57 protein-coding genes (2 of these 57 only partly in view) are annotated in these 57,093 nt (G+C 55.0%); 10 read left to right on the plus strand and 47 right to left on the minus strand.

Annotated features, from left to right (window positions below; genetic code table 11):
* The 3 genes in view from ACX3YD_RS32670 to ACX3YD_RS32680 are tightly spaced (at most 47 nt apart) and all read right to left on the minus strand, a layout consistent with a single transcriptional unit that may run on beyond the window.
* Positions 1-304, minus strand: partial view of a DUF7146 domain-containing protein gene (locus tag ACX3YD_RS32670; protein ID WP_013100917.1) — the 5' portion only. Its footprint begins 812 nt before the window's first position; the window shows 304 of its 1,116 coding nt (coding positions 1-304); its start codon is at positions 302-304; the stop codon falls past the left edge of the window.
* Positions 305-351: 47 nt separating this feature from the next.
* The gene (locus ACX3YD_RS32675) at positions 352-975 is read right to left on the minus strand and encodes a DNA primase (protein WP_169870535.1); all 624 of its coding nucleotides are present in this window, start codon (positions 973-975) and stop codon (positions 352-354) included.
* Positions 972-1,280: a hypothetical protein gene (locus tag ACX3YD_RS32680; protein ID WP_033050417.1), complete on the minus strand. Its 309-nt coding sequence runs from the start codon at positions 1,278-1,280 to the stop codon at positions 972-974. The genes ACX3YD_RS32675 and ACX3YD_RS32680 overlap by 4 nt, the downstream gene beginning before the upstream one ends.
* A 411-nt stretch (positions 1,281-1,691) precedes the next feature.
* On the opposite strand from ACX3YD_RS32680, the gene ACX3YD_RS32685 reads away from it, so the two are divergent.
* On the plus strand, positions 1,692-2,378 hold the full coding sequence (locus tag ACX3YD_RS32685; RefSeq protein ID WP_169870537.1) for a hypothetical protein: 687 nt from the start codon (positions 1,692-1,694) through the stop codon (positions 2,376-2,378).
* 232 nt (positions 2,379-2,610) lie between these two features.
* Here ACX3YD_RS32685 and ACX3YD_RS32690 read toward each other — a convergent pair whose 3' ends face one another.
* The 25 genes from ACX3YD_RS32690 to ACX3YD_RS32810 form a co-directional block, all read right to left on the minus strand.
* Positions 2,611-3,330: a nuclease-related domain-containing protein gene (locus tag ACX3YD_RS32690; RefSeq protein WP_262384240.1), complete on the minus strand. Its 720-nt coding sequence runs from the start codon at positions 3,328-3,330 to the stop codon at positions 2,611-2,613.
* A gap of 36 nt (positions 3,331-3,366) precedes the next feature.
* Positions 3,367-4,419 (minus strand): TraU family protein, encoded by a 1,053-nt coding sequence (locus ACX3YD_RS32695; protein WP_084342246.1) that lies wholly within the window; start codon positions 4,417-4,419, stop codon positions 3,367-3,369.
* Positions 4,406-5,647 (minus strand): TrbC family F-type conjugative pilus assembly protein, encoded by a 1,242-nt coding sequence (locus ACX3YD_RS32700; RefSeq protein WP_458962158.1) that lies wholly within the window; start codon positions 5,645-5,647, stop codon positions 4,406-4,408. The genes ACX3YD_RS32695 and ACX3YD_RS32700 overlap by 14 nt, the downstream gene beginning before the upstream one ends.
* The gene (locus tag ACX3YD_RS32705) at positions 5,641-6,213 is read right to left on the minus strand and encodes a S26 family signal peptidase (RefSeq protein ID WP_013100911.1); all 573 of its coding nucleotides are present in this window, start codon (positions 6,211-6,213) and stop codon (positions 5,641-5,643) included. The genes ACX3YD_RS32700 and ACX3YD_RS32705 overlap by 7 nt, the downstream gene beginning before the upstream one ends.
* Positions 6,213-8,678 carry a type IV secretion system protein TraC gene (gene traC, locus ACX3YD_RS32710; protein ID WP_013100910.1) on the minus strand — a complete coding sequence of 822 codons (2,466 nt, stop codon included), beginning with the start codon at positions 8,676-8,678 and terminating at the stop codon, positions 6,213-6,215. The genes ACX3YD_RS32705 and traC overlap by 1 nt, the downstream gene beginning before the upstream one ends.
* A gap of 11 nt (positions 8,679-8,689) precedes the next feature.
* Entirely contained in the window at positions 8,690-9,403 is a 714-nt protein-coding gene (locus tag ACX3YD_RS32715; RefSeq protein WP_013100909.1) for a DsbC family protein, read from the minus strand.
* A 118-nt stretch (positions 9,404-9,521) separates the two neighbouring features.
* On the minus strand, positions 9,522-9,866 hold the full coding sequence (gene traA / locus ACX3YD_RS32720) for a TraA family conjugative transfer protein (protein ID WP_458962159.1): 345 nt from the start codon (positions 9,864-9,866) through the stop codon (positions 9,522-9,524).
* 139 nt (positions 9,867-10,005) lie between these two features.
* Entirely contained in the window at positions 10,006-17,400 is a 7,395-nt protein-coding gene (locus ACX3YD_RS32725; protein WP_458962160.1) for a DUF4165 domain-containing protein, read from the minus strand.
* Positions 17,401-17,530: 130 nt separating this feature from the next.
* Positions 17,531-18,031 (minus strand): type IV conjugative transfer system lipoprotein TraV, encoded by a 501-nt coding sequence (gene traV / locus ACX3YD_RS32730; protein ID WP_013100906.1) that lies wholly within the window; start codon positions 18,029-18,031, stop codon positions 17,531-17,533.
* Between the two features lie 10 nt (positions 18,032-18,041).
* Complete coding sequence (locus ACX3YD_RS32735) at positions 18,042-19,358, minus strand: TraB/VirB10 family protein (RefSeq protein WP_013100905.1); 1,317 nt, start codon at positions 19,356-19,358, stop codon at positions 18,042-18,044.
* A 12-nt stretch (positions 19,359-19,370) separates the two neighbouring features.
* Positions 19,371-20,411 (minus strand): type-F conjugative transfer system secretin TraK, encoded by a 1,041-nt coding sequence (locus ACX3YD_RS32740; RefSeq protein WP_013100904.1) that lies wholly within the window; start codon positions 20,409-20,411, stop codon positions 19,371-19,373.
* Positions 20,412-20,589: 178 nt separating this feature from the next.
* The gene (locus ACX3YD_RS32745; RefSeq protein WP_013100902.1) at positions 20,590-21,231 is read right to left on the minus strand and encodes a TraE/TraK family type IV conjugative transfer system protein; all 642 of its coding nucleotides are present in this window, start codon (positions 21,229-21,231) and stop codon (positions 20,590-20,592) included.
* A complete protein-coding gene (gene traL, locus ACX3YD_RS32750) occupies positions 21,231-21,518 on the minus strand; it encodes a type IV conjugative transfer system protein TraL (RefSeq protein ID WP_013100901.1) in 288 nt (95 codons plus the stop codon). Before traL ends, ACX3YD_RS32745 begins: the two co-directional genes overlap by 1 nt.
* Positions 21,515-22,285, minus strand: coding sequence for a DsbA family protein (locus ACX3YD_RS32755; RefSeq protein ID WP_013100900.1), 771 nt, complete (start codon positions 22,283-22,285; stop codon positions 21,515-21,517). The genes traL and ACX3YD_RS32755 overlap by 4 nt, the downstream gene beginning before the upstream one ends.
* A gap of 87 nt (positions 22,286-22,372) precedes the next feature.
* Positions 22,373-23,020, minus strand: a complete 648-nt coding sequence (locus tag ACX3YD_RS32760; RefSeq protein ID WP_043859865.1) for a DUF4400 domain-containing protein — start codon at positions 23,018-23,020, stop codon at positions 22,373-22,375.
* Complete coding sequence (locus ACX3YD_RS32765; protein WP_013100898.1) at positions 23,013-23,369, minus strand: hypothetical protein; 357 nt, start codon at positions 23,367-23,369, stop codon at positions 23,013-23,015. Before ACX3YD_RS32765 ends, ACX3YD_RS32760 begins: the two co-directional genes overlap by 8 nt.
* Before the next feature lie 14 nt (positions 23,370-23,383).
* Positions 23,384-25,213 (minus strand): conjugative transfer system coupling protein TraD, encoded by a 1,830-nt coding sequence (gene traD, locus ACX3YD_RS32770; protein WP_013100897.1) that lies wholly within the window; start codon positions 25,211-25,213, stop codon positions 23,384-23,386.
* Entirely contained in the window at positions 25,210-27,912 is a 2,703-nt protein-coding gene (mobH, locus tag ACX3YD_RS32775; RefSeq protein ID WP_169884888.1) for a MobH family relaxase, read from the minus strand. Before mobH ends, traD begins: the two co-directional genes overlap by 4 nt.
* A complete protein-coding gene (locus tag ACX3YD_RS32780) occupies positions 27,863-28,906 on the minus strand; it encodes a YqaJ viral recombinase family protein (protein ID WP_013100895.1) in 1,044 nt (347 codons plus the stop codon). Before ACX3YD_RS32780 ends, mobH begins: the two co-directional genes overlap by 50 nt.
* Complete coding sequence (locus tag ACX3YD_RS32785) at positions 28,893-29,501, minus strand: hypothetical protein (protein ID WP_013100894.1); 609 nt, start codon at positions 29,499-29,501, stop codon at positions 28,893-28,895. The genes ACX3YD_RS32780 and ACX3YD_RS32785 overlap by 14 nt, the downstream gene beginning before the upstream one ends.
* 133 nt (positions 29,502-29,634) lie before the next feature.
* The gene (locus ACX3YD_RS32790) at positions 29,635-30,138 is read right to left on the minus strand and encodes a hypothetical protein (protein ID WP_128655745.1); all 504 of its coding nucleotides are present in this window, start codon (positions 30,136-30,138) and stop codon (positions 29,635-29,637) included.
* A complete protein-coding gene (locus tag ACX3YD_RS32795; protein ID WP_128655743.1) occupies positions 30,119-30,298 on the minus strand; it encodes a ubiquitin family protein in 180 nt (59 codons plus the stop codon). Before ACX3YD_RS32795 ends, ACX3YD_RS32790 begins: the two co-directional genes overlap by 20 nt.
* An 82-nt stretch (positions 30,299-30,380) precedes the next feature.
* Positions 30,381-31,007 carry a hypothetical protein gene (locus tag ACX3YD_RS32800; protein WP_013100892.1) on the minus strand — a complete coding sequence of 209 codons (627 nt, stop codon included), beginning with the start codon at positions 31,005-31,007 and terminating at the stop codon, positions 30,381-30,383.
* A gap of 241 nt (positions 31,008-31,248) precedes the next feature.
* Positions 31,249-32,340, minus strand: coding sequence for a RecT family recombinase (locus tag ACX3YD_RS32805; RefSeq protein ID WP_013100891.1), 1,092 nt, complete (start codon positions 32,338-32,340; stop codon positions 31,249-31,251).
* A 67-nt stretch (positions 32,341-32,407) separates the two neighbouring features.
* Complete coding sequence (locus ACX3YD_RS32810) at positions 32,408-32,923, minus strand: single-stranded DNA-binding protein (RefSeq protein ID WP_013100890.1); 516 nt, start codon at positions 32,921-32,923, stop codon at positions 32,408-32,410.
* A 423-nt stretch (positions 32,924-33,346) separates the two neighbouring features.
* Between ACX3YD_RS32810 and ACX3YD_RS32815 the strand changes: the two genes are divergently transcribed.
* Both ACX3YD_RS32815 and ACX3YD_RS32820 read left to right on the plus strand, forming a co-directional pair.
* Complete coding sequence (locus ACX3YD_RS32815) at positions 33,347-33,904, plus strand: hypothetical protein (protein WP_033041159.1); 558 nt, start codon at positions 33,347-33,349, stop codon at positions 33,902-33,904.
* 6 nt (positions 33,905-33,910) lie between these two features.
* Positions 33,911-34,759: a DsbA family protein gene (locus tag ACX3YD_RS32820; RefSeq protein WP_013100888.1), complete on the plus strand. Its 849-nt coding sequence runs from the start codon at positions 33,911-33,913 to the stop codon at positions 34,757-34,759.
* 433 nt (positions 34,760-35,192) lie between these two features.
* Here the strand turns inward: ACX3YD_RS32820 and ACX3YD_RS32825 are convergent, their stop codons facing one another.
* A complete protein-coding gene (locus tag ACX3YD_RS32825) occupies positions 35,193-36,443 on the minus strand; it encodes an RNA-guided endonuclease InsQ/TnpB family protein (RefSeq protein WP_013100886.1) in 1,251 nt (416 codons plus the stop codon).
* Between the two features lie 153 nt (positions 36,444-36,596).
* Between ACX3YD_RS32825 and ACX3YD_RS32830 the strand changes: the two genes are divergently transcribed.
* A complete protein-coding gene (locus tag ACX3YD_RS32830; protein ID WP_047296868.1) occupies positions 36,597-37,433 on the plus strand; it encodes a hypothetical protein in 837 nt (278 codons plus the stop codon).
* 44 nt (positions 37,434-37,477) lie between these two features.
* Here ACX3YD_RS32830 and traN read toward each other — a convergent pair whose 3' ends face one another.
* From traN to ACX3YD_RS32915, 17 genes are all read right to left on the minus strand, one after another.
* Positions 37,478-40,099, minus strand: a complete 2,622-nt coding sequence (gene traN, locus ACX3YD_RS32835; RefSeq protein ID WP_033040477.1) for a conjugal transfer mating pair stabilization protein TraN — start codon at positions 40,097-40,099, stop codon at positions 37,478-37,480.
* Positions 40,100-40,240: 141 nt separating this feature from the next.
* Positions 40,241-40,438 (minus strand): hypothetical protein, encoded by a 198-nt coding sequence (locus ACX3YD_RS32840; protein ID WP_013100883.1) that lies wholly within the window; start codon positions 40,436-40,438, stop codon positions 40,241-40,243.
* A 142-nt stretch (positions 40,439-40,580) separates the two neighbouring features.
* Positions 40,581-40,712 (minus strand): hypothetical protein, encoded by a 132-nt coding sequence (locus ACX3YD_RS32845; RefSeq protein WP_255311629.1) that lies wholly within the window; start codon positions 40,710-40,712, stop codon positions 40,581-40,583.
* A 1-nt stretch (position 40,713) separates the two neighbouring features.
* Positions 40,714-40,920, minus strand: coding sequence for a hypothetical protein (locus ACX3YD_RS32850; RefSeq protein WP_011077965.1), 207 nt, complete (start codon positions 40,918-40,920; stop codon positions 40,714-40,716).
* 271 nt (positions 40,921-41,191) lie between these two features.
* Positions 41,192-41,326, minus strand: a complete 135-nt coding sequence (locus ACX3YD_RS32855; RefSeq protein WP_013100880.1) for a hypothetical protein — start codon at positions 41,324-41,326, stop codon at positions 41,192-41,194.
* A 398-nt stretch (positions 41,327-41,724) separates the two neighbouring features.
* Entirely contained in the window at positions 41,725-41,970 is a 246-nt protein-coding gene (locus tag ACX3YD_RS32860; protein ID WP_013100879.1) for a hypothetical protein, read from the minus strand.
* Between the two features lie 67 nt (positions 41,971-42,037).
* On the minus strand, positions 42,038-42,304 hold the full coding sequence (locus ACX3YD_RS32865) for a hypothetical protein (protein WP_169838426.1): 267 nt from the start codon (positions 42,302-42,304) through the stop codon (positions 42,038-42,040).
* Positions 42,305-42,334: 30 nt separating this feature from the next.
* Complete coding sequence (locus tag ACX3YD_RS32870) at positions 42,335-42,721, minus strand: hypothetical protein (protein WP_013100877.1); 387 nt, start codon at positions 42,719-42,721, stop codon at positions 42,335-42,337.
* Between the two features lie 73 nt (positions 42,722-42,794).
* Positions 42,795-43,211 carry a hypothetical protein gene (locus tag ACX3YD_RS32875; RefSeq protein ID WP_033040891.1) on the minus strand — a complete coding sequence of 139 codons (417 nt, stop codon included), beginning with the start codon at positions 43,209-43,211 and terminating at the stop codon, positions 42,795-42,797.
* 69 nt (positions 43,212-43,280) lie between these two features.
* Positions 43,281-45,095: a nitric oxide reductase activation protein NorD gene (locus ACX3YD_RS32880; protein ID WP_033040889.1), complete on the minus strand. Its 1,815-nt coding sequence runs from the start codon at positions 45,093-45,095 to the stop codon at positions 43,281-43,283.
* 80 nt (positions 45,096-45,175) lie between these two features.
* Positions 45,176-46,375, minus strand: a complete 1,200-nt coding sequence (locus ACX3YD_RS32885) for a DUF3150 domain-containing protein (protein ID WP_028622350.1) — start codon at positions 46,373-46,375, stop codon at positions 45,176-45,178.
* 75 nt (positions 46,376-46,450) lie between these two features.
* On the minus strand, positions 46,451-47,419 hold the full coding sequence (locus tag ACX3YD_RS32890) for an AAA family ATPase (protein ID WP_028622351.1): 969 nt from the start codon (positions 47,417-47,419) through the stop codon (positions 46,451-46,453).
* Positions 47,420-47,512: 93 nt separating this feature from the next.
* The gene (locus ACX3YD_RS32895; protein WP_023049098.1) at positions 47,513-47,872 is read right to left on the minus strand and encodes a hypothetical protein; all 360 of its coding nucleotides are present in this window, start codon (positions 47,870-47,872) and stop codon (positions 47,513-47,515) included.
* 456 nt (positions 47,873-48,328) lie between these two features.
* Positions 48,329-49,057, minus strand: coding sequence for a phospholipase D family protein (locus ACX3YD_RS32900; RefSeq protein WP_028622352.1), 729 nt, complete (start codon positions 49,055-49,057; stop codon positions 48,329-48,331).
* Positions 49,058-49,123: 66 nt separating this feature from the next.
* The gene (locus ACX3YD_RS32905; protein ID WP_028622353.1) at positions 49,124-49,927 is read right to left on the minus strand and encodes a hypothetical protein; all 804 of its coding nucleotides are present in this window, start codon (positions 49,925-49,927) and stop codon (positions 49,124-49,126) included.
* Complete coding sequence (locus tag ACX3YD_RS32910; protein ID WP_028622354.1) at positions 49,924-51,390, minus strand: 3'-5' exonuclease; 1,467 nt, start codon at positions 51,388-51,390, stop codon at positions 49,924-49,926. Before ACX3YD_RS32910 ends, ACX3YD_RS32905 begins: the two co-directional genes overlap by 4 nt.
* Positions 51,387-51,842 (minus strand): hypothetical protein, encoded by a 456-nt coding sequence (locus ACX3YD_RS32915; protein WP_028622355.1) that lies wholly within the window; start codon positions 51,840-51,842, stop codon positions 51,387-51,389. The genes ACX3YD_RS32910 and ACX3YD_RS32915 overlap by 4 nt, the downstream gene beginning before the upstream one ends.
* 166 nt (positions 51,843-52,008) lie before the next feature.
* On the opposite strand from ACX3YD_RS32915, the gene ACX3YD_RS32920 reads away from it, so the two are divergent.
* On the plus strand, positions 52,009-53,067 hold the full coding sequence (locus ACX3YD_RS32920; protein WP_458962161.1) for an RNA-guided endonuclease InsQ/TnpB family protein: 1,059 nt from the start codon (positions 52,009-52,011) through the stop codon (positions 53,065-53,067).
* Positions 53,068-53,170: 103 nt separating this feature from the next.
* On the opposite strand, the gene ACX3YD_RS32925 is transcribed toward ACX3YD_RS32920, so the two are convergent.
* Positions 53,171-54,661: a DEAD/DEAH box helicase gene (locus ACX3YD_RS32925; RefSeq protein WP_033045069.1), complete on the minus strand. Its 1,491-nt coding sequence runs from the start codon at positions 54,659-54,661 to the stop codon at positions 53,171-53,173.
* Between the two features lie 260 nt (positions 54,662-54,921).
* Here ACX3YD_RS32925 and ACX3YD_RS32930 point away from each other — a divergent pair, with 260 nt between their 5' ends.
* From ACX3YD_RS32930 to ACX3YD_RS32950, 5 genes are all read left to right on the plus strand, one after another.
* Positions 54,922-55,194 (plus strand): hypothetical protein, encoded by a 273-nt coding sequence (locus ACX3YD_RS32930; protein ID WP_458962162.1) that lies wholly within the window; start codon positions 54,922-54,924, stop codon positions 55,192-55,194.
* Between the two features lie 66 nt (positions 55,195-55,260).
* Positions 55,261-55,467, plus strand: coding sequence for a hypothetical protein (locus ACX3YD_RS32935; RefSeq protein WP_458962163.1), 207 nt, complete (start codon positions 55,261-55,263; stop codon positions 55,465-55,467).
* Between the two features lie 106 nt (positions 55,468-55,573).
* Complete coding sequence (locus ACX3YD_RS32940; protein ID WP_047297035.1) at positions 55,574-55,870, plus strand: hypothetical protein; 297 nt, start codon at positions 55,574-55,576, stop codon at positions 55,868-55,870.
* Positions 55,867-56,103, plus strand: a complete 237-nt coding sequence (locus ACX3YD_RS32945; RefSeq protein WP_033045061.1) for a hypothetical protein — start codon at positions 55,867-55,869, stop codon at positions 56,101-56,103. Before ACX3YD_RS32940 ends, ACX3YD_RS32945 begins: the two co-directional genes overlap by 4 nt.
* A 284-nt stretch (positions 56,104-56,387) precedes the next feature.
* Positions 56,388-57,093 carry the 5' portion of a prohibitin family protein gene (locus ACX3YD_RS32950; RefSeq protein ID WP_047297031.1) on the plus strand. The gene runs 176 nt beyond the window's last position, so the window shows 706 of its 882 coding nt (coding positions 1-706); its start codon is at positions 56,388-56,390; its stop codon lies beyond the right edge, outside the window.

Below are 57,093 nucleotides of genomic sequence, written 5' to 3' on the forward strand. Positions count from 1 at the left end.
CTCCAACCTCCTGTAAAGCATGGTGAAAGCTCCAGCGGTTGACCCACATCAGCAAGGCTATGCCATCAGCCTTGACTCCGCAGGTACGGCAGATACCACCGCTCGACGATCCAGCCGTCTTGCGGAAAATCTTAAACCCGTCTTCCCCACCATGCACCGGACATGGAACCCCACGTCCTGCTTTTTTGTGTGCCGGCACCAATGAAGATGCGAGGCTTGCGTAAATGTCATGCCAGCGGCCATCAGCGGCTACCAGCACATCTTGCTTCTCTGGGGCGTAATTGCCTTCTGAGTCTTTGGACATGGGTACCTCCGTTTGGTTGAGATGCGCCCCGAAGGGCGCATTGCTGGCTATTTCACGATCTTGATTTCCCAGGAGTTGCGGTATGTATCAACCCAGTCCTGTTCTTTCTTGCCGTCGACATCGACCTCTTTGAGCACTTTCACGGGGGTTTTCCCGAGGAAGGTCAGTGAGATAACGTCGCCTTGTCGCGCACCGGACTGGCGGAGCTGAGCGCTAAGCTCAATCCCCCAAACTAGGTGCTCACCGATCCGCAGGAAGAACGAGTTTCCGTTCTTCTTGCGGAACCGATACGGCGCAAATCCAGATCCACGGTATTCACCTGTCACGGACTTGCCTGCCACACCCTGAAAGTTGATCTCAGTAGCACGTGCGCCATGGTCATCACCGCCTTCGGCGGATTCGACTATTGACGCTGTTTCTTGGTGCTCGGGCTGGGATTCGCGAGGGATGAACTCCCCTTTGATCTCGCCCTGCTCTTGGTTCTCGATCGATGCAACCTGGTTGCGGCCTTGCGGCCGGTACAGTTTGTTGATCACCACCGGTTCAAGCGCCTGGTGCATCGTTTCATTGGTTTCTGGCTCGGGAAGCTTATGGGCCAGGCGCTCTGAAACAATGCATAGCCCTTGTGGCAGTCGGAGATAGCTTGGAACATCGAAGTCAACACGGATCATTTCTCTTCTCCCTGGCGACGCAGGTAGGAGGGAATGTAGTAGTTGTCATAATCGACGCTGCTACACCAACGGGCGTTGGGTAAGGTCTTGGTTGCTTGAGGAGCCGAAGCCTTCAGACAACCGCGTAGGTAGCTCAGAACACCACGCAGGATCTGCTCAGCATTCAGGATCACCACAGCGAGGAACACGCAGAGTGTCAAAGGCAAAACATGCTTTGCAAACTGCGGTGCGTATACAGCTCCCAACATAGCAACGAGGAAGCCAAACGCGGTCAGCACTTTAACTTTGAGGGTTGTAGATGCCATTTTTCAGTTCTCCATTTTTTTAGGAACGGAGAACGCCCTAACGGGAGTTCCCCGTCAGGGTTTTTTTGACACAAAAAAAGGAAGCCCAATGGCTTCCTTTTTTGATCGGCGCTACGCGAACGTAGGCTGGGTTTTTAAGCTGATAAGCTCAGCTTGGCTTGCTCCCAGACGCATACACGTCTTGGGTACCAGTGGCAGCAGCATGCTGTCACTTAGGGTCAATGGCCTCCAGGAGGCAAATTCTTAATCGACCTTGGCCGATGAGTGCTGCAATTCTCGCTGCCATTTCAGTCTGTCGTCAACCAGAAAAACTCACCTCAAATTCCGACGCTATTCGTGCGTGAAATCGAAATCCAGAGGCTCCGCAAGCTGGTGCAATAGTCTGGCCACCAACATCCGGAGAAACCGCTAATGGCGACCGCTCAACCACAACCGACGAAATACCAATACTCCAAGCCATCCCTCAAAGGAAAAATGGTATTGAACACGGAGCAGGCAAAGTTCTTCGCCGGCAACCGTTTCGATAGCCTCATGACGGCCCTTTTCATCATCGACGTTACGTCCCGCAAACTGGCGAAACGCCTCAAGACCTTTGATCACAAAGCGGTGGTTGATGCGGTCTCGAAGAAGATCGAGCGCATGGAAGTAGCCGTGCGTGACGAGTCTGAGCGGATGGACGCGCTTTTGAAAAGCTTGGGCATCAAAGAGCTTGCCGGGTACAGCTCCCCACTGACTCGTGAGTTCGAAATCACCAGCCCAGAAATCAAGCGGATGAGCAGTCTGCTTCAGGCATTTGACCATCTGATTATCCAGGTCGATACCGCCTGGCTGCATGAAAAGATCGATAGCTCGGAAGCTGACGAATTCCGCGCCACCAAGAGCAACCAAATGGCCCGGCTGATCCGCTCACTGGTTGGCCTCGGTCAGAGCGCTCGAGCAAAGGCGTACGCCAGCAAGGTTGCAGAACTCCAGGAAGATATCGAAAAGGCAGAAGCCCAGGCCAGCGCCGAGAAGGAGCAGCGGGAGGCTTCCGGTTACATCGAGCCGGACGGCAATGCAGACGCCCTCGATTCGCTTCCTGAAGAAGCGGTTGCTTGATAGCGCCAGTAATGAAAACGCCCCGCAATGCGGGGCGTTTTGCTTAGGAGGTTCACCATGGTTGATGATCTTACTTCCACACCGGCCAGATCCAGTAGAAGACGCAAACGAGCGCCGGATCAGCCTCCCCTACGCGAATCCACCCCACTGTGGACAGAAGAGCTGGCCACCGACGAATCACTTGAAGCGCCGCCAGAGGCAGTATTTTGGGATACGGTCGCGATCATCTCTGTCACTGCTGCTGTTCTTGTTGGGGTGGCGATAGGTGTTCCTCTCGGGGTCTATCTTCATGGCACGTTGTAGATCCATCCTCGCCTCGGCGCTTCAGCTTTTCGACATGTCGTCTTGCAGCCCAATACCCCCCCTTGATTCTGCGCTCGCTCAGCGCCCGGCAAATTGACACCACATGGCCCCGAGTAAAAACCGGGGCTTTGTAGGACTGGATTTTACGAATCACGCCCCAAATGCTGTAGACCCGCTCAGGCATTCCATACGTGAAGCTGGCCTGCCCTGCCATCACTGCGTAGCTGTGGATTTTCTGAGAGTGGACTCCGGTGACCTTCTGAACTGCCTTCACGTGTGCGTAGTTCTGCATCAGCGGGTTTTGCACGCGATATTTCCTTCGGCCGACAATCTGCAACCAGCTCTCGGGGGCTTCTGGGTAGGTAATGATCTTTCCCTTGAAACACTTCGTTTCCAGGACAAAGATTCCGTAGCGCGACACGATGATGTGGTCAACCTGTGTCGACTCTCCCCTTGTCTTGCCACGATAGATCGCGTTGGCGAACACCTTGTATTCGCCACTGAGGCATAGGCGGAGCATGAAGTTCACCTTGTACTCCCCCCACCACCCTCGGTAGGCAGGGAATTCAAGTAGACGAACGTGGGCGATGCCCGCGAGAACCCCCAGAATCAAAACCGGGGGCAGGTACAGCATTAGAAAGTCATTCATACCATCGCAAATCCGCCCTTACGGGCGGATTCTCCATTAGAGCTTCGAGCAGCAATCTGTCCATCGCCAGAACATGTACATGGCATCGTTCCCAGTACCTGGAACATGCCGACTAGGCCCACCCTCCCAAGTCTGCGGCGGTTCTCCGAGCCACATTGCTCTGCTGTTCTGCGACTTTGGCCAGAACTGGGTCACTTTGTACTGGCTTTTCGGAATCGTCGGGTAGATACCCGCCTTGCACACGTTTTCATCACCCATAGTGCGTCGAGCGAGGCCCCTGCGGTGTTGCTGAGCGATCACTCGCGCAGCCAGCAATGCTGTCGTCCGGTTTGCATCTTGCGCCACGGTTACGCCGGCAAATGGGTAGATGCTCCCCCATGTACCGGTACACCACCAAAGCGACTCAAGAGGTTCCTTTCGAGCGGTAACCAGCGCGGATTCGGCAGCACAGGCCGCAATAGCGATTGGGTTTGCCACGGCCGCGGACTCAGGGTGCTGGAAGAAAGCCAACGTACCGTTGTTCCAGGTCGGGTCGATCTCAGTGAAAGAGATGATATCGAGGTCGAGATAACCGTCCGGGTTGCATTTGGTAGGCGTGTAGAGATCGAGGATCTGAAGTAGCGGAAATGCATACAGATGCGCGTGGTAGAACGACCCGGCAGCCTGACCTGTCTGGGTGCTGTTGTCCTGCCGAAGTCGGCCATAGCTGCGCTTGTTGCCAAGCGGCAGCGTGACACCACCTAGGGTTGGCGAGCAGCCTGGCTTACGGACAGTTTCAACCATCCGTGCCGGCTCCCACATTGCAGTGATGATTCCGGGCTTGTAGATCGAGGATGAGCCTTGCTGGCAGATGCAGAAGACCATTTTTGTAGCCTTCGCGGGGGCTGTGCCGGGGGTTATTTGCACACCAGAAACACGAATTGGGAAGAGGCACGCCCAGCAGATGTCGGTGAACAACTTCGGACCAAAAAGGCCAGAGTCCTCACACATCACCTCTCCGGAAGAGGACGCCTCAGCCGCTATCCCTGGCAGGGAAAACATGCCTGCAATCACCAGAATTGCGGCGGTTATTACCTTATTGATGCTCATGATTGGCCTCCTCGAAGGCTGTTTGAGCAACCTCGCGGACGATAAAGTTTTTGGTGTCGGCTGTTACGACAGATGGGGCTCGACGGATTTGGAAGCGCTCCGCCATGTCAGGCGGCAGCAGGTACAAGGGCGCATCCAGGCTGTCCTGAACGCTGTTGAACAGATCCCAACCAGAGGCAGTGGGTATCTGAGTCGCCATCACAGTGACGGTCAGATTTGCCCCATGGTCTGCATATTCACGCTTCGCCAGGGCAACCTGCCAAGGTTGCGTCGGATCAATCACGACCAGTTTCTGGTCAAAAGGCATCATGTCGAGTGGATTAATCCTCCCTGCCTTCTGAACAACCCTGCCTTGGCTATCGAGAATGTCATCGGGAACAATGACCGATGCATCGACGAGGCGGGTGGCACTCTCCGTTACCGGCGGCAATGGATGCCCTTTGTGGTTATCCCAAAACCGGGCGATTGCTCGCTTTTTCATGGCGTCGGTGTCCAGTTCTGCGATGCGCTGTTTCGCAACCTCCATGAGGTCTGGCTCGATGATTTCCTGTGTGGAGCCAATAGTGCCTAAATCCCCCCGCTTGCCCTCCTTAACCGCTCCCTCGATATAGCTGACAGAAGACGACCCAGCAGCTTTAGCGATCAAAGCATCATTCGGTGCTTCGAGAGCGACGGTGGGGACGGCTGAAACGCTATGACGCTGGAATGCGAGAGGATCGAGCAGAACACTCACAGTGCTTTGCGTCTCTTGCGTGAGGAGGTGCATTTTGGTCACAGCATCGCCCATCGACATACCATCAGGAATGCCTCGAAAAACGATGCCAACACCAGGCAGTCCGTCAAAGGACAGCAGTATGTCTTTGAGGGCAGTTGCCCCCATCGACCACGACACGAAAATTAGAGTGCGGTTTCCATCGCCCAGGGGATGTTTTTTCTCGCGATCTGAGCCATCTGCGCTGGCGAGCCCTGAATCGTTCTGCTGGGCTTCTTCATCACTGCCTTGAACGATAGCCTTTTCGGCCATCTCACTCACCCAGCTCATGTCATCTCGGCCGCTTACTTCTTCGCGCGCGGCTTTCGCATTTCGGCTGATTTCCCTGACCTGATCGAGGAGCGCAGGATCGAATTCATTGATGTCGTACTTGCGAATGCCAAGGTCATCGCCGGCGATGGCCATCGTGCAGCTGAAGGCCAGCCCAATGCACATGGCTAGTTGCTTTTTCACCATATTGGATACGCCTTCCCGATGATTTGGTCTGTCGACGCTGAGCCCCAGTAGCGGGAGTCGAAAGAGTCTGGCGTGCGGCCGAAGAACCAGTAACGGCCCTCGCCTATTTCCCCTTCCCGAACGTATTTCTGGGGATCAATCCCGTGCTGGCTGGCTACCAGAAGCCCTTTGCCTACGGACACGCCATTGATGGTTGTTTCATCAAGCGTGACCTTGGCGCGATCGCCAGGCATTCCCTCAAGCACCTTCACGATGATCGTGCCGTCAGCAAAGATCGGACTCAGACCTTTGGAGTGAAAGGCATAGATTTCCCCTCGCACCAGGTCATCCTGCTTTTTATCGATGATCCATAGCCTGTAAGGGGGCAGGCATAGGGAGTCCTGGCTAGCGATAGCGATCGAATAACGGGATGCCAGCAGCACAACGCTGCCGGCAACCACTGCGGAAAAGAGTAGGCCTTTGCCGAGAAAGGCTGCCGAGAGTCGCTTTGGAGCTCGATCTCGCTCAACCTTCGCCATTGCCCTTCGCACCTTGGCCTCAATGCTGAAGGGGTTCGACAACGCCATTACGCGACTTCCGCCGGATTAGAGCTGTACTCGACACCTCGGTCACGGAGCACGCGCAGAATTGCCTCATCCTGCGGAACGCCGGTGAGCGTGTAGTTTCGGATCGCCTGCACATCTTCAGGTGCGGTCGAGTAGAGGAGGATCGAATATGGGTCCACCGTGAGGCGCACGATACCGGCCCCGCGGGGGGTGAGCATGAAGATCTCTGAGTAATGCCCCTTGTACGACTTAACAGTCTTCAGGATTCGATAGCCACCCTCTCCCAGCGGCAGACGCTTGTTTTCCTGGATAGCATCAATAGCTTCGGCCTTTTGACCGAGTAGGAGGGTGAACGCGGAGTTTTCAGCAATGGCCTGTCCGACTTTGTTCTGATAGAGGTCGTTGACCCCCTGGGTAATGACAATGGCACTACCGCCATATTTCCGGAATCGCCGGTAACCGTGCTCAATGAATTCACCAACGTTGCCCTGGGAGAGCAGCGACCAGGCTTCATCAATGATCACAATTTTCGGGCGGTCACGCTCACCAAGGTACATGTCCTGCTGGATTTGGTAGATCAGCTGAAGGAGCACAACTTGCTGAAGGTGTTGGCGACCCTTCAGTTCCTCAAGCTCGAGTACGGTGAAGGGATTCTTGAAGTTGAGATTGTTCTTGCCGTTAAAGAAACGGCCGTACTGCCCCTTCGAGGTGAATGCGAAGAGCTGATGGCCAATGTCTTGAATACGCGGGTCTGGGTCGCCAAGCAGAGAATCAGCGATGTTGTCGACGATCATCGTCTTGCCCAACTCTTCCCAGCATTGCGTGAGGTGCCTCTTTAGCCCGGCGGTTTGGAAGTCGATCAGGGGCACGGTTGGGGCAGCCATAGCAGAGAGCAGCCCAACCAGGACATCCTCTTCCTCGCTGTAGTCTTCAATCAGCTCGAAGGGGTTGAGACAGAGATTCGACTCCTGGTCAAAGCGTGCAAAGTCGCCCTTGTACGCCTCAGACAGCTTTAGGTAGGACAGGCCCACGTCGATGACCCACACCTTCGCTCCAATGCTCAGATACGACGTGATGAGATAGTTGGTCGCAAACGACTTACCGGAGCCCGACTGGGCCGCGATCATCGCGTTGTAATTGGTGTCGGAGTCAAAGAGGTTGAAGCTAACCGGCTGACCGTTTCGGGAAATGAACGGGGCCACTTGGGTTCCAGTGCCCTTCCAATCGCCATAGATCGGCAGCAAAGGTAATGCCTGGGTGAGGCTCAATGTCTTGAACCGGAACAGCTCCCTCATCGCATCCGGGTCGGCACACATAGGCAGGGAGTTCACGAACACGGGCAGCACACAGAACTTGTCCTCCATGAGGCTGAAGCCCTGCGTGGCAAAATGGCTCTTCGCATTCGACGCTGCCTGAATGAGGTCTTCCCGGTTCCGGCCGAATACCACGAGGGTCATTGTCGCCTGTACGTTGGGAAGCCCTTTGTCGAGATCTTCAAACAGCGTGTCATAGGCTTCCTTCGTCTTCCGTAGAACGGGTACGAAATGCACCATCGGGCCGAAGCTCTGGTTGATGGCCCATTGGCGGCGCTTCGACAGCTTGTCCTTTGTTTCCAGCTGGGGAGGGAAATACAGGGTCATGTTGATGATGCAGTTACCCCGGATTCCGCCGCGCTGGGACAGAATGTCAGCGAGGTACTGAGAGGCATCGCCCTGCCACATGACATCAGGGAAGCGCTTGGCCGACAGCGTTTTTACAAAGCAGTCATCTCCGATCTGAAGGTGGTCTTTCTTCACGTCGAGGCTGCGGTTGTAGTCGAGGATCTGCTCATTCAGGGGCTTGTCTGTGTCCGCCTTCATGTCCGGATCTTCGCGCCACGACGCCGATGGCCCTTGGTTCAGGATGGAGGAGAAAATTTCACGGTAGGAATCGTTGGTGAGCGGCACGGCTGCCAGGTTGCAGCTGTCCAGCGAGGTTCGCAGTCCGTCGAAAAGCTCCTTCGCCGCGTTCGCTTCTGTCTGGGTAGGCAACGCATTGGCGATCGGAATTGTTACGGATACGACCAGGCTCTGTTCACGAATGCGTACACCTGAGATTGAATCAACTGGGCGCATGGTTCGGTCACTGAAATACTCGGCCCGCGCGTTCGTCACTTTCTCCAGCAAGGCTTGGGTTTCCACGGGAAGGTCAGTGCGGCCAGATTCACGGAAGGCCCGACGCAGGCGAAGGAATCCCGTCTTCATCTCATTGATATTTTCAGTGCAAATCAGGCTGAACTGGATTGTTGTCTTCTCAGGCCAGTCGACCGTCAAGCCAGCCTTCAGGCGGTCGCCTTCATCCCCGTTTGAGCCTGAGAGCGGAGAACACAGGAATGCGAATCCTAGGCGGTTCCCTTCCAGCTGGAACAGGTAAAGATTCGGCTCGTAGGCGAGGCCGTTGATCAGCTTCGAGAGCCGCGGTGTTGAGCGGATAAGCGCTTTGAGCATTTCTGAATTCCTTAGAGGGTGCGATTCGATTCAATCCAGGCGCGCAGGCCTTCTTCAGGCTTGCCTTCTCGGGTCAAACCGTCATCACGAATGAGGAAAGGGACATTTCGAGCGCCAAGAAACTGAGCTGTCATCCGGCGCTTCGAGATCACATCCAGATCACACTGCGCGGTTGGGAGCTGTTCGAGAGGAGTTTTCATGTCGCCGGAAGCTCCGGCTTTCCACGCAGCAACCTTGTCTTTCGCGCAGAGGAGTTCTTTGGTGCGCACCGCGCTCTCTTGGCTGAGCAGCGGCAACATCAGCACGTCGAGTCGATACCCCTCGGGAAGGGATGAGCGGGCTTGTTGAATGATCTCTTTGCAGAAACCACAAGCAGGGTCGGAGAACATGGTGATTGCTTTCTCACCGTTGCCGACTGTGAGAGGGGCGAGATCCTTGAAACCGAGGTTGGTCTTATCCACTGGGATGTAGTGGGCGGCGATCCGAGCATCCTCGATGGTTTTTAACTCTTTCTTCGCCCACACGTCATAAACCGTCCCCTGGATGATGAATCGGCCGGTATCGCTGATGATGGCGAATTTGCCGTTCTTCTCGATCGCCAGCATTGCAGACGCAGGAAGCATCACTACCTTGTCTGCGTTCTTGTCCGCAGGGCTCGCTGCTACTGCGGTGCCAGCCAATGCAAGCAGCGTCATAGCAAGAATGGTTCGGGTTGGTTTGAACATGGGCTTACCTCCTGAGTCGATTCACCCAGAGTATTTGGCCCGGAAAAGAAAAGGCCTCTTTTTCAGGACGTTTTAGCGTCGGAAAAAGAGGCCTTTCAGAGAGGCGTTCTGACTGAGATCAGAAGCCTACAGGCAGGGCTTGGAGAGCGTTGGTGACTACAGCTGCTGCTGGGATAGTTGCCGACATTACCGACTCGATAACATCCGGCGCAGCATAGAGGCCAACGCCGCCGCCAACGCCAGTAACGAACGGCATAAGCGATTGGCGGAGAACGCCCGCGCCGATGCCGGTGAGGACCATCAGACCGATCAGAATGCGGCCGAGGGTACCTTGCATCCACTCGGTCAAGGTAATCCACACGCTATCGAACGTATCGCCGCCGGTACCGGCGAGCGCGGTACCGGCGACCACCATTGCCGCTGCGATGGCCATCGTTTGGAGGGTTGCTTTGTTGACGTGCATTGGTCTTGCTCCTAGAGGTTGACATGCGCAGGGGCTGCGCTCAGGAGACATTTTTCGTGCTTTCCGTAAGCCTGTGTTTCGCTTTCAGGCGCATTTGTCGACGGAAATTAAAAAGGGCCGCTTTATGCGGCCCTTCTCTTTACTTGTTGGAGACTGGAGGCGATTCCGCGCCGGAGTTATCGATACCTACAAGCGTAATTACCGGCTCGCCATCTGGATAACGCCACATTGGCACAGAGATGCTGTTTGAGCTGAGAGCCTGCTGCTCACCATTGATGAACCAAAGGTTTTTGGCCATGCGGCCATCTTCATCAGTACAAACGGCTTTTGCCAGCCAGGAGGTTCGACCGACCACAAGCTCCAGCTTGCAGACCGGGGGCTTGTTCCTTGCCACCGAGATGTCAACCTGGCCTGTTGCTGTGTGCCCCATTGCGCTGGCGACATCCAGTTTCACCGTATACACGCCCTCCTCTTCAAGGGTCGCTCGCCCATAATCCCCTGAGCTTGATAGCGTCTCCCCGTTGAGACTGAACGTTTTGCTGAGTATCTGATCCTTGGGATGCCCGCCGGTGATTGATGGTCGGATCAGAACGCCCAGCGGGGCACGATTCGCGTCGTTATCCCCACTCCAGGACAATTTCACATCCCACGGAATAGGCTCCAAAAACTCCATCTCTGTTTCGGCATAGCTGTAGTTGCCCCGCGAGTCGGTGATATGAGCACCGAATGTGTAGATCCCCGGCTCAGTCAGTCGAACGATGCGACTGGTCTGGCTGGAGTCCTTGATCATTTCTAGGCCGGCGTAGGGTGGGATATCCCACTCGATGGTCAAGCCCTCGAACTCTCGGAACAAGCCAAGAGAGCGAGCCGTCATGGTCAAGTCTGCCGGCGCATACTTGGCTGAGTATTTGGTGTTGATCTTCCACTCAGGCCAGTCGTACGACCAGAAAATAAGACGGTGCTGAGTTAGGCCCAAACCGCCTCGATCCTCATACCCATTGATCCAAGATCGGACGCTGATGTAGCTCTCTTCTTTCTCCATGTCCTCCCGAGTTGGGGTGTACTTCACCTCAGTGGAGTCGACGACTGTGCCGTCAGGCAGGATGAACTCACCATCCATTGTCATATCCATTTTCGGGTACGGCATCATCAAGTTGGCGACCCAGGTAGCTTCCTTTCCTACCTCAGGACGGCGCGGCCCGATGATCTGGACACGAGGCGGCCGGACAGGTCTAAACGCAACGCCTGCGCGGAGGGTTTTGTAGACGCGCTTATCCTCTGGTGAGTCTGAGTATTTCAGCCTGGCCGTGAGGTACACACGATCAGCAGAGTTGCGGCTCAGCCGGTAGGAGCCCTCCCCAGCGGCCCAGGTTTTACCGCGATCCTCCGACCATTCCACAACCATTCCGGTCGTATCGAGCGCATTACCTTTGATGTCAGTGAGCGTGAACGTACCGCTATCACCAATAAACACGTTTGCTGGGCCTTTAAGGCGGGCAACGGGCACGACATAGGCAATAACTTCAACGGTAGGGGTCATGGATTTCGCGCCGCTATGACGGTTCGTCAACTCTGCCCTCAGCAGATATGTACCCCGCTGAAAGACCATGCTGAGCCGTTGCGGCAGCTTCGCATTGGCCTCAACGTCCTCCCACGTCACGCCGCCGTCCTTGCTCATTTCCCAGCGCACGTCACCAAGGTCTCCTGACTGGTAGCGATCGTTGGTGACGGCGTAGAAGCTGCTGCGAAGAGGAGCTGGGCCGATAACCCGCAATGCCTGGATTGAACCATCGAGAGATTCGCCGTTGAGAACGGAGAGCACCATTGGCGAGCCCGACTCCCGAATCAGCTCGTATTCCGGCACAGGGGAGCGAACACGCGCTTCTGCAATGATGCGAACCGCTTTGTTCGTCAGCGATTGTAGATCGATCTCAAACTCAACCTCCCCGTTCTCGTCGATGGGCTCCCAGTTTGTCATCGGCTCATAATTCACTCCGGCAGTTGTCGAAAGCAGGCGAATATCCCAGTCGCCCATGCTGCTCAGCCGATATGCGTCCTCCATGTAGCGGGTGTCCTTGATGGCCACGCGGATTGGAAGGCTGACCGTATCCAGGACAGTTCTCTCGTCGTTGAGAATGACAGGGAGAATTTTGTCGTGAGGGACCGCCAGGAGTGACGCGGTTTTGGTCGACCTCATCTCTGGCAACGCGGTGTATCCAACGTCAACAGAGTATGGCGTTACGCTCCACAGGGGAGCCTCGGCCCCCTCGATGTAGCGCGTAAACCGCTGGGCACGACCGTAACTCGGAATCGTAGACCGTTCGATCACTGCATCCGCCCGATTGATCGCCACGTCCAAGGAAGCTGCGATTGCAGTCACTGATGCGCTACCAACATAGCCGCCGAGTTGTGAGACCGAATACAGCCCTTCTTTCACCAGGTTGCTTGCCGGCATATCGATTTCGATTGCCGGCGGCTCGATCACGTTTACGGTGTGCTCTCCGTAGCCAATATCGATTTCCTGACCACTCGGCGTAAACATGGATGCCTTCCAGGAGATGTTGTTCGCTCCAAGCAGGGTCATTGTTCCTTCCGCGAGTGGCGTGACTGTGTTGCGTTGCTGGGCCATGCCTTCTGGCATCTGCATCCAACGGATAAGGCACGATGGGCGGCTCGACCATTGCTGAGCCGTCTTTTTCGCAACGCCTTCGTTCGCCGTTGCATCACACACAGGGCCATCCGTGTGACGGAGCAACAAGGAAAGTTGCTGCACCTTCTGATAGGCCTCTGCCGGTGCTGGCTTCAGGCCAAAGCGGATCTGATCTGCAACCGGAAGGATCTTCAGGTCACGAGTGAAGCTCGCAACCTTGTGCTTCACGCCGCTAGGGTCAAACACATAGGCGGTAGCCTCGATAGTCTGGTTTCCCAAAGAACTCCCGCCGGCATCCATCATCAGGTTGGCCAAGGTACTAGCGTTGCGCCATTCATCGGGGGTTTTCGTCCAAGTGACGTAGCAAGCACGATCCTGAAGTGCATTTTTCGGCTTCGCGACAGCTTCGCTGGTCAAGATGCTGCATGCCCCATTGCTCGGGCTGAAGCTGATTTGAGCACGGCCGGACGCTTGCAGAATCTCCCATGCATCAGCCGTCAGTACGCCCTCCGGAGCCCATACGGTTACCGGCACGGAATAGACAGGGCCGGTCATATCGGCGCGACTGAGATAGACCAGCGCCTGGCCATCGACCCCAACATCCAGGCCACCTAAACGGGCCTCCAGCAGATCGGCAGTCATTTTCGTAGGTACCAGACGCATACCAGTGCCTTGAGAAAGCTCACGATGCTCCAGTGTCACCCCAACTTTCGAGTCAGGCGTGACGATGGCGATGATCTCGCCGCCGAGAGCCTGAATCACTTCCTGGTCGGGAATTCGGAGCGCATAGGCACCCAAGCGGGTCGTCATTTGGTGCTTCACGGCCGGGATGCTCGGGGCCACCGAGGTAGGCTGAACTTCGCGGTCTTTGAACATCTCCCAGGCCGGCGAAAGCTTCAGGACAACATCTTGATCGACATAGAGGCCATCCTGGTCAATGGCACGAATCTGTACTGAGGTTTCAGCCTGGCCATCGGTCTTATAGGTGATGCTCATTCCCTCCACCGTCACGTGGCCATGTGCTGGCTGTTTGACGACTTGCAAGGTCTGCGAGCCCCAGTTGTTCGGATCGATCACTTTCAGATCGGCCGTTCCACCGATTCCTGCATACATCTTCACTGTCGAAGGGGTGATACCCGTTGGTGCAAAATTGAACTGAGTAACAGTGACCTTCCCCTCTCCTTCTACACTGAGCCCTTCCTGATCCGTGGCGCTGAAAGTGAACGAATCTTCCCCATAGAAACCCGGATTAGGGGTGTACTCCATACGGCCATAGAACACACGGACAGTCCCGTGCGTCGGGTTCGTGAGGATCTTGAACGTATGGCTGTCCCAGAGATTGATGTCATGCACCTCAGGATCAACCTGGTCACTCACTTGCCCTTCACGGGCCTGAATGGTTACTCCCGTCCAGGTAGGGGCGTAATTGAACTTCGCGACATTCACAACCGCGGTGGCTTCAGCCTTCATCCCAGACACGTCTTGCACGCGGTACCTGAACTCATCGGGGCCAACGTATCCAGTGTTCGGGGTGTAGGTGAACCCGGTAGGGGTCGCGACTACAGAGCCCTGGGACGGGCTCGACAGAACTGAATAGGTTTTCTTCTCCCACGCTACCGGGAAGTCCTCTATGGGAGTTGCGTCCACCGATGAGCTTTCGTTGACGCTGACCGTCAGTTTCGTTGTTACAGGCGGCTCTATTACCTGAATGACCGATTGCCCCTCTTCGAGGGTGATCTTTTTCCCGGTGGTGTCGTAGACGCTAGCCGTCCAGCGGATCGGGTGCTGCCCGGAACGGGTGAAAACGCCGGTCAACTCAAGAGGATCGAGCGCTTTGATGCTCAGGTCTTTCGGGATGACCGAGAACTCAATCAAGCACTTCAAGGCACCGCCGCTCATGCCAGCACTCTTTGCCGCTGCGTCATCACCAGTGATCGAACACGTTGGGCCCGAGCGCTGCGTCATGGTGACGGATGCAGTCTCAATCGCACGAGTAACACTTTTCTCATGCAGCGATTGGATGAAGGTTGTTGAGCCGGTCGCAGCTTTGACGCTCAGTATTTCCTCACCGCTGCTCAGCAGTACCTTTTCCGTACCCTTGTTGAATACATAGAGGGAATAAGCAACCTTCTGCTGGCCTGCGTCGAGGACTCGCCCTGTCAGCTGAGTGACCGGGTGCGGTGCACCGGAAACCTCTACTTGCTGAAGGCCTCGGGGAATGCTCGTCCACTCAAGCAAGCAGATGGGCGACTTGATGGGATCGGCAGACCTTGCCACCGCGGAAGATGTCGTTAGAGGGCAAATGCTGCTGGCTGAAGCGGACAGCTTTACCGTGGTGTCAGTCATTGCCTGTACAGGATTTTTATTGTTGATGCCAAGCGTGACCTTGGGCATCCAGGTATTGATATCGGCATACACCACAGGAGCATTCGGCGCGGAGGTAGAAATGATCACACCATTACTTCCGGTAGCTCCCTGAGTTACCGGAACAACAGGTAGCGATATCTTACCGCCGGTACTGGTGAAGTTGAGTTGGCTAATCGTTACCGTTGCTCCCGGATTGACGAGAACACCGCCAATCTTTAGAGGTGTTGCTGCGTCAGACCTGAGCGTTGCCAGCAGATCATAAACACCAGAAACTGGCGTGCCGTCTGCAAGCTTTAGCTGTTCGCTGTTTATCACCACAGAGCCATCGTTTCGATTGAACTCTTTTGGCACCGCAGGGATATTAACGAGACCGTTTACATGACCAACGATCCCAGCCATCTTAGGGCTGTAGAGGAACGTGGTTGAGCCAACACCCTTGTTCTGTTGTGAGTCCTGCGCATTGACTCTGAGCGTATAACTTTCTCCAGCCGTTAAGGATGGGAATAGGATCGGGTACTCAAGACCGTAGGTAGTCGCATTGAGCTTGCGAAACGAAAGTGCAATCGATTCGTTAGCCGGCCCCCCAGTCAAGCTAATCGATGTAATCTTTGGTGCAGGGTCTTTATTGTCAGTTACCGTGAAGGTGATTTTGTCGAGTGTATCGATAGAATCACTCGCACCCTTGCTTACCGTAACAACTGGTTTTGTCCGATCGCTCTGGAACTTGAAAAGAGGTAGCTTCGTTATTGCGCCTAGATTTTCGCTAGCAACACCAACAAGATCATGGGAGCCTTCCGGTAGGGTTTTCAAATCAAATTCGTACTCAAAAAATTCACCAGATGACGATGTAAGTTTCTTGGTTACGCTAAGTGTTGTACCGCTTGAGTTTTCGAGCCATGACGCACTGTGACTAAGAGCATTTTGGTATGCGCCCTGCTGCGGCTGTCTGACGTTTAGAGTCAGAATCATACTCGACGAGTCGTATGTGTAACTAAGGATTGGCAGGTATAGGTCGTTCCACCACACATTCGCCCATTGACCAGTTGCGCTCAACGAGCCGTCTGCACTCTTCAGAACAGCTTGGTCATGAAGGTATCCAGACGTGCCTTTGTTCAATGGGCGAGTGACAGCGATTTCGCACTGGGTCTGCCCGGCAGGTATAGTACATGTGCCCATATGAGTAGCCACTTGATCGAAAGGGCGCGCCTCGACGGTATACCGAACTTTCGTGACCGTGACAGGCAATTCCTGAGGCGAAACTACTCTTCCCGAATAGCTGAGCCAGCCTTTGTCGCTAAAATAATACTCAACACGACTGATTACCGGCGTTTTAGGTGCAGAGGAATGCAATACCAAATCGTATCGAATAGTCCCTTGAGAACCCCACTCGCCAAAGTTAGAGAACTTGATGTAGTTATTATCCTCTGCTCGATATGGAAGCGACCCGACAAGGTAAACATAGGCCGAATCCTCACCAACAATCTGGTTCTCTCCAAAACTGTTTGTGAAGCGTATACCTCCTTGCCGGTAGGTATGCCAGTTGCTCTTTGGGATTTTCCATGCAAGCCGTATCGGGTTAGTTTTGACATAAGATCCGGCGACATAGGGAACAAACCCCTTTAGGCCGGGCGCGAGAGTAGTAGAAACACTTGGGTCATACACACCAAACGGTTCAGTGGGCGCGTTGGCAATGTTGTCAAACATTACCTTCTGACGTTTGGTGGCCGTAGAGTTACCTGCTTTATCAGTGACAACAAACTCCAGTCCAAATACCTCATCCAAATCTGAATCAGGAAAGAAATTTGTTCTGTACTGAATTGAAGCCGTTTTGCTCTCTTCCGAAAACAGAACATTATGCGCTTTATAAAGAGCACCAGACTCCCGATATACGTTAGCGGTGACCTTGCTAATTCCCGATGTGTCAGATAACCCATCCAGGACGAAGCTCGAATATGTCAAAGCATCGATTGCTGCAAGGCCGAGTTTCCAAACTTCGCCAGTGAGAACGGGCTCACCCCATGTATATGGGCGCGGGGCAAATGTACCTGCTACAGGGCCAGCAGTATCAATAACGAGGGGAACATTTTCAGTTTGAACAACAGCTCCAGCGCTGGACAGAATTTCTGTTTTTACGGTGTAGCGTCCATCAGGTAGCTTCGGACTAACAAACTCTTCGGCGTAGTAGTTTTCGCCGTTGTATGAAATAACGTCGCTCGCACCAAGAACCTTTGAACTTTCCTTAGTGAAGACAGGTGTGGCGGCACCGTTAGCAGTCACCGCTATGCGCAGTTTTCGGTCAATACCACCGCTAACCATGAACGATATGCCAGTGGAGGGGTTGATAAACCCTGTGCCTGGCTCCGTATTGGTTTGAACCCCAGCATTGTTCGTATAGCCGTATTTAACAAGGTCGGCATACGCACCATTGATTGGCACAATGGCCAAAGCGATAGCGCCCAGAAGCGCACCACTCACTTTATTGAGGAACGATGGCCCTCGGGTCTTTGTCGTACCCATCGTGGAACTCCTTTAACTCGCGTTGGCAAGCGAAACCTTAGAGTGTGTTTTGTTAGGTCTTGAAACGACCAAATGCGCCTGCTTTCGCAAGGCGCATTTCTGCTCAACCGCCGGCACTTCGTTTAATGTTCTACTTGGCAGAATTAGCCTGCGGCGGCTGAACGATCGTGAGGGGACGCAAGGTTGGTGTTGCCTGAGGGGTTCGAGCACCGATCTCCCAGCGACGCGCTTCCACTTCGGTATAAATGAAGCCAGGAACATACAGATCGCCTTTCTCGTCCTCCCATGGATCAATTGCGATACGCATGACTACAGCCTGCGAGCGGATCGGAAGAGGATTTCTCGCTCTCATCGGCATTGGGGCGTTGTCCGATCCTTCTGCGATAAGCACGCGCGTTGCGCCGGTACCTGTTGATTTATCACTGCCGGCCTCAACGCCTTCTTGTTCTTGCTTCAACTGGGTTTTGTAGTCATCACCCTCAGTTGCCGAATAAACATCTTTTGCGGACATGCAAGTAACGCCGCTCGGCATACCTTTACATGCATACTCACTTGAGCCTACGTTGAGAAGATTCGTGCAGCCAGTAGTCAATGCAGCAATTGCGCTTACAAGGATAATTTTCTTAATCATCACGATTTCCTTAATTGTTTACGTCATTGACTTTGAGAGTTGCTGCATTGAACTTAACGGTCATGCCTTTATTGACGATAAAATCAACATCACGCATTGCGTCGATTTCAATAACAGGGAAGATGCTTTCAGCCATCTCGAGATAGAAGTCGGCGACTCGCTCAAGAGCCGTCCCCGCCCCACTGAAGCCGGCCGACTGAAGTGCATTGCTATCGAATGCCTGCTCGTAAACAGGAGCAACGGTGTCGCCGTTATCTCCAGCGCGGGTGACGTTGATGGTCGGTACCTTTTGAACGTTGAAAGCACTCGCGACCCCCTGCATGAAGCCAGCCATAAGGCTTCTTGCAAGGATTTGGCCCTGCTTGCTAACCAAACGGCCACGGATGCCTGCCTTCCCATCCTCGCCCGTTGCGTATGCCTCCAGGCTGGACTCCAGCACCGAACCATCATTGCGTACGCACGACAGGCGCTCCGCTCGCAGATAGGCTCTTTCCGAGCTGAGGTCACCCCAGCCGCCGGCGATCAGGAAGCATTCGCGAAAATCAGCCCTGAAGCGGTTAGGAAGGATTGCTTCATTCTTGATGCGGATCAGGCTCGGGAAAGGGTCGCGTTGTGCCTGCTTTCCAGTTGGCGCGTCCATACCTGTGACCAAGACGCCAGACAAGATCGATCCAGCGGGCAGCGTCACAGATAGCTCCTCAGGCTTGTCGCTCTTTCCCTCGTCTTCCTTGCCCTTGATCACACGGATCTTGGGCGTTTCCTTTTTCTCGCTTGATCGCGACTTAGGGTCTTCCGGTTGCTCAGGTGGCAGGTTCGAGTAAACGTCAGTCAGATCTGCCGGCGAGCTTGTTACTTTGTTGATGAATGCCGATTCGCGAGGGGGGATAGGGGAACGCGCCTGGTTGGCGGTGGAGCTGTCGGACGAGTTATCACCACTCTCACCAGTGCCTTTCTTTTCCCGTCCAACCCGCGCCAGCTCCTGCTGAAGCAACTGGAGTTCTTGCTCCAGGCCGCTTACTTTTTCTTGCGTATTTTTGAGCTGAACGTCCTTTTCTTTCTGCCCCATCACGCGCTCAAGGCGGTTTTGCTGCGCCTGGAGCTGTCGCAGTTGGCTGGCGATCGAGTCCAAGCCCAACGCGCGGGGGTCTTCATCGGTGAGGATGGCCTCTACCTGAGGCTTTGCCGCTGCGCGTGCCTTGCGCTCGGGGCTCGCCGCGTTCATGGCGACGCCAACGATAGTACCCACGACCAGAACCGTCCCACCGATGGCAAGCATCAGCTTGCCTCTGGGCGTGAGTTTTTCGAGGAATTGCTGAATCGCTTTCACTGATGGTTCCCCTTACTGCAACAGGCTTGGACGAGTGGAGCTTTGCGGTACTTCGGTCGGAACCCGAGTGACGACAAACACTTCTGTTTTCTGGCCAGGTTCAAGCACCTCATCTGGCCATGCGCTTACAGCTGCTCGGTGAGGGTGAGTGCACGAGCCGTGATCGAACTCAACGGTTCTGGCCGACACGTTTTCGGCGGTGGCCACGAAGACTCTGAAGTCATGGCCCTCGATCAACTGCGACTTGCTGAAATCGAAGCTGAGGCTTGGCTGCGCACAGGCGGGGATCTTGTTGCCGCTGGTAAGCGCACCGAAGCTGTATCCACGCGGCAACTTGCCTAGCGCCATTTCGCGCATGAGGGAGCGAAGAGTGTCCATATACGGCTGAGAGCGTTCCCACTTCCGCGCCTGGCCGCTGTAGTTCGTCGACGAGGTTACGGGCATGCCGCTCGCCAGCCCTTGTACGTTTTGCGCCAGGATCAGGTTCGCCTGGATGGGAGGTACGCCCTGCGGCAGCAACGTCAGGGAAATTGCAACAGACTCATCGTCCTCAGGTGTGACGAACATGGTCACCGGCTTCTCATCCTGAGTAGTGACGTAGATGACGTTTCCACTTGTCGAAATATCAGCCTCACTTACCGTTTGGATATGAGGGTTATCGAACGGCGTAACCAGACGGTTGATTTGGCCTCTGCTGATCGGAATCAGGGTGTTTGTGCCGCTTGCAACGACCACATCCTGGCGAGACTCGATGGGCTGAACAGGAGTGGGCTTCTTCACAACGCTGGCCGGCACACTGGGGTTTTCAACAGAGCCCGGAGTAATGGCAACCAGACGTGGTTTCTTTTCCCCCTGCGGCTCTTCCTGTCGTTCAGGAACGCTCTCTGGAGAATCCGCAGGCTTGGCAACCACTTGAGGCTGCGTGCTGGCAGCAACTGGCATGTTCATGCCTGGTATCTGGATCTGCTCCTGGGCAATAGCAGGCATTACGGCAGCCATAGCCAATACGAGCGCAGCTGGCTTGAAGAAATGGAGGGAAACTGGAAGTGACATCGAGACGACCTCTGCTCTGAGTTGTCGTCAATTCTGGAGGGCATTAAGTCGCTTGAGTCGCGTTTTCAAGCAGCTTTTGCGTCTGAAAACGGAGGGGAATTTTGTGTAGGCGTTGACTGGCGATACCAACGAAAAAGCCCATGCCAAAGACATTGGCATGGGCTTCTTTCATCGCAGCTTAGCGCTGCTGATTCTTTCTCTTCTCGCGCTCCGCTTGTTTCTCCGCCTTGCTGTTCTCGCGATCAACCACATCCTGGGTTCGAGCATCGCCAGAGTTCGTACTAACCCAGCTCAGGACAGGCTTGTAGTCTTTGATCATAAGCTCGAACTCATAGGTTCGATTGCTACGCTTTTTGTCGCCCGCCGGCCCTTCGCTCACAGAGCGGCCGGTAACGTAGAACTTGTTCTCGTTGAGGTTATCGCGGAGCACTTTCTGCGGCTCGAAGCTTAAGGTCACACGATCCTGGCGGATCTGATGAATCTGAGTATCGAGAACCTTCATCGTATCTTGATAGATCGACTTATCGAGGATAGGCCCCAGGGCATCTTTTACGACAGAGGCATTATGCGGGGTGACGTTGCCTAGCATCATCGCGATGTAAAGAGCCCATGCGTCGGCGTACTCCCCGGAACTTTGCGTTTTACTGACCCAGGCGGTCTCAGTCAGGGTAGGTGGTATCACGGTGACCACTTCATCCTTGTTGAGAGCAGAGCAAGACACCAGCAGATTGCTCAATACAAGGCCAGCAACGGCAATGCGCAAAAACTGATTTTCTCCGCGCATGCCATCGAACGAATTGCTAAGCGACTTAAAAAGCATCAGACGAACTCTCTCTCGTAGGAATTGGGCATGGATCGCACACTCTTCCGGCCAATGGCTCCCCAGTGCCAGTAAATGGCGTGAAGCAGATAGCCGTCAGGGCGGTTGTCGCAGAAGCGACGATAGAAGCGAGCGAGCAGGAGACCCACCACTGTGCAAAGAATCAGCTGTGCCAGAAGAACGCCTGCAACCAAACCGATCCCTATCGGCATGACCTCATCCAAACGCCAAAACATCACGTGTGGCGGCTGGTCGATGTATGCCGGAATTTTGATTGGCTCGCTCACTTGGCACCCCCTGCTTTGCTGAGACTGGCAATCGCTTTGAGGATGCCTTCATGACTAGCGTTAGCACCTTGGAGAACCATCGACATGCCTGTCTGGTTGTCCAGGAGCAGGGTTGAAGGGGTCTGTTGGATGCCCAGCTTTATGGCTTGATCAAGATCGCCAGTAACTCGCTCGATGGCCTGCTTCGAGTCTGTGCAGGCTGCAAAACGCTTCCCATCCAGGCCAAGCTCTGTCGCAAGAGAAACGAGTGATTCTGAAACCCCCTTGCCGTTGCCACCGGTTTTATCGAAAACCGTCTGGGTGTACTTCCAGGCAGCATCTGAGCCGCCTTGCTCACCAGCACACTCGATCGCCAGGGCTTGCCGGCGTGATGCCTCGCCAAGGGCGGGGACATGGAGAATCGCGGCATTGATTTGCCCCGCTGACGACTCGATAAGCGCTTTCAGCAGGGGGAAGTGATCGCGGCAGTAAGGACATTCCGTATCCGTCATCTCGACGAGCGTGTACCGAGCAGATGAAGAGCCATAGATCCAGTTGTCCGGAGCTGCGGGGATATCATCTTCTGGAAGCTGTTTGAGGTTACCGATGATCTCTTGGATAGAGGCGGGGTCGACTGCTTGTGCTCTCGCAATAGTCAGCTCACCTTCGAGAGTATTGATCTGGCCTTCCAGCACGCTCACGGTGGAGAAATAGTGATAGGAACCAACAACCAAAGCGGTGGCAAGGGCTGTGATGGTGATAGCAAAGGGGATGGTTTTCGTTGCCATAAGGGTCAGCCTGTCGTGGTGTTAGGGGCATTCTGCGGACAAACGCCGCCTGAAAGTTCCGTTTTCAGGCGGTTTTATGGTCAGAATTCAAATGCGCTTTGGCAGGTTACTGATCAGCACGGACAGCACGACAGGCAGCATGATGACGATGAAGGTTGAGATAACGAGTGGCGGTAAAGGTAGAGGCATCAGCACGCTGAGCACGATGAGCATTCCGCCCCATGACAGGACGATCGCGGCGTTGTTATTCAAGAACGGTGATGAGTAGTCGAATCCATGCCGCTTGGCATTCCAGCGCATCCAGCCGGCGTAAATAGCAGGCACCAGAACCGCGATCAGCAGTGGCAACCAGTAAAGCGTTAAAACGATCCGGTAAACCATCTGGTAGATGATTTTCTGGACGGCCTCACCTCGGGACTCAAGATACCGAAACCACCAATCCACGTTTTTTTCGAAGGCATCCACGGTGCCGCCACGAGGCATCAGCATGTCGGAGACAATCTTTTTTGCCCCGGAGTCGATGACAAGTGCCGAGTAGTAGCGATTGGTTTTTTCCAGCACCTTCTCCATGTCCGAATCGCCAAGCAACTCAATGCCCCATTTCCGCTCTTTCAGCATCACCGTATCCACAAGCTTGTTCGGCGCAACAGTCGCCAGCATCAGGATCAGGACGAAGAAGAACGCTATAGAGGCCATAACGCCCTTTGGCCACTTCTCTTCAAGCATCTCAGCCATTGATCAGGAACTCCCGGATAGGTTGCGGGACATTTGTTGTTTCGCACCACAGGACAACATCATCCGGTGCAGGGGCGTTGCCGTAGCTCGTGAGGATCTGGAGGATGTGGCCGAGCACCACCCGGAGCCGAATAAAGTCGCTGATGCCCTCACGACACATACGCTGGTAAGCCACCAGCACATCAATCAGGGCAGCACCAATTACCTCGGGTTTATGGCCCGCCTCAAGCATCTTGAAGATGAATTGCGTGCCACAACGCCATTCCAGGTCAAACGTGCGCAGCCGAGTTGTTGAGGCCTCATCCAGGCCAGTGAGCCGCTGAATTTCTAGTGGAATCGAGACAGTCATTTTTTGCTCCGGAATCAGTTGGCAGTCGGGCCGGTAAGAATGGGTAGTCGCCCCTTGCGGATATCACCGCCCGCAAACACCGCGAGATATTCGAGATCTGGTAGCTCGCCGAGGAGCGCTGTTGGGAAGCGCTCACCCTCCTCTTGCATAAGGCGCTCACCAACATTCCCGCCCTGCACCACCCCGCCTTCACCTGCCGAGTTGCCCTGAGTACGCATCACGTATTTGTAGCGAGTTGGCGTCATCTTTTTCGCCACGAACTCCTGCGTATCGGTATCAAGGATGCGGAGGCAGATGATGTTGTTCGCGTTCCCCAAAACCTGCATGGCCTTGGCTTCGTCACCCATGCGGGCCTTGAAGTCGGCGATGGTCTGGGTTGCGATGTAGAGGTTTATTCCTGCGCCGCGGCCCTTGTTCAGCAGCTGGATGAGCTGGTCATTGATCACCTCGGCGGCCTCGTCGACAAAGATGTTCACCGGCTTAGGCAACCTGTGGTTGTAGATCTCGCCCGCTGTCGACGCCAGATCGGCCAGGGCCAGCGACCCGATGGTTGAGCCCACCATCGGGTCGGCAAGCGAGTCGAGGCCTAGGTAAAGAACCTGGTCGGCATTGATGACCGAGTTGAGGTCACTGATTCGGCGCGGGTCTTCGTCGTCGATGTGCGGGGAAAGCAGCGGCCCCATTTCACCGGAGGTGAGCATCACCAGGATTGGAAGAAGGCCAGCGATCATCTTGCTGAAGTGCGATCGCTCGTGCTCGAGCATCGTGAGCAGGCCTTCCAGATCGGTATTGGCCTCAACTTTCGCGATATCGTTGTAATAGACCTTCCGTAATACCTTCGCCTTCTCTTCGATGTTCCGAACCTTGGCCGAGAGAATTGCTGATTCGGCCATCCTCGCGAATTCATCTTCACCGAAGACCTTTGAACCGAAGGCCATGACCACTTTGATGGTTAGCCCTGGAACATCTCCCTCAAGGGTTCTCCTGAGACCAACAAGCGTGGGCAGGATGTTGCAGATCAACATGGCCTGAATCACGCTATTCAAGGACATTTGAGCAAAGGCTTGGAAGGGATCGCCGGCTTCGCTTTTCATCAACACTGCCACACGGGAGGCAACTTCCGTTGCCCGGCCGTAGTTCTTTGTCAGCGACAAACGAACCGACTTATCCGGATGTGCAGGGTGGAAGTATTTGAACAGGCTGGCCTTCCCCATCGCCTTGCATGTGCGCTCGCATGTTTCGGCTAGGCCTTTATCGCCTTTCGGATCGATTACGATCACGGGCTCACCACGAGCGATGCACTGAGATATGGCCAGGTCGAACCAGCGGGTCTTACCGGCCCCTGTTGTGCCCAGCACGAGGTGGTGGATCGAACGCTGGTCTGCTGGCCGGAAACATGGCTCCTCTTCATCCATGCCGATCCCGTGTATCCATTTCGTACCCTTAACCTCAGCGTTGCGGCGGCCACGCTTACCGATAATGGCCTCAATATCCATCGCTTGGAGCTCGAATGCGTACTGCCCGTGCCGCTGTCGCCAAGGGAAAGCCTCGCCGAAATAGAACTCGTGTGGGTGTCTCTTAACCAGCTCCATCACCTCCTCCAAGGTGATGAAGGAGAGATCTGCTCCAACGAGACAGGCTTTTGCCCGATGAACGCGGAGGGCCCTTGGTATGGCCGCTAACGCAAATCCAGCCTGCACGCCAAGCGTTATCAGGTATGGGGTTACCGGCATCTCCGTCATCAATTGAACGGCGGTGCCGGCGAGCATGGACGAACCCCACGCAACTGCTTCCCGCGCCTCGTAGTTTTTCCGCCAGTAACTGGTGTAGTCCCATTCACTCATTTTTGGGGAAGCTCCTCGTAAAGGGGGCGAACGAAGATTTTTCTGCGCTTGGCGACCTTGACGGCATCGCGGAAGCAGAACACCGCGTTCTCTAGAGATGTTGGCGTGATGCCGAACTGCTCAGCGACATTCGTGAGCATGTAGGTTGTGAGGCTGAGCACAGGTGATCCGCCTATTTCCTCAAGTACGGCCTTCTCGATCAGCGACTTCACAGCCTGCTCGAGGCTTGGGATGTCGGCCTCGCGAAGCCGGGATATGTGAGGAATAACCCAGTCCAGCTCCGCTAACTTGCAGTAAATAACGCTGTAGTCGGACGTGAGCATGAAGCCTTCACGGGACTGTAGGGTTCGGGTCAGGGCTGGCCCCTCGACGGTAATGTCCTGCCACAGCCAGCCCGCATGGACGAGCGGGTGGATGTCCTCAGCAAGGAAGGAGGATTTCCCCAGTCGAACGAATACCTTGTTTCTCGCTAATGCCGCGTTCTCGGGGTCTTGAGTAGCGGTGATGAGCTTTTGGGCAAGATCAGGTTGTTGTTCCAGCAGGTAGCATTCGTGCGCTGTAAGCTTCGAGACGACACCGGCTGGCAAGATGCTGGAAGCGCCTGGCACCTCCTCCGCCACGCGGCAGACCTCTCCGTCTTTCTGCTTCTTCGATTCCACCGGAGGCGTAGTTTTAGGCGTGCGTTTGCCTTGCCCCATGATGGAGTTGAGGGAGATCTTTTCCTGACGAGGCAACAGCTCCTGCGCCCCCTGCCCTGATCCAGCCTGCGTATCAGCATCAGAGGGATCGGAGCTAATTTCAGCCTCAGCTGGCGGGAGTGATTCTTCTTGCTGAGGCTCAGCCGCCGGCGAGTGAGGACTCAAGAAAAGCAGCATTTCCTCAAGGCTGGCAGGAGGCTCCTGAGGTGCTTCTTCCTCCTCCTCAGCATCCACAGCTTCCTCTGGTTGGGAGGAAGCAATTACAGCCGTATCGTCACCTGCCGGCTCTGACTCCACACCCACAGGGGCGTCTTCGGCGGGGTTCTGCGCTTGTTTGAGGCTAACCCCTGAAGAGGCGGTTGTTGGTACCGGAGCTGCTTGCCTTGGAGCCGCTTTTTTCTTTCTTGCTGGTTTCGACGATGCGGATTCTTTTGGAGGTGTAGGCCCCGAATCAGCGTCAGTATCCCCGCTCGAGTCCCCAGTCAGATCAGCCCCAAACAGGTCTTCCTGATGCTCACTCAGCGCGTTCGCTGCTGCGCCAGCCGTATCGTTAGGAGCAATGACATCCTTCTGCTTTCCCTCCTTCCCAAGGCTGATGGAAACTGGCGGCGGAATCGGTGTGGTTGGAAAAAGGATGTCCGGATTCACAAGCTTCATGCAGCGCAGCGCCGGGCCTTTGCCGTTCTTGCGCAGAAGGTGAGGCGTAACCAGCCAGTACAGGTCGCCGTTTGGGGCTCTCTCTGCTATCCCGTGCTCTACCAAGGTACCAATTAGCGTGTCAGGTGATCGCGGGATGGCCACAACCCCATCACCGACCAGCATGCTCACAATCTCCTCGGCACCCTGGTTCCAAGCGATGTAGACGCCATCAGTTGCAACCCATACGCGGCCGGCAGGCGTGTTGATCTTCCAGGTTCCGTCACTCAGCAACCGCAGCATTGCATCCGACACCAACCGCGGTACCGGGACACCTGTTGCATTGCCCCCGCCATTATTCGAGCCTCGATTGAGGTCACGCTTGGTGGATGCAGAGTCGGCCCACTTGACCAACTCGGTCAGAGGCGAGCTTCCGCTCCCGGAAATTGCATCGAGGAGCGCTTCATAGATGTCGTGGCCACCTTCAATCAGCCACGCCTGTACGGCTGGCGGAATGATCCGTGTTGCTTGCGCTACAGAGACCTGAACGTGATTCCCATGCCTATTGGAATTCCAATGCAGGAAATAGCGGGTCAACTTGTTGCGCACAGACCAGTCATGAAGCGTTTCCTGCGCGTATATCCACTGGTTGTTGCCTTCAAAATCGGTGGCGCGAATATCCGTGAGAGGCTTCCCTGCGTCGTGTAGCAGCCCTGACGCGATGCCCGCGACGTACCACCGACGCAGGCGCATGCTTCGCCGTGCCGGGGTCTCGTTTGTATCAAAGGCTGTCGTAAGGCACCCATCCAGGGTGAGCGAGGCGACCTCAAGGCTATGTCGGAGCAACCCCCCTGGGCCGGAGTGATGGTGGTTCTCCGACGCCGGCAGCATGTGCGCCAATTCGGCGAAATTCACCAGGATCGGCTCAACGTAGAGCTTGAGGTCACTGGCAGGCATTCCGACTGAATGAATAATCCGATCGAACAGCTCGTGCTGATAATTGCGCATGAACCACTGCCCGCTAACCAGCCCTGGATAACCCTCTTGGTAAGGTGGGTACCGAAGGTTTCGCCAGTTATGGTTCTCCAGGTACCGCTTGATTTCAGGAGTAATCATCTGCTCGGCCGGGTGCGCGAAGCTGTCCGTAAGGGCACGCTCGCTTCGAGGCCACAGGCGTTTCAGGAATGAAAATGGAGGCATACGCTTCTCGGCCATGTTGTGTGCTGAGAATGATGCGTGAGGGATACCGCCTTGAGTTTCGTTTTCAGGCAGTTTTATGGTCGAAAAAAAGCCCGGCAAGTGCCGGGCTGAGGGGTTAGAACCAGAAGGTTCCGAAAAACTGTGACGGCTCTTCGACCGTCTCATTTATTGCGTCCACCTTTTGCCGTATGCGGGGCAACGGCTCAGGTTTGGCCTTACTTTCATCGTAGGAGGCATCCACAGAGACCCGCGTAGCCATTGACGAACCGGTCTGGTGTCTCGCGATCACATCGGGCGGAATAACCGCCTCCAGCTCGTGCGCAACACCTTTCCAATCCACAGTGCCAGCCACTTCGTAGCTCGTGACTTTCACACCCAGAGCATCGGCCCGGCGGAACTCCCCCAGCAACGGCAGGATCTCGGCCTCAAGGTCTTTTGCTTCCTTGGTGAGCACTTTCAACTGGGCCTTCAGCTCAGCAATCTTGCTCTCCTTCGCTCTCCTGGCATTTGCTAGCGGACGCCATGCAGCCAGGTCCAGCCTATCCAGCGGAATAACGTCCCGCTTTGGATCGGCCTCAGGCGGCACACCGCGCATCACCAGCCCCCAGAAGATTTCTTCTGCCTGAATGATTCGTCTCACCAGAAGGTCATCCCAGTCAACGATCAAACAGCAGGGTTCATGCTTCGGCGACCAAAACCACAGGTAACCGCGCCGTGCTCCACTGACGATCATCTGGTGCATCACTTGCCAGCGGTACAGCTTAAATGCCTTGCTATGCTCCCTGAGTTGCAGCACCTCCAGATGGTTGGTTTCGGAGAGATTCTTGATCTCTACCGGAGACTTGTCATCCAGAACCCCATCGAACGATGCCCGAATAAAAGGGTATGCGGTCGACTCTGCACAGAACGGCAAAGCCATCTTGCCGTACTTATCCTCAAAGGCTTGTAGCGCTAGCGGTTCGAATTTGACTCCCCTCCTAACCTGCGGGATTACCGACAAGTCAGCTGGCTCGACAATTCCAACCAATTCCTTCCACAGCTCCAGGGGCGTTTTATCAGGGTTTTCACCCATGATGACAGCGCAACTGGTTGCACTGATGCCTTCCCTTCGCCACTCGTGCCAATCAGGAGTCCGCTGCGCGATGTCAACGATTTTCATTGTCGACACCCTCATGGAACCCCAGCCTGGCCATTACCTCATACGCATGCAGAACACCGTTGTTACGGAACTCAGCACAGAGCTTCAGGTCGTGGAACAGCTCGGTTTTCTTCAACTTTGTGGTGCTGTAGAAGCCCTTCGCAAAGTTTGTTTCTGGATCAAGCACATCGACATAGCCGAGCCCGTCAAGCAGCGTCTTGCGTAGCAAGTCAGCATGGCTCAGCACATTCGCTATGCGCTCATCTAGTGGGCCTGATGTGAAGAAGTTGAACTGCAAGCCAATTTCTTCTCCGAGCAGCCGTAACGCCCTACAGACGGCGTTATACCGCTCCTTTCTCAGCTCTTCGGCCTTCGCATGGAAGTCCTGGAGCCGCTTACTGTAAACAACACCCCATTCGCGCAGCTGCTTTTCGTCTGCTTCCGTCAATCCCTGAAGGTCAGGGTTCTCAGGCCAGTTATCCAGATCCATGAACATGCTGAGTTTCCCCAACATGGTTTTTTCTTGGATCTCGACTCCTAACTCCGAATTGCGGTGAGCGACGATTGCGGCTTCTACGGCATGGAATGCCTTGCAGCATGACTCAAAGGTCTTCATTGATTTCTCCTTTTCTCAAGTTCACCACCAAGGCTCGAAAACCCAAGTGGCAGCCCCGAAAAGGCGAAAACCCCAAAGGGCTGTCGCCCTTTGGGGGATGTTTTTTCTCTGGTGTTTCCAGTGATGCTCACGCTTACGCAGCAATCGCGTAGCGGGAGTAGATTTCTTCTCGCTTTAGCATGGCGTCCTCGAAGCTCAACTGACCTGCATTGCAGGCCTGAATCACTGCGACGATTTCCATGCCGCGTTGCCATTCAGCGGTACCCGACAATCGATCAAGTGCTCCCATATCGAGAAGCGCGTATCCATCGTCAAGCATGTCGCCAATGCACAGTTCCGGCGTGTCATGCGCGCAATGGCCGGTGAAACCATCACGTTGAAACGCCTGCCACCGAAATCGCCCTTGCTGAGATGCATCTGGGAGAAGTACACCCCAGGCATCCCGGCTCCGATGCTTCAGCGTTAAGCCAAGGCCGTGGATAGTGAACTGACAGAGCAGGTATTCCAGGAGAATGAGCTTCACCTGAAATTGCTCGATCATTTCGTCAGCGTATTCAGCGAACGCACCACCCTCTTCTTTCATCTCCCCCCAGCTAGCAAGGGAGTCCTTCAGGCCCTCAACGGTTGACGGTCGCATTGTTCTGCTCTCCTGGAAGGGAGTGGGTCAGAACGGCAAAAAAGCCCGGATGGGCCTTCTCTGCTTTGTCGATCGCTTCGCCGAAGGTGGTTGCTTCACAACGGAAGGTAGCCTTCTGCCGTGTATGCAGGATGGTCATCGATAGGATGTAAGTCCGCATGGTGTATCTCCTTCTCAGTTATTTAGCCCTGAAAAAGAGGCACCTTCCCTGAGGGGCGGTGCCCCTCAGGGATAGCGATTACTCAGTTGATTCGCTGGTATTGCCCAGCTTCAACCAGCTGCTTTGCTTGGCCTGCAAGATGCTCTACTACGCCGTTAGAAAGCGGATCGCTGCCATAGAAACCCCAGCAGCTATCTGTCTCCTCGCCGTCTTCAATCACCTTGAAGCCCCACACATCGCCGGTTAGGTACTGGTCATAAACCTCGACCTCCCCAACCAGCATGGCGGTTACTTTTTCGGTGCGTGACTTGTTCAGCCGTTTCCAGCCCTGCTCAGCACACACTTTCGCCTTGCTCACGAAAATAAAGCCCACTTGCCCACTGTCCCAGGGGCAGGCGAACGGCTTGGTTCTCATCGTGATGCCGCTGTGATCGTAGAGATACAGCGGCAGAATGATCGCCTTGCCTGTCATTTTGAGAGCTTGTTGGATGTCAGGTACATGAGTTGAGTCGAAGCCCATCTCGTTGAGCTGCCTTTCGGACAGGTGCTCGTAGATCAGGTCAAGCGCCTCAGTAGCTCCATCCTCATCACCCAGAATGTAGCGGCGATGAGCGCAGACCATCATTGCAAGGTTGTCCCACTTGCGCGGGTTTTCTGCGTCGGTGTCATGCATGAGCTGTACGGTGACTTTCGGTTGTGCAGTTGCCATATCGTTTTCCTTTCTCAAAAAACGACGAGGGCAATGCGCCCCTGGGGGCGATATGCCCCGTCAGGGAGTTTTTTGCAGATGCCTTACGGCAGCAGCAGGGTCAGGATGAAGACGATCAAGTCAGCCATCTGATTGATTCCTTTTGAACTGACGGAGCACTCCCCTTACGGGAAAGCCCCGCAGGGTTGTGGTCAGTTCGAAGCGCCCTATGCAACAAGGCCCCCCAAAGCGTTTTTTTGCGTCACTCGCCTTGCGACTGAGCAACGTACTGCGCAGATTTCAACTGGGTTACAGCGTAATCCCGAGCGTCTACAGGCCACGTCGAAACGTACTCGAACGCCGGCTCCCAACTATTGGCATCACGAGCACGCCGAACAACTTCCGCAACCTTCTTGATCACCTTTGCAGGTAAATCAGCAGGTGGCGGAACTTGGCTTCCATCACGGACAACTTCACCTTCAATCACATCGTCTGCCGGGGCAGGATCTGCAACCTCTGGTTTAGCGGCCTGTTCGGGGTCTACGGTGGGTTCTGGCTGCTGATTAACCTGGTTAGAGGTCGGCAACGGCTCAGTTTCCACCACATCAGCAGCGCCCATATATCGCTCAACAACTTCAACTGGTACATCGTTGGAAGAGAACCCTTCCCCAGCGTCTGTATTGAGGTACTGAATCACTCCGTCCAGCTTTGAGCCGGTCTGAGGCCAGTATTTCCTTGCAATCTTGATGGCCGACTTCTTGCGCATGGAATCTTCGAAGTCGACCCAAGGGCCTTTCTTCTTGCGTTTCCACAGCTCTGAAGCATCGCGAGCAGCATTGATTTCATCAGCGGTAACCGCCTCAACGTGAACGCGGCCATCAGGCAGAAGAGCTTCGACGTAGCAACCTACAAACTCCCCACGATCAGCCTTCTTGTCGAAAGGGTTGAACGTGTGGGTCGGGCTTTGTCGCTTCCCTCTGTACTCGAATTTGTCTTTCGAGTAGACCAATTCAACGATGCAATCACGGATCGCACCGTCGTTCACAGCGACCTTGACCATGCCCCTCCAGGACACGTCCAAAACCACCTGCCCGTCTCGGGGCACCAAGTACGCGAGCTGTCGGGATTGATTAAGAGTCAATCCGTAAGCCGCAACCTGGCTAAAGGCATTTCTAAGGCTTAGCGGGTTAGTCGTAGCGCACTTGCACAGATAGTCGTTGTTCATCATGGCCTGCGATGCAAACAGCAGCTCATTTTTGAACATCACGTCAGTCTTCGACGACTCCACTAGCTTGATGAACTTTTCTTCTTGCTTCGCAATAATTGCAACTGCGTTTTGGAAGTTATCGCTCATTTCATTTTCCTTTCTAAAAAGAAAACGCACCCGAAGGTGCGTTAATTCTTGACTGACTTCTGCCTGATTAGATGATGTTTAGAAGCAAACGGCTAATTGGGGCAAAAGGGATGTCGTCGTCGAAGCTGTCATAATGCGGATCATGCTGTGGAGCAGGATCGCGTGGTGACTGACTAGGACGTTGTTGTTGCTGTTGCGGACGCTGCTCACGGGGTTGCCCTTGAGAGTTGTCGCGCTCTGGCCTACCACCCAGGAGCTGCATTCTGCCCTGCATGTCGACGATAATTTCGGTGGTGTACCGTTTGATACCGTCTTTTTCCCACTCTCGTGTTTGAAGCTTACCTTCGATGTATACCTGCGATCCTTTCCGCAGATACTCACCAGCGATTTCAGCGACTTTCCCAAACAAAGAAACACGGTGCCATTCGGTCTTTTCGACTTTCTGTCCCGTTTGCTTGTCAGTCCACTGCTCACTTGTTGCAAGGCTGAGATTGGTTACTGCATTACCGTTCGGTAAGTAGCGAGTTTCTGGATCTTGACCACAGGTGCCAACCAAGATCACTTTATTTACGCCGCGAGCCATAGTATTTCTCCATTTAGATAGAACTACGGGGCGGCATTACCCCAATACGGGGGCAATAGCAGCCCCGTTGGGGTTTGGTTTTTCATGGGTTTTTGGTTGTACTTTTGAGACGGCCAACAAGCCGACCATGCGACGAAGCGCATGACTAAATCAGTCCACACATGTGGGCTGACTTAATCTGGGAATTCATGATGGTTGAGATTCAACCATGAGGCGCTGGGCCTGCTAGATGGACTGCAAGGCATGCAATCCGGATTTATAACGCCGAGCTACTCGACGTGATAGGAAGTCTGCAACAAGCAGAATCCAATGGCAAGCGGGTTTTTTGTCGGCGTTTTTTCAGTCGCTTTTTCGTCCTGAAAACGGGCCATCTCCTTTTCTGTACAGAGGAAAATGATCCTTACCAGCCTCAGAGGATCAACCATGCACCACCTTAAATCTCTCCTGCCGCTAGGCCTGGCCATTGGCTTGGCGCTCACAGCGGGTTGTGCCAACAAGCCAGAACCACCTGCCTCAGGCACGCCATTCGAGGTAGCAAGCTACGAGCCCGACATGCGCGAATACCACACCAGTTGGGGGCATACGGGCCGAGGCGGTGCAGCATTGCGAAAACCCACCTATCAACCCGTTCTTGGCAGCCTCGATGTTCTCGAGACCCCGGCCGGGAAGCTTCACCCAGAGCTGCAAGCACGCCTTACAACGAACGATAGCGTTGCAGTCCCCTCATCCATGTTCCAGGCCAACTGTGCTGACTCTGCAAATGTGGCGCAGGCCTTTGCTCTTGGCCAACCCGCGGCAAGCGAGCGCATCGTCACCTTGGCCAACGCGGCCGGTTCGGTCGATGACTACATTGCCGTCCGGAACAAGCTCTGCAAAGGGGCTCAACGGTTGAGCTACGAGGAGTGGGTCATTCTCGTCGAAGGCACCCCGAAGGATGTCCCTCTTCACCTGAAACCGTCTTTTTCCCCCTCCTATAAGTGATCAGTCATGCCTAAATTCAATCCCACTCTCGCTACAGCCATTGGCGTTTCCATCGTGACCTCTGCCGTTGCTATCGGTGTCTCCGTCCACATGGGTCAGAGCTACACCGACATCGCGGTACAAAATGCCCTTGTGGAGCAGTTGCCAGGCGCGGTCGACAAAACCCTGAAGGATCGTGAAGTTGAGAAGATCAACGCAGCGAAAGCGAAAATCCTCTCGAAGTGGAGCGGCGCAGCTGACACCACCATTGAAGGTCGGCACATCTACGGCAGCAAGGACGCCCAGTTCACCTTGGTCGAGTTCGTTGACCTGGAATGCCCTTATTGCAAGCGCTTCCATGACACGCCAAAGCAGATGGCTGACAAGTCCGAAGGGCGCATTAACTGGGAATGGCAGCATTACCCCCTGGCCTTCCACAACCCCGCAGCGGAAGTGGCAGCTCACGCCTCTGAGTGCGTGGGCGAGGTTGCCGGCAACAAAGCCTTCTGGGCCTTTACTGGCGAATGGTTCGCTCGCACTCAACTCAATGGCCAAGGTGTCGAGGACGTAGAGCGTCTTGCGCAGGAGGTTGGTGCTCCCCTTGATGCCTATCGTCAGTGCATGGAAAGCGGCAAGTACCGGGCCTTGATCGAAGGCCAGGTGAAGAAAGGCACGAACATGGGGGTCACCGGCACGCCAGCAACGGTCGTAGTCGACAACCTGACAGGCAACAAACTGCTGGTGAAGGGTGCCCAAAGCACACAGGTGCTACTCCAAACCATGCAGCAGCTGGTCAAAATGCGTGACGAGGCTCCCAACCAGGACAAGCTGGATACCCCTGCTGAGGGCGCGACCAATGAGATCGGTGCTCAATAGGCTGGATGAATGGGCCGACCGGCTAGACGCCGGCGGCACTCGTGCGCTTTGGGGCGCTCGTGACGCCATGACCCAGCAGCTAGAAGGTCGGGTGGGCCTTTTCCATGCACTACGCAGGGCCAGTAGCTGGGATGAGGTTTTCGATCTCATCTCAGCCAACGGATACACCCTCATTCCAAACGGAGAGGATTTTATCGCCGCTGACATGAGCACAGGGCTGATGTTCTCTCTCTGGGATTGTGGTCATAGCCGGCTCGTATTTGAGGAGCGGCTTGGTCACTTCCCGGATTCACCACCTACGAGTCGATGACTGCAACCCCGCCACGGCGGGGTTTTTCTTGTGCTTGGGTACGACCTCAACAACCGTTTGACATCCTCTCCAGCCTCTCGCTTCGCTCACAGAGCTGCCGCAAGGCCGGGGATTCCTACGGCGCTAGGCTGCGAATGCAGCTTCTTCGCTTCGGCGGGTTCCTGCTGCTGACGGCCATACAGCGCCGTTCACTTCACAGGCGATCGGGGCATGGCCCTGCCCTTCGAGCGTTTTCAATCCGCGCTCACGGATGTTCCTGGAGCCTACTCGGTCGGCGTTGTCAGAGTGGCCGCAAGCCAAGCAGAGAAACAGTGCCTGAGTCTGTCGATTGCCCGCATGGGTATGTCCGCACTCGGGGCACTGCTGGCTGGTTTGCTGCGGTGGCACCGCTACCAGCCAACCACCGGCCCACTGGGCCTTGTAGTCGAGCTGACGGCGGAATTCTCCCCACCCCTGATCTAGGATCGCGCGGTTGAGCCCCGACTTCTGCCGGACGCTCTGCCCTGGCTGCTCGACGGTGCCCTTGGCCGAACGGCTCATGTTGCCTACCTTCAAGTCTTCGACACACACCAGCGCGTGGCTTTGGCTGATGGCGTGAGTCGCCTTATGCAGGTAGTCGTTTCGGGCGTCGGCGATCTGACGGTTAATGCGCTGGACGCGAGCCTTGGCCTTCTTCCAATTGTTGCTGAATTTGGTCTTATGGCTCATCTGCCGCTGGGCCTTTGCCAGCCGGTGCTGATGCCGTTTGAAGCTGTTGAGCGGTTGCAACACTGTTTCCTGTCGACCATCCCAAAGTGTCGCAAAACGCACCACGCCTAGATCGATGCCGACCGCCAGCGGGGAGGAGTGCCGCTGTACATCTACCTCGCGCTCGGTCTGGATCGAAACGCACCAGTGCCCGGCGCTGAGGCTCACGCTGACGTTCTTCACCGTGCCCAGCACCTGCCTGCTGTTGCGATAGCGCAGCCAGCCCAGCTTGGGCAGGTTGATGCGTGAATTTCCCTGGTCGAGCTTGATCTGTTTGGGATCGGGGTAGCGGAAGCTATCGCGCTGACCGCGTTTCTTGAAGCGGGGAAAGTCGGCCCGCTGGGCGAAGAAGTTCTGATAGGCCCGGTCGAGGTCTTTGAGCGCATGCTGCAAGGGATGCACCGGGGCATCCTTCAGCCAAGGCGTTTCATCGCCGTTGCGCCAGGCGGTGAGATATTTGGCCATGGCCACATAGCCGATGTACTTGCCGCCTTCTTCGCGGTTGACTTGCTGCACCGCCAGCGCCTTGTTGAAAACGAATCGGCACGCCCCTGCGAACTGCCGCAGCTTACGCTGCTGCTCGCCGGTTGGTTCGATGCGGAATTTGTAGGCTTGGCGTCTGAGCATTGGATTGCTGGCTATCTGTACAGTGTCGAGTATAGGGCCGCCGCGAGGCGTGCGCTACCCGTCCAATGCGTAGAAAGCCCACCAGTCATTCGCTTCGCTTGGGATTCCCGCCGAAGCCGGTAACCTATGCCTATCAAAACAAGGAGTTTCACCATGCAGAACCATCGTAGAACGATTTACACCGGCCTCCTCGCAGCAACTATTGCCCTCCTGGTCGGGTGCTCTTCCACGCCGAAGACTGCCACCGTGCAGCTGCCTGATCCGCAGAATGTACCGAAGGAAAAATGGTCGGATGCAATGCACGTTCTGACTGCCATGAACATTTCTGGCCAGCGTGATGTTCCTCTCGAGCTGGCTACATCCGGCCCGACAACAGCGACTTCAGGTACGGGCGGTTCGTCTGTGGGCGATGTCGCTATTGCCGCAGGCGGTTATGCGTCCCCGCCCTCAGGCGTCAGCAGCAATGCAGCTCTTGGCCTTGGGGTAGGACTCTTTCTACTCGGCGGTTCGAGCGATCCAGCTCGGGGGTATCAAACAGCCGCGTGGGTCCCATCCACACTTGCTAAGTCCCCCGAAGAAGCATCTGCTCTTGTACTAAAACTTTTTGATGAGGCCCGCCTTAAAGCTTTCCCTAATCAAAGATCAACACTCACGCCTAAAGTTGGAAAATATCCGCCTGGTAGTGGGAAAGCCTATGTTGACCCCGTAGCAATTTGGAAAGAGACCCCGGTTCAGTTTGACGGGGTAGCTTCAGTTCCTCCTACTTTCATTGCTTCTTCCGAGGCATACGGACCGATATTTATTCATCATGGGCAGTATACAATTGACGGAAACAAAAACGATATATCTACACTGGACGCCATGATTGAGGTTTCGGAGAAACTACCTGAATGGTTTTACATGTACCACCCAGGTGAAAGGCTGCGGAAGAACTCTGTTCCAGCGCGCATTATCAATAAAGGTCAATCGATGTATTTCATCGGAAAATAAAACAACTGATAAATAAAAAAAGCCCCGCCAGCGCGGGGCTTATTTTATCGCAGCCCTTCCTCTGCCTTTCTCTTTACCGCGTCTACATCGAAATTCTCAAGCCTCTGTAGGTTTCTATCTAATGTGTTCAGACGCTTTTCTCCATCTGTTGTCTGAAGTTTACTACCACTCCCGGTAATATCCTCCAGGGAAACTGTATTAGCGGTAGGAAGACGCCCTGCAAGATTCAGCATGCCGATCCACTCAGACAGATCCACACGCGACCAATCCATCTGCGCCATCTGAGCTGGCGTAATTCCTTCGCACGTAGGCGACTTTACGTCACCCCATCCCAACCCCAGTTGTTCACGGGCTGACTCTTGAATGATGCGCGCTACAACCGAGCCAAAGCAGCAATAGGCCTCTCGCTTTTCAACGCATGACCCAAGTGCTTCGGATGCGCAGTAGCTGCCAACAAAGTGGCATTGCCGGGTTTCCTTTTTCGCACCAAGCTCGAACTCCTTCTGCTCGCACTCCCAAATAATGTTGATCAGCAGATCCACAATCACATAGACCATATAAACCCAGCCGATGATATTAACTACCATCGCAGCGTTGGCACTTAGTCCAGTAACAGTACCCTGGGTCGCGGTGCCTTCTGCACCTGTAGCGAATACCGCATTTGCAGCAGCAGAGGCCCCCATTTCAACCATTGCATCATAGGCCTGCTGCATCAGCCATTGCTGAATCTGTCCCATCGCTGCACCTTGGAATCCCTCATTGAACGCAGCAGTGGCGCTATCGACAATGGTGCCCCACTGGCCCTTGATAACCGAGGAGCCGACAGACATGGCAGCTTCAGTGCCCGCGGCCCAGTATCCCGGCGCAAAGAGATTTCCTGTCCTGCTCAATGCCTCAAGTGAGCTGGTCATCTTGAGAGTGTTCATGGTCAGGTTTACATAGTCGAAGATGCTTACGCTTTCCGGCGCTTCGCAGCAGTCAACATAGCCCCCGAGCGCCTTCTTGCACTCCATAGCCTCGCCTTTGAACACCTTGCAGTCATTGGCCTCGTTGATATCGGTACCATCACCACCGCAGTCCAGGTCGTGCTCAGCAAACTGAGCAACCTGAAGCATGGCCACCGCATAGGCAAAATCGCCGCTTTTCGTGTTCGACGAGTCGAAACACTCACTGCCCATGCAGCGCGCCCCACCAGGGCATTCGATTTGGGCCCCAGTGTTCACGATAGTTTCGTAGCTGGTGTCATAACCGCAATCCCAGACCTCCTCGAAGGCATAGCAAGAGCCTGTCTCGCCTTTTGCGCCATCAATACAACCTTGAGAGATAAAACCGCAGCTGGGGTTCTGCTCGTACTGGGTGCAGGTATTCAGGTTGCCGCCATCATTTGAGGGGCACCGCTGCACACCCTGGGCGTCCGTGTAGCAATCCATATTCCCCTTGTAGTAGGAGCACTCGGCGCTTACCTGGGCCTTCTTGCAAAGCGGATCGATGCTCGGGTGCGGGGATGGTGGCATGTCAGAGCGGCAGATCCGAACGCCATTGGTTTCCGTACAGCCATTGGCGTCCACCGCCGGCATAGACGTGCACGACATCTGAGCGTTGGTGCAGAACCCATCCTCGATCATGTCGAACATAGGCAGGCGCTCTTCCGGCCCCCAACCATTATCGACAAACGCCTTTGCCGGGTCATAGATGATCTTGATGCGGGCGTAACCCTCACCACCACCGGTAACCGAGGTGCGGGTTTTGAACGTGATCACGTCATCATCGCTGCCGAACTTGTCAGTGATCACCTTGTTCGGAGCTACGTTCCAGCTTGTTCCGCGTTCGCAGCTTCCAGCTGTTTCCGGCGGGAAGACACCAGGTGTGTGCGTCCAAAGCATTTCGTCATTGAAAAGGATTTGGAAATAATCGTCGAAAACAGCTCTGTCGACGGTAGCTGAAATAATGGCGTCCTTGGCTATCACGCGGAATCGGGTGTACTCCTCATAGATTTTGCAGTTCCCGCTCCAGTAGTTGTCCCCTACCGTGCCGACCCAGATGTACAAGCAACCTGGTCCGCACGACTGAAAGTTTGGCTGCCCGGAAACGTATTCGATTACACCTACCTTGTAGTCATGCAGGAACTCAACGTTTCCGCCTTGATCCACGACGCGCTCACATGTTTTGTAATTGGCAACATGGGCGTTTTTCGTCACGTTCTCAAAAACTTCGGTAGAGGTGCAGTCCGCGAAGTTCTGCTTAAACCCATCCATGAAGTCAGGGGAACGAACTTGATCAGCCTGATTGAGCATAGGGTCGTTGGAGAGATCTACCGACATGCGGTTGCCGCTGTCGATCAGGGTTCGGTATGCCTCTCCCTCAGAGGACGATTCCGATTGGAGGCGGGTATTTGCTCGCAACCCGAGATCGATCGTCTTCACATCGTCGCCGTAGACGTTCTCGAGCGAGGCAGTGTCTCCAGTTTCAGGGAAAAGATCCTGAAGTGTGACGGAGGCGTCCCCACCATCGAATACCTGAAGTGCCTGCTGGCCTACCGATTGACCGGCCGCAGATCCTGCTGTCACAGCGTCGGCCCAGGCTGTGAAGGTCATGCTGTTGAGATACAGGCCGATCACGGTCACGTTGACCAGCCGTCTCAGCGTTGTTTTGAGTGGTTGTCGCATCGATCGCATGTCCAAAAATGGGGATGCTTCGATGCTAGGGGAAGGGTGAGAAATGATGGCGCGGTTTCAGGCAACAAAATCGCCTGAAAAAGCAAAGCCCCGGCTGGTGGGGTCACCGGCCGGGGCTCGCTGTGTTTTTGATCATGCCTCAGGCACTACTAAGACCTGGCCATCACTCGGGATCAAGCGATGAATCACCGCCCATGATTTAACGAACCGGGTATCCGGATCGGAGGACGAAACAGTTCTGGCGATCTGCTCGGGGACTTTGAACACCCGTCCAGACTCGACCATCAGTTCTTTGAGTTCTTGGCAGAATAGTGCGTTTGCTGCGGTCATGTTCAACTCTCCAGGTGTGGGTGATCCCCAGAGCCCTTCACACGGAAGGGCTCTGGTGGATCACCCACGGAGGGTGACCACGCAGCGGTCTAGCCGAAGCTAGACTTGAATCCGTTCACTGGGCCAACCCCTGAGGGAAGGCTCAGTGGGCCTTGATGTTCGTGCCGTGCTTCTTGTCGAGACGGTCAGCGACCACATAACCGATCACGCCGGTTAGGGCCAAAGCACCGACAACGCCTACGATTGCGTAAACAAGCATCTGCATCGAGTCCATTTCATTCTCCTTTCGGATTGCTCATCGCTGTAATCAAGGATACCACCAAATCGGCGATCATCATTACCACGCCAAGCACCAGACAGAACGATACGACAAGCGGATGCGTTCCTGGTGTAACGATGGAAACAAAAGCGGCTGCCAACAAGCTACAGCCAACGCCCATAAGTGAAGCCTTAATCCAGTCGAATAGTATTTTCTTGTACATCTTTTTTACTCCTCAAAAAGACGAGGAGTCCCAACGGGATTCCCCGTCAGGGTTTAATTATTTCCAACTCCGAGCCGTTCGGCTGAGTTAGAAGAACAACAATAAAGCCATTTGCCTGCGAATAAATCGCATAGGCAAAGTTCGATTTTTCTGCCAACGATGATGCGCTGCGAACAGCGTCAATTGCGTTTACATGAAACATCGGGACGACCTCTTACGAAGCAAAGACTTCCAGTAAAACCGAAAGCTTTTTGCCAAGAGCCTTATTGAATCAAAGCGCGTGACGTGCCTTGATCATTTCTGCGGTGTGAGACTGCTGAGCAGTTTCAACGCCTGCATCGAACGCCTTGAAGCCAAGTTGAATGCCACCAACAACAAGAGCGGTAAGGACGATGAGAGTTTTCATGGTGTTCTCCGTTAGCAAAAGATGCAGACGGAGAACCACCCTGGCGGGAAGTAATCTCCCCGCTGCGGGTTTTTTATGCACGCAGAAAAACCAATATCCAGTTGCCTGGATGTCGATAATTTGAGTGCTATTTTTAAGCCGGTTTGAAAGCGTGGCTCTGCTTTTTGTGACTCATCACATACATGATGAGAACACTGCCTGAACGCATACACGTTTCAGGCCTTGGCGGACATGCTCATGCATGGCGCTAAGTTCTAAGCACAGAGGGCTCTGTGCTGGAGGGGTTCTTGAGAGCTCGACCTGAGGCCCGCTCTATGCCTGCGATGATACCAAACCGATGCCCTTTAACAAGATGGCGAACCAAAAAAAAGGGTGACCCGAAGGCCACCCTTTCACACTCATAGCCCATTAGGTGAGAACACCTTGTGGCCGCATTTATTCCGGAAACGGTCAACAACCATCTCCATTGGCTCCTCCAGCTTTATCGGCTGGAAAAAACCTTCTCCCCGCGAGTGCTTCAGGAGGATGACGCCCCCTGATGACAGCTCCCATAGGTGAACCTTTGTGCCCCCTTTGGTTACCCAAGCCTTACGGCTTATCGAGGCCTGGCCTTGCAAACGAGCAGCTTCGAGGATCGCGTTCATCGACTTCTCCATACATCCATGCAGGGAGAAGCCCCGCGGGGGATTTCTCCCCCTTGGGTTGTGTTTTTTAGAGTCCTGAATATCTGCTTTCGAGCTTCAATTTTTCTGGCGAAACCGGGAACCAGTAGCAATCCCAATCCAGAAAAACGAATGCATCAGGGCGAAACTCAGGATCGATCTCCCGGACGAATCCAAGGATTTTCTTTCCCTGGATTTCGACTCCGTATCCATTTGTCACCGTCACGGTATCGCCAAGGATGAAGTCGCATGGAACAGGCGCGGCTTTTGCCATCTTTTCTTCAACAAACCGGTGCATTTTCATCTCCATTTTCATGGAGAACCCCGCCGGGGTTCCCCGGTAGGGTTATTTGCAGATTGCGTTGGCCAGCTCTTCAGCGTGCAGCAGAGCGTACGCTCTTCGCTCCTGGCTCATGTATGGCCAGCAAGAGCCAACTGCGTCCGAATAGCTCCCGAAGGCATCAATCCAGTCCCAGTAAATGTTCTTGCTGTCCACACGTCGCATTTGGTCAGCAGCCGGACGAACAAGGCTGAAAACCTTGTACAGCTCGCCACGCTCAACCGCCTGCTTTACAACCTGAAGCTCGCCTTCCGTCATAGCCTTGCGGCAAACCTTCTCGACGAGAACGCCGGCAGCGCGTTTCAGCAGCCTTTCAACTAGCTTGACCACCTGATCGTTACGAGTAACGAACGTCCTGGCTTCGCCGGCCTGGGCATCCTTATAAGCATTCATCTGATTCTCCATTTCTACGAAACGCAGAAAGGGAGAAAGCCCGTAGGGGGCTTTCCCCCTATCGGGCTTCTATTTACTTAACCAGTTCTTTGGCTGCGATTTTCAATGTGGTAGCGCGAACATCTTCGAAGTCGCACATCATTGCTTCACAACAGACTCGGAAGCTAAACGGATGAACTTCGTCCGAAAGTACCCAATCCATTGCTTCGCGCCAATTCTGCTCACTGAGCTGAGGATGAATGATCTGCCTCAGAGTGATTTTCAGCAGGTATTCCCGCATCCACTCAACGTAATCATCGGTGATTTCGTCTCGTGTCCGCAGGGCTTCCAACTCAGCGTCTGACATTTCCAGAATGTCGAGAAATCCAAGTTGAAAGACTCGCGCATGGCTTGCCTTTCTCCGTGGTCTCCGCTCAAACGAGCGGCGCTGAATAATTACTTGTTCCCCAAACAGATCCAGCAAGGGCAACGCAGTCGCAGTATTTTCCATTTCAGACCTCCTCAAACCGACAGAGGCCTCCCACTAGGGAAAGCCCCTAGTGGGTTGAATGGTTATTTGTCAGGCAGCTAATGCTTCGCGAACAAGCTCAAAGAGCGAGTTCTTGAGATTCGCAACCTCCCCAACAGCACGGTATTGGCTGAACAATGCTTTCAGGATGTGCTCATTGGCACTTCCGAAACCAAGTCCAATCACTTCGATGCCGCTGACCTCACACCGCTGAATAAACTCTTTCGCTGCATGAGTAGTACCTGCGTTCGGTTCCCCATCCGTTATGACGAAAAGAATCTTCTTCTCGCCCTTCGCACGAAGAACTTCAACAGCAGCCGGCCACAGTGCTTGCGCAAGAGGCGTACCGCCCTCCGACATCACACCAAAGCCACCTTCGCTTACCGCCCTGATCAATCGCTCTTTCGGGCTCTTGATCAGTGCGCAGCGCTCAACGCCATCGTTTGCCTTGTTGGGAAACGACATCGCGCCGGTTGTCACCAGCGGAAGTCCCTCCAGCGCGCTTAGCACCGCATAGACTGCGGCTTCGGCCTGATCCATCGCAGACTTCATACTCCCCGACTTGTCGAGAAGAATCTGGATTGATGCAGACTGACGCTCTGCTCGAGACTTACTTCTAAACACCCGCGTTTCGCCGCCTTTCATCATGGCGATACGGCCAGTGTCGATCCTCTTGCCCTGCCGCTTCAGCCGAACACGGCAATCAACCTGCGCCTGTAACAGCCCATTAAGGCACTGTCGTAGACCGGCAGATTGCTCGATGCCCAATTGCACACGGCGGACGCTCGCTTGATCGGATCGGTTCCTCCCCCTCCCATCCAGAGAGAATGGTCGGAGCGGATTACCGTCGCGCACTGCCTTACGGCCTAGCAACTCACCCGCCTTGTCGCCAACTTCCGAGATCAACCCTTTCAGGTCGGCTTCGGTTGCATCCTTGGCCTGCTCGCGCAGGTTGCTGGCTTCTGGGGAAGGTTTGCCGCTGCCATTGCTGGACTGCGAGGTTTCTTGGCCATCGTCGCCGGCATTGCTGCCGCTACTTGGTTGGGATTGGTCTTGCGGCTCGGAGCCGGACTGGCCTCCATCAGATGTTTCCTGCTTGGATTCGGGTTGCCCCTCCTCTTTGCCTTCATCACCTGCACCCGCACCACCGTCTTGCTTCTGCTCCTGCTGCTGATCGCCTCCACCCGACTCTTGCGAGTCCTGAGGAGCACCCTCCGAGCCTTGCTCGGGCTGCGGTTGCTCATCTTCCTGCTCATCCTCTTGCGAAGGCAGCAGGTCGATAATCGCGTCCACCAGAGCGAGAACATCTGTTGTGCTCTCGCACGTCAGGGTGTTCTTCACCAGGGTCAGGATCTGATCCGTAAGGTCAGCCCCAAGAAGGGTCTCCATACGGGCCAGGTAGGCTTTTGCTGGAACCTCAAGCTGCGGTTCCTGGAGTAGCCAGTAACCGCCGTAGAGAATTCCGTTGTGAATCACATGGAGCGCCGGGCAGTCATCCACCTGCTCAGGCCGAAACGGCTCAAGCAGAACCTTGCGGTTCAGGTAGCGGATGTCCGACTCAGTACCTGGGTACTGATCCATGCTCAATCGTTCAATGCGGATGTCCTCAAGAATGTTCAGCAGATTCTTGCGGAAGGGTGTCGGGCATGAGTCGCGAAAGCAGCCCATGTCTGTGTTGCGGACATGGGAGCATTCATGTGCGATGTACCCGAAGGACAGCGGCAGATCGTCCTCGGTGAAGGGGACAAATACGTTTTTTCCATCTGTCTTAGCCTGGATACCCTCAACGTGCACTTTGACGCCAGTTAGCTCGGCAAGGTGCTGTGCATAGATCGGCAGAGTGCCGACCAGGGATTGATTGCTCATCGTTTATCTCCTTTCTCGCCACCGCGAAAAGGAGTAACCCCGCGAGGAGGGCTACTCCCACGCGGGGTTTGTGTGTGATGTCAGAACCAGAAGGTGCCGAAGGGCATATCGGGTTCGGACGGATTGATTACGAGGGGTTCTTCAGACTGCTCCACTGGAACGGATTCAGCTGGTTCAACAACCTCGGGTGTTGCTGGTACTTCGTTGATGCTGTCGTGACAACTCGGAGTAGCTACGCTTGCGCTCAGCTCTTCCTCGACCATCGTTACGGCATCCGCGGGTACTTCAGCATCAGGTACAGCAACAACAGCGACAGTCTCGGCCGGGGCCTCGATCTCAACTGCTGTAGGAGCCTCTGTTTCAACACCGGCCGGGGCCTCGGTTTCAACTGAAGGCAATGCTGGAACGAAGGCCATCGATGCATCTTCATGACCGTTGGCAATGTTCAGGTTTTTGATCAGCCGCTTGATCGAGTCCTCATCAGAAAGGGCCGACACAAGGGCTACAACGCTGTTGTACTGAGAGCCATTAACCACCCCGGACTTGGGGAGAGCCGCAAGGACTTCCTCAATGTGTTCGGTTAGGGCTTTGACCTCACTGGACAGGAACATCAGGCCGCGAAGCTTGGCGTTGATCTTCCGAACAGTGTTCAGCGTCGTTTGTGTGACATGGCCACGAGTGGCCAAGCCTGTTTCAAGCAAGCGCTCGGCTGTATCTGCCGTCTCAGCGTACAGCTGATCTGACAAACCACGGACCTGCGTACCCAGCGTGTTAGAGAGGTGCTTGTCGCCATCAGGGGAAACACGGCATGCCGCGTACCCAAAATGCATCCCTGCATCTACCTGCGCCTTCGGTGTCACCGAGGTGCGGATAGCATCACGCCATTCTTGCTTCTCCCAGCCCTTGTCGATCCACTCAGTGATCCAGCGTTCGTAGTTAGGGAGAAAGTTGTTTTTCAAGTCGTAGAATTGCGATTTGAGCGCTTCCAGTCGGTCAACAACCTCCTGGATCTTGTCCTGGGAAACTGCATAGCCACCGAGGAACCGCACACCACACTCTTCCACCACCTTTGTAGCCTGCCGCTTGATCTTCTCAAACGGTTTCAGCTTCTCCGGGTCGATTACACGCATCGAGCCGAGTGAAGCCAAAATAGCAGGAGGAATCTTCCCCTCCAGCATTTCAGGTTTAAGCTTTTTCCGAGCAGTCCACAGATGGATACCGGAAAGATCGACCAGCAGTAGTTGGTCTAGGATTTTGATCTCATTCTGTTGAATGGACATTTCACGATTCTCCTTTCTCACATGCATGAAAAAGGGGGAATCGCGCCCGGTGGGGGAGATTCCCCCTTAGGGTTTTTACACAGCAACTTTCCAATCGCCACCAAAGACACTCTGGGCGATCTTACGAATTGCTGTCTTCTGAACTAAATCGCAGCGATTGAGCAGCGATTCATCCAGCGAAAGTTGAAGCGGATTAGCCGCGCCCTGGTGAGTGTATCCACAAGAGATACGCCCCCAGCGAAGCAATGTCCGAGTGGACATCGTGACGCTTAGGTAATTACCACCTAACCCTTGATGTTGATTACGAATGGAGTTCGCAACCTTCACCATGTTTTTCGCCATCTCTTTCGGAAGCATTGGCAAAGCAGATATCAAAGTTGCTACTTCGTTATCAGCCTCAAGGTACGGAACCTCAAACACTCGGAAGCGATCCAGCGATGCCAGGTTCTGCTGCATGGTGCCAGCATGTACTCCCGATGCATCACCCTGTCCCGCCGTATTGCCGCAAGCGACAAACCGGAAGTTGGCATGAGGCTTCACAACCTCACCATTGTTTTCCGCAATCACCAAGGGTCTCCCCTCCATGACAGCGTGCAGACCTACAGTTACTGCCGGATCAAGCGTGTCGTACTCATCGAGCACGAACACAAACCCATTACGCATTGCTTGGGTCAGCGGCCCATCCACAAACTTCGTGTTCAGGTCGCCGCTCACCGGATCAGTGACAGGCAGGTTGTAACCAGTAAGCTCCGGCATTTCCATCCGACTATGTGCCGAAACGGTGATGCAGGGCCAATTAAGATGGGCAGTGACTTGCTCTACGAGCGAAGACTTACCCGATCCAGTTGGGCCGAGGAGCATGCAGCTATCCCCAAACGGAGCGTAGAGCCAACTCATGAACGGCTTGACCAGCATCTCGCGGAAAAAATACTTCTTCTTCGGCGCGACGTGATGCATCCACTGGTGTCCTTCTGCAAAACCTGGCGCTTGCGCGTTGGTATTGAAGCCGAACTCTTTCATCTCAACTTTTGCATTGAATTGCATTTTATATTCTCCGTTCTCGAAAGCAGTTGCCCAAGAAAAGGAGAATCCCCATAGGGGAAGACTCCCCCAGTGGGCGGTTTATTTTGTGCAGGTTTACGCAGCAACTACCAGATCAATCACAGACAGGCTGTCTTCACTGGTTTTTTTGGTGAAGCTTACGACTGGTGTGAGCCCGTGATAAACCAGCTCGGCACACAGCGAATGCATCATCCATGGCGGGCAACTGACCAGAACGGTAGTTGTGCCAGATTTTTTTGCTTCAGCAAGGGCAATTTCGGCAAGACGCTCAACGCGCTTTGCAACACTTTCCTTGGTCGGCAACACCGGGAAGAAAAGGAGATTACGAATCTCCTGAAATTCCTTCCAACTCGTAAGATTACGAACCCCGAAGGCTTCGAGTTCACGGGTAGTTTTAAACTTGGTCAGATTAACGACTTCGTTGGTATTGCTCATATTCTCAACTCCAGTTTTCAGAGCGGAGAAATCCCATACGGGTTTCCCCGCATGGGTAGGTTTTTAAGCTGATTAGAGTCGCAGCTAACGACCCGTGCCAGGCACGGACAAACATCTACGCTCATGCGTGGATGGTTGATTCTGGGGGGTAGCATAGGTCAGACGGACTTATGCTTACTTGAACAGCCCCGATCGGGACTGTGAGGGTTCTTGAGCTGCAATAGCGCGCAGCTTACGCACCTTTCGGTAGGGCCATGATGCCTATTTACAGGGATGCCTGCAACCCTCTGGGATCACGCAAATTTGCGGTCAAGCAGGCCCGGAGGAGAAAGAAAAGCCGCCCTTAGTCAGCCTTGGGCGGCTCGCTTATCGTGCTTCTGGGCCGGCTCACATCAGGTGAGGAATTCCATGGCATTCAGGCTTGCTTTCCGTGCCGGTCGGGCCTCGACACAAGCGTCAAAAATCAAAATCAAACGGCCATAAAAAGTAAAAACCGCCAGGCCCCTTCCGGAACTCGCCACCTGCGGATTTACCAAGGTCTGTCAGGTAATGCATGGTATCTCGAAGCTCGAGGTATCCCCCCGCAACAAGCCGATCCATCAGGTCTTTCGTCTTGATGCCCATTTTTGCAGCCAACTTTGCAGAGGTGAGCTTGGCCATAGCGCCTGAACCACCATCAGCCTCATCGGTCGATGCCGATGCTGCCTGAGCAGCAGCGCCACCGCCTTCGACCTTGACGACCATTTCCATTGCAATACGCACCTCATCGCTTACACGGACAATACGCTGAGCCTCGTCGTAGGCATCGCGGTAGCACTCCGAGTCAGCCTCCCGGGTCAGCAGGATGCCCATCTCGTTGTTATTGACCTGGCTGAACTCGTAGAGGTTGAGGCTCGTGATGATGGCCACTTCTTCGTTGAGGTAGCACTTGGCATGCAAATTCTTGCAGAAGCTCGTGCGAACGAAGGTCAGGGCCTTGAGCCAGTTAATTTCCTGAGGGTTGAGCTCGCTCTTGCCGTAGACGATCCGCACGTCAATCTTCATGCGGTTTTTGTCTTCCAGCAGCTCGCGGATGCGATCATTGATTTTGAGGAACGGGCTGATCAGGATCAGCCGCTCTTTGGCGTTCTTGATCAGCTCCTCCAGGTAGTAATTGGTAGCGCTGGTGTTAAGAAACTTGGGCATATAATTTCCTTGACTTCGTGAATTGCTCGGGCCTAATGCACCCGCGATTGCATGCACCATAAGTGCTCAAACATGGCCACGGGCTCCATCCCAGAAGGATTTTAGATGGAAGAAAAACGCTGGGAGCAGGATCAGCACTAAGCTCGCTACTACAGATAGGGTCACCACCGTCACCGCGCCGTTGAGTGCATGCCACATGCCGATCTCGAGATAGCGCGTCCCCAGATCCGCTGCCTTGATGATGAACGCCATTGCTACGCCTTCTCCTTGGAATGGGATCATCTGGAGCAAGAAAATTAATCCGCCGAAAGCGACCGCGATGATCGCGAATCCCTTGAGACCCAGGGCGGTATCGGCTGTGCTTGGGATGGCGTGCATCGAGATAACCAGGACGAGTAACGCCAGAGCAAACCCCTGCAATGAGCCAGTACCCAAGTCGACGATCGCGGTAACAGAACCGGTGGCCACAGCGCCGATCCAGACAACCAACGGCACCAATCCCTGGTCGGGAAGGCTCTGATCGTATGATGTGCCAAGGGAGATAACGGCGATTGCGCCCCCGGCCAACAAGGGCGCTATGCCCTGAACAAGGAGACCAATCGAGTTGCGCAGAGAAAACGGGCTGTAGGAAAACTCGACGTAGCCCAGCTGCCCAGTGATTGCATCCGGTGCGAATAGAGCAAGCTTCCTGATTCGCAGGCCGAAGAGCAGGCATGCAATCGCGTGCGCCATTTCATGTACAGGCCCGCCGATGATTCCAGTGTTCCGATAGACGATCCACGTCTTTACCGAAAACTGTGACACCAGCTTACCCCAGACAAAAATCGCGCCGGCCGGCACCAGTAAAAGCGCGAGATAGAGGTAGATCATGCGCGCTGCCCCGCTGCTGCTTCCATCTCCCGCTTGGCCTCAGCGTGACTTTTTTGGATCACGACCTGGGTGATGCTGTTGATCACCAACACCTTCTTTGCTCTTGTGGCTGCGACATAGAGCAAATTCAACTCATCAACCCGCTGATCAGGGGTGATCTTCTCTTCGTCGAAGATGTCTGGGAAATCTTCTTCCAAGACAACCACATCCCACTCCAGCCCCTTCGAGCGGTGGCAGGTGCTCACAATCACATCTGCATCAAGAGGATCATCTGTTGAGTTGCGGCGTAGCGCCGAGATCAACTTCGGAATGTCGTTGTGCTCCTTGAGTATCCTGAGCATCCGATTCATCTCGGCATCCTTCGACTCCTCTGCCGCTTCGGCAAACCCTCCAAAGTCGCTGAACTGCCCGAAAAGGCGCTTGTTGCGGATCTCATCCTTGCGGCCGACCTTCAGATGGTAAACATCCTCGAGGTCGGAGATTTGGTATGCCTCAATCCCCCCGTTCCAGTAGACAACTTGGCCGTCAGATACAGCATCAATGGCCGTCATGATCACGCCGATCACCGTGCGGTTGAGCACGGTGTAGTGGTTACATCCAGAGGGCAGCGATGTCGTCACTTTGTCGCGGGCACCAAACCCAACCAGGGGACGTGTTTCCCCTTGCTGTTTGAGGATCGCATTGGCTACGCCGGCAATCATCGGCCCGAACCGGAACGAGTTGGTCAAGAACATCGACGCCGCGCCCTGCACAATCTGCGTATCAAGTGCGTTCTCAGCCCCTCGCCAACGGTAGATCTGCTGCCATTTGTCGCCGACAAATATCTTCCTCGCCTTCTGACCAGCGACCAGGGAGGCAGTTACGGGGTTACTGTCCTGCGCCTCATCGAAAAGGATCACGTCATACGGCAGCTGGGGATTACTGAGCTGGAAGAGCTTCAGGTATGCGTCATGCTGGCAGGGGAATTTGCTCTCGGTATCGATCATCTCGTCCCAGAGTTTCTGGGCAGAATTTATCGTCCGGTCGAGGTGATCGGCTCCGTGCTCCGCTGCCTCTTCCTCGCTGAGCGCAGCAAAATAATGCGCCTCACTGATTTCTTCGTCAGCGCTCGAAAGGTAGGCATTGAGCACAGCGATAGCGTCTCGAACATCTCCCCAGTTCCGTGTTTTGAGGAGCCCGGCAGCATCCGTCAGACGGATGTTCCCGAGCTTGTGCTGATAGTGTCGGCCAAACTGCGGCCAGGCCAACTGGTGGGATGTCTTGCACACTACGTTTTTCGGAAACTTCTCCGCGCCTTCATCCCGGATAGCGCGGTTGTACGCCAGATAGAGCATGCGCAAGTGGCTGTGATGGTTGGCGTAGGCAACAAGCGTTGTCGTCTTGCCGCACCCGGCATAGGCCTTCACCACCAGATGGTCACCTTGGTATTCGATGATGGGGAGCTGTTCTGCGGTCGACTTCATTGAGGCGACTCCATTCTGTTTTTTGCACATTTGCCGCCGTAGACAGACAGCGCTGCTAAGCACCAGAACGAAAACACGGCATCAATCAGGTCGCCCATTGGGAGATGGCGAACAACCAGGGCTACCGGCTCTGTCACCACCAGGAACGTCGCATACCCTGCAACGGCATGCATTCCGAAGGTGCGTAAGGCTGCTGCTGCTATGAGGAGGGGAAATAGTGTGTAAAGCGCCAAGCTATGCGTGGAGCTGGAGCTCGGGGCGAGGTGGGTACAGGCGACGACCATGCCAACCGCTACTGCCATCAAGCCGGCAGCGTGACGACTGGACATCGAGCGCAGCTCTTCGCCGCTGTGCCTGAACGTCAGAATCATGACCGCGTGCGAGCCGATGCCTGCCAGGTAGTCAATGAGTGGTGATCGGCATATCGCCGGAAGATATTTTTCGCTGGGCATGTGAGTCTCCTTAGGTGAGGAGATCGTTTCATGCAGGTCGCGGGGAAAGGTCTGGTTTCGGGCGGTTTTTTGGTCTGAATTACGCAGACGCCGCCCTAGATCGGGGCGGCCGGAGAATAGCGATGGCTCACCTTGGGTTATTCCAGAGCTATGGCACGCTGCCGACATGAAGCACACCAAGACCCTCCAGGTTCGCGTTCGAGACAAACACACTCAGCTGCTGCGCCAGATGGCCCGGCAGGTGAATTTCGTCTGGAACTACCTGAACGAACTCAGCCATCGCTCGATCCGTGAGCGCGGGGTCTTTCTGTCGGCCTACGACTTAGATCGCTATACCCAGGGCGCAAGCAAGGAACTGGGCCTGCACTCGCAGACATTGCAGGAAGTGTCGCGGGAATACGCCACGCGCCGCCGGCAGTTCAAGAAGGCCCGGCTGAGCTGGCGTAAATCGATCGGTGTTCGCCGCTCGCTCGGCTGGATTCCGTTCAAATCCGGCGCAGCGAGCTGGAAGAACGGCCAGGTGTTCCACAATGGCAGATGCTTCAAGGTCTGGGACAGCTACGGGCTGGGCCAGTACCGCCTCCGCTCCGGCAGCTTCAGCGAAGACGCCCGAGGCCGCTGGTATTTCAATGTGGTCGTCGAGCTGGAGACCCAGCTATCGACGGGGCAAGGGGTAGTAGGCATCAACCTGGGCCTGAAGGACGTGGCCACCTGTAGCGACGGGCAGCGGCTGGAGAATGGGCGTTTCTACCGCGACCTGGAGCCCAAGCTGGCCAGCGCCCAGCGTGCCGGCAAGAAGGCTCGCGTGCGGGCAATCCACGCCAAGATAGCCAACCGGCGCAAGGATGCCTTACACAAATTCAGCCGCTCGCTGGTCGAGCGCTGCAACACGATCATCGTGGGCGATGTCAGCTCGCAGAAACTCGTCAAAACCAAGATGGCCAAGTCGGTGCTCGATGCCGGCTGGGGTCAACTGAAAACAATGCTGGCCTACAAATGCGCGCACGCAGGCATCGTCTTCAGGGTTGTGAACGAGGCGTACACCACCCAAACCTGTAGCTGTTGCGGTGCATTGCCCGACAGCAGGCCGAGAGGTATCGCAGGGCTTGGAATAAGAGAATGGATCTGTGAGTGCGGTGTCACTCACGACCGCGACGTGAACGCGGCCAGGAACATTCTCGCGCTCGGGCATGAGCGTCCTGGAGAGGGAATCCCCGGCGTTTAAGCCGGGGGAGGATGTCAATCCTTGGTTGTTGAAAAATCGCATGGGTGTTAAGTCCCAGCTGAAAGCAGTGAAACATGGCTCTGGATAATCCCAAGCCGCCGGTTCACCCGAATCGGCGTTTGCTTTTGGCGCGACGGACGTTATAGCCCTTCACCCAGCTTTTCATGTCTTCACTCGGTGGTTTGGGTTGCACGGTACCGATCCATGCGCGATCTGGCAGCTCTTTCATGTATGCCTGGTATGCGTACTGAGCCCACCCGTCTTTCTTGCCGGTCTCACGGGCGTACCCAAGCAGCTCACAGAAAGTGTGCTGTTTACTGGTCGGCCCGAGCACTTTGCGTCGATCGTCTAGCTTCACCAGTTTGCCGGTGGCCACCGCCACCCCATCCGGTATTACGATTTCATTGCCACACTTCGGACAGAGCAATCCGCTGAAAACAAAGCTGCACTTCGGACATGGCTTGGTTTTTTTCTCCTGATCGCCTTTGTCCTGCGGGCGGCGGTCAAGACGCTCCCCTTCCCCATTGTCCATGGCATCGGGCACCTCGTCCGTTGGCTTCCCGTTAAGCAAGAGGTTCCCGGAGTGGTCAATGATAATGCAGTCGATTTTTCCAGTTTCAGGCGAGAGTCGCAGCCCGCGGCCAATCATCTGGTAGTGAAGCATCAGGGACTTGGTAGGCCGCGCTATCACGAGGCAACTGGTCGAGGGGTCATCAAACCCCTTGATCAGCATAGCCACTGAGACCAAGACCCTTATCTTGCCCGCCTTGTACTGGCGCAAGATCTCCTCGGTCTCATGCGGAGGCATATAGCCATCGATATGAGCTGCGGCAACCCCAGCTTTTAAAAACTCAGCAGCGAGCTTCTTGGAATGCTGGACGTTGCAGGCGAAAACCATCGTTTTGCGGTTTTCACCCAGTTCTTTCCAGTGCGTTACCACGTCACCAAGCAGCTTGGCGTCACCCATGACCGTGGCAAGCTCGTCCTCGATCCAGTCACCATTCGGCTTCGTGCTCACCCCCTTCAGCGAAGGCACGGAGGGCGCGTAGCACTGTGTAGGGACAAGGAAACCTTGGTCTGTCAGCTCGGAAAGGGAGATGCAGTTGACCAGTCTGTCAAAGATGCGGCCCAGGCCTCGCCGCCAAGGGGTAGCACTGAGCCCGATAACTGGCACCTTGTTCCGCCGGCACCACGTGATCAGCTCAATATGGGCTTCGTGGATGACATGCGCCTCGTCAATGAGAACAAGGTGTGGTTTGTGGTGGTTGAGCATGTAGTCCAGGCGCGGACGCAAGCTCTGGATCGTTGCGACCTGGATGGGTTTTCGATAGTCAGTGCAGGGATGGTCTGACTGAATCGCACCGGCGACCAATCCATCTTTGTGGAACCGCTCAAGCGTCTGATCGAGCAGCTTCACGCTGTCGACGATGAACCAGGCCCTCCGGTTCTTCGCCTGCGCACCGGCAATGATGTGCTTGGCCACCTCTGTCTTACCGGAGCCCGTAGGACTCATCAGCATCTGAATGATCGCGCCAAGGCTTATGCCCTTGCGGAGTTCAAAATCCTGCTGTTGTTGGTAGGGTCGGAGCTGCATCGAGGTTTCCCGCTGTAAGAACTACAGGTAGGAAACCATCGCTTCGAAATAACCCAAGCCAGGTGCTCGATCCGTGGAATGGAGACGGCAACAGAGCGCAGCCTGATTGAGACGGATATTTTTTCCTGCCAATGCGCCGATACAGGCTCTTCCTGATGCTCGCATCTCGACTTGGGTTTTCCGGCCGGCGTGCGACTGTGCTCGACAGTGCCTGAGCTTTCGCACAGGCGTCGACGCAGGCCAAAAGATAGGAGCCATAGATGGATGACGTAGGAAAGGCGCGTGCTCGCAAGTTTGCCGAGTCGCTGCGCGATGCAAGCTGGGTTATCGATGACGAAGCAGCCGGTGCACGAAATGCCGTTGGATTCTGGCTGTACTCATACAACCTGGTTGCTGGTCCCCGGCTCGTTGGTCAGCTGACGCTGGATGGCTACCGAGCAATGCAGGGCGGTGAGGATCTGAAGAATCTTGACGGACTTCAGCCCGCTGATGTTCTCGGCGCGACCCTCAGCGCCTATGACGCTCTGCCGTAGCAGAGCCGCAATGCTCGGGAGTCGCAAACCGTCATATCAGCGCTGTCGCTATACGCAAGCTCAACTATGACCTGGCAGGCGCTGCCGGCTCTCAAAACTGGAGCCCACCAACACTTCATGGTGTTCGATTGGCTCACGGCCTCCGGCAAGAGGATTTTTCGCCCCGCCGCCGCAATCACCGGTTCCGTTCTTGCTCCTGAAATCCTGACCGACTTCAGTAAGCAAGTGCTCACCGCCCATTTGTCGAAACACCCCCACGAAACGCCTTACTAACCCCCAAAACTACAGGGACTTTGCTCATGCCAACACGCGGTTGGATCTTGGGATTCTCAACGATCGTGAGAGAAGGAGGCAGATCAACCTATACGGAGAACCATTTATGCAGGTCGTCACGCCCCAAGCCCGGCATCAGGCTGGACTTACCCTCAGCCTGGCCATTGGAGTTACTGGCTCACCACAAGCGCTTTCTCGACTGAAGGCCAAGCTCGAATTAGCTGTTGAGGATGCTTTGCAAGATCTCTCCCAACAGGCCAGCAATGAGCTTGGAATTGAGATCGGTCGCTGCAACATAGAAACGTCCATCTCCCAACCAGAGCGCGACGGTTCGGCGGAGCAGCTGGGAGTCCCCTCGGGGTCTGCATCCTCAGCTCCCCTGAAAGCAGGATCATGCCTGTGAGCGCCGCATCCGCCGTGACACATCACCTCGAGCACGAGCGCTTTGTAGTGCGGGATATCTCTGACCAGTATGAAGCTCCGACCTTTGACCTGATTTTCCGAGACCAGGAGCACGGAGTTGAGCGTTGCTCCGACAGCGTGTGGAGTTCGCACGAGCAAGCCTCGGTAGCAGCGGAGGCACTGGAAAAGGCGGATCGCCGTCCAGTTCACTGGGGTGTGTTGAAGAGCCTCTAAACGGGGGCCCATAGAACTCAGGCGACCATTTGTGTCGCCTTTTTTTCGCGCTGTCAGCCCCTACGACTCAATCCGCCAGGTAGCCGGCCGTATCGAGGTGACTTGGGTTTTTCAGGCATGCCTATAGCGTGGCCAATGCAACGCGACCGAAACCGAGGAGAAAAACACCGCACAACCGCAAACAGCGTAGCCCGCTTTCAGGCGATAAAACCGCCTGAAATCGGGACATTCTTCAGCCAATACCTAACAAACTATCCGCCGACCAACCACCAAGGATCATCAGTATGCAATTCAACAATTTCTCATCCTCCTCCAAATCTCCCCTGGCTCTCGGCTCGATTGCCGTTGTGGCCGTTATTGGTGTGGGTCTGCTGCTGGGTTCGTTTTATACCGTCGACGAGAAAGAGCGCGCAGTAGTCCTGCGCAACGGAGCCTTTATGGAGGTGGCAGATCCTGGGCTGCATTGGAAAATCCCCTTCATCGACAGCGCCAAAGCGATCTCGATACAGAACAACGCCACCAAGTGGGACGGCTTGCAGGCGTACAGCCGTGACCAGCAGGCTGCAACGCTGTCGGTCTCGGTCAGCTGGCACGTGCCGGCAGGCGAGGTCGCGGAGGTCTACAAGGGCTACGCCGATCTGGACGGCCTGCTGACAAGGGCAATCAGCCGCCATGTCCCGACACAGGTAGAAAACGTCTTCGGTCAGTACACCGCCGTCAACGCCGTACAGCAACGGGGCAAGCTGGTTGCCGATATCGCCGCCGCAATCAAGGGCGCAATCAGTGGACCGGTGGTGATCGACAGTGTGCAGGTCGAGAACATCGACTTCAGTGACGCCTACGAGAAGTCGATCGAAGAACGCATGCGCGCTGAGGTTGCCGTGAAGACTCGCGAGCAGCAACTGGCCACTGAGCAGATCCAGGCGCGGATTGTCGTCACCCAAGCCCAGGCTACCGCGGATTCGGCACTGGCCGCCGCACGTGCCGAAG

This window comes from Pseudomonas fluorescens group sp. PF-1, assembly GCF_054481335.1.

Coding starts and splice junctions, on each gene's coding strand:
- ACX3YD_RS32675 (WP_169870535.1), bottom strand. CDS start 975: ATGATCCGTGTTGACTTCGATGTTCCAAGCTATCTCCGACTGCCACAA.
- ACX3YD_RS32680 (WP_033050417.1), bottom strand. CDS start 1,280: ATGGCATCTACAACCCTCAAAGTTAAAGTGCTGACCGCGTTTGGCTTC.
- ACX3YD_RS32685 (WP_169870537.1), top strand. CDS start 1,692: ATGGCGACCGCTCAACCACAACCGACGAAATACCAATACTCCAAGCCA.
- ACX3YD_RS32690 (WP_262384240.1), bottom strand. CDS start 3,330: ATGAATGACTTTCTAATGCTGTACCTGCCCCCGGTTTTGATTCTGGGG.
- ACX3YD_RS32695 (WP_084342246.1), bottom strand. CDS start 4,419: ATGAGCATCAATAAGGTAATAACCGCCGCAATTCTGGTGATTGCAGGC.
- ACX3YD_RS32700 (WP_458962158.1), bottom strand. CDS start 5,647: ATGGTGAAAAAGCAACTAGCCATGTGCATTGGGCTGGCCTTCAGCTGC.
- ACX3YD_RS32705 (WP_013100911.1), bottom strand. CDS start 6,213: ATGGCGTTGTCGAACCCCTTCAGCATTGAGGCCAAGGTGCGAAGGGCA.
- traC (WP_013100910.1), bottom strand. CDS start 8,678: ATGCTCAAAGCGCTTATCCGCTCAACACCGCGGCTCTCGAAGCTGATC.
- ACX3YD_RS32715 (WP_013100909.1), bottom strand. CDS start 9,403: ATGTTCAAACCAACCCGAACCATTCTTGCTATGACGCTGCTTGCATTG.
- traA (WP_458962159.1), bottom strand. CDS start 9,866: ATGCACGTCAACAAAGCAACCCTCCAAACGATGGCCATCGCAGCGGCA.
- ACX3YD_RS32725 (WP_458962160.1), bottom strand. CDS start 17,400: ATGGGTACGACAAAGACCCGAGGGCCATCGTTCCTCAATAAAGTGAGT.
- traV (WP_013100906.1), bottom strand. CDS start 18,031: ATGATTAAGAAAATTATCCTTGTAAGCGCAATTGCTGCATTGACTACT.
- ACX3YD_RS32740 (WP_013100904.1), bottom strand. CDS start 20,411: ATGTCACTTCCAGTTTCCCTCCATTTCTTCAAGCCAGCTGCGCTCGTA.
- ACX3YD_RS32745 (WP_013100902.1), bottom strand. CDS start 21,231: ATGCTTTTTAAGTCGCTTAGCAATTCGTTCGATGGCATGCGCGGAGAA.
- ACX3YD_RS32755 (WP_013100900.1), bottom strand. CDS start 22,285: ATGGCAACGAAAACCATCCCCTTTGCTATCACCATCACAGCCCTTGCC.
- ACX3YD_RS32760 (WP_043859865.1), bottom strand. CDS start 23,020: ATGGCTGAGATGCTTGAAGAGAAGTGGCCAAAGGGCGTTATGGCCTCT.
- ACX3YD_RS32765 (WP_013100898.1), bottom strand. CDS start 23,369: ATGACTGTCTCGATTCCACTAGAAATTCAGCGGCTCACTGGCCTGGAT.
- traD (WP_013100897.1), bottom strand. CDS start 25,213: ATGAGTGAATGGGACTACACCAGTTACTGGCGGAAAAACTACGAGGCG.
- mobH (WP_169884888.1), bottom strand. CDS start 27,912: ATGAGACGGTCGAAGAGCCGTCACAGTTTTTCGGAACCTTCTGGTTCT.
- ACX3YD_RS32780 (WP_013100895.1), bottom strand. CDS start 28,906: ATGAAAATCGTTGACATCGCGCAGCGGACTCCTGATTGGCACGAGTGG.
- ACX3YD_RS32785 (WP_013100894.1), bottom strand. CDS start 29,501: ATGAAGACCTTTGAGTCATGCTGCAAGGCATTCCATGCCGTAGAAGCC.
- ACX3YD_RS32790 (WP_128655745.1), bottom strand. CDS start 30,138: ATGCGACCGTCAACCGTTGAGGGCCTGAAGGACTCCCTTGCTAGCTGG.
- ACX3YD_RS32795 (WP_128655743.1), bottom strand. CDS start 30,298: ATGCGGACTTACATCCTATCGATGACCATCCTGCATACACGGCAGAAG.
- ACX3YD_RS32800 (WP_013100892.1), bottom strand. CDS start 31,007: ATGGCAACTGCACAACCGAAAGTCACCGTACAGCTCATGCATGACACC.
- ACX3YD_RS32805 (WP_013100891.1), bottom strand. CDS start 32,340: ATGAGCGATAACTTCCAAAACGCAGTTGCAATTATTGCGAAGCAAGAA.
- ACX3YD_RS32810 (WP_013100890.1), bottom strand. CDS start 32,923: ATGGCTCGCGGCGTAAATAAAGTGATCTTGGTTGGCACCTGTGGTCAA.
- ACX3YD_RS32815 (WP_033041159.1), top strand. CDS start 33,347: ATGCACCACCTTAAATCTCTCCTGCCGCTAGGCCTGGCCATTGGCTTG.
- ACX3YD_RS32820 (WP_013100888.1), top strand. CDS start 33,911: ATGCCTAAATTCAATCCCACTCTCGCTACAGCCATTGGCGTTTCCATC.
- ACX3YD_RS32825 (WP_013100886.1), bottom strand. CDS start 36,443: ATGCTCAGACGCCAAGCCTACAAATTCCGCATCGAACCAACCGGCGAG.
- ACX3YD_RS32830 (WP_047296868.1), top strand. CDS start 36,597: ATGCAGAACCATCGTAGAACGATTTACACCGGCCTCCTCGCAGCAACT.
- traN (WP_033040477.1), bottom strand. CDS start 40,099: ATGCGACAACCACTCAAAACAACGCTGAGACGGCTGGTCAACGTGACC.
- ACX3YD_RS32840 (WP_013100883.1), bottom strand. CDS start 40,438: ATGACCGCAGCAAACGCACTATTCTGCCAAGAACTCAAAGAACTGATG.
- ACX3YD_RS32845 (WP_255311629.1), bottom strand. CDS start 40,712: ATGGACTCGATGCAGATGCTTGTTTACGCAATCGTAGGCGTTGTCGGT.
- ACX3YD_RS32850 (WP_011077965.1), bottom strand. CDS start 40,920: ATGTACAAGAAAATACTATTCGACTGGATTAAGGCTTCACTTATGGGC.
- ACX3YD_RS32855 (WP_013100880.1), bottom strand. CDS start 41,326: ATGAAAACTCTCATCGTCCTTACCGCTCTTGTTGTTGGTGGCATTCAA.
- ACX3YD_RS32860 (WP_013100879.1), bottom strand. CDS start 41,970: ATGAACGCGATCCTCGAAGCTGCTCGTTTGCAAGGCCAGGCCTCGATA.
- ACX3YD_RS32865 (WP_169838426.1), bottom strand. CDS start 42,304: ATGAAAATGGAGATGAAAATGCACCGGTTTGTTGAAGAAAAGATGGCA.
- ACX3YD_RS32870 (WP_013100877.1), bottom strand. CDS start 42,721: ATGAATGCTTATAAGGATGCCCAGGCCGGCGAAGCCAGGACGTTCGTT.
- ACX3YD_RS32875 (WP_033040891.1), bottom strand. CDS start 43,211: ATGGAAAATACTGCGACTGCGTTGCCCTTGCTGGATCTGTTTGGGGAA.
- ACX3YD_RS32880 (WP_033040889.1), bottom strand. CDS start 45,095: ATGAGCAATCAATCCCTGGTCGGCACTCTGCCGATCTATGCACAGCAC.
- ACX3YD_RS32885 (WP_028622350.1), bottom strand. CDS start 46,375: ATGTCCATTCAACAGAATGAGATCAAAATCCTAGACCAACTACTGCTG.
- ACX3YD_RS32890 (WP_028622351.1), bottom strand. CDS start 47,419: ATGCAATTCAATGCAAAAGTTGAGATGAAAGAGTTCGGCTTCAATACC.
- ACX3YD_RS32895 (WP_023049098.1), bottom strand. CDS start 47,872: ATGAGCAATACCAACGAAGTCGTTAATCTGACCAAGTTTAAAACTACC.
- ACX3YD_RS32900 (WP_028622352.1), bottom strand. CDS start 49,057: ATGCCCAAGTTTCTTAACACCAGCGCTACCAATTACTACCTGGAGGAG.
- ACX3YD_RS32905 (WP_028622353.1), bottom strand. CDS start 49,927: ATGATCTACCTCTATCTCGCGCTTTTACTGGTGCCGGCCGGCGCGATT.
- ACX3YD_RS32910 (WP_028622354.1), bottom strand. CDS start 51,390: ATGAAGTCGACCGCAGAACAGCTCCCCATCATCGAATACCAAGGTGAC.
- ACX3YD_RS32915 (WP_028622355.1), bottom strand. CDS start 51,842: ATGCCCAGCGAAAAATATCTTCCGGCGATATGCCGATCACCACTCATT.
- ACX3YD_RS32920 (WP_458962161.1), top strand. CDS start 52,009: ATGAAGCACACCAAGACCCTCCAGGTTCGCGTTCGAGACAAACACACT.
- ACX3YD_RS32925 (WP_033045069.1), bottom strand. CDS start 54,661: ATGCAGCTCCGACCCTACCAACAACAGCAGGATTTTGAACTCCGCAAG.
- ACX3YD_RS32930 (WP_458962162.1), top strand. CDS start 54,922: ATGGATGACGTAGGAAAGGCGCGTGCTCGCAAGTTTGCCGAGTCGCTG.
- ACX3YD_RS32935 (WP_458962163.1), top strand. CDS start 55,261: ATGACCTGGCAGGCGCTGCCGGCTCTCAAAACTGGAGCCCACCAACAC.
- ACX3YD_RS32940 (WP_047297035.1), top strand. CDS start 55,574: ATGCAGGTCGTCACGCCCCAAGCCCGGCATCAGGCTGGACTTACCCTC.